Here is a 56,988-nt window from a genome sequence, read left to right on the forward strand (position 1 = left end):
TTTTCCGCGTCGTTGATGTAGAGCGAGGTCAGCAGCGCAAACACATAGGCCTGAATGCCCGCAACGAGGATTTCGAGCGCGCTGATCGCGACCATCAGCACGAAGCTCGGCACGCCGACCAGAACGCCGGTACCAATGCCGCCGCTACCGCCGGCAATGACGAAGCTCGCCAGCACCTTGAGCAGCACGTGACCCGCCATCATCGCAACGAACAGTCGCAGCGCGAGGCTGAAGGGGCGGACCATGAAGGACACGAGTTCGATCAGGCTGATCGGCAGCGCGAGAAACGCGGGCGTGTTCGACGGCCAGAACAGCGAGAAGAAGTGGAAACCATGCTTGGCGAACCCGACGATCAGCACGATCGAGAAGCTCATGATCGCCAGCACGCCGGTGACGGTGAAGTGGCTGGTGAAGGTGAAGGCGTGCACCCCCGGGATCAGACCGACCGGCACGAGGCCGAGCAGGTTCCCGAACAGGATGAACATGAAAAGGGTGAAGATGTAGGGGACATACTTGCGCCCCGCCGCGCCGACATTGGCTTCGAGCAGGTCGTCGATGAAGCCGGTCATGCTCTCGACCGCCATCTGCCAGCGCCCGGGCACCAGTTGGCGCTTCATGCCGCCCGCGACAAACACCCACACCAAGACAGCGGTGATCGCCATCCACAGTGCGGAGTTGGTGAACGCGATGTTGATCCCGTCAGCCAGCTGCCAATCGGAACCCAGAATGGGCTCGATGGTGAACTGCTTCATCGGATCGACCTTGCCGGCCTCGGCTGCTTCGAGATTCTGCACAGCCACAGCCGCGCTTCTTTCAGCTGCCATGATGCCTTCTTCGGCTGCCACGATCGAAAGATCCCCAAATGTTTCACATGAAACGCGCCCCTAGGTAGGGCCTAACGCGGTCTGGAAGGGGCCTAACCCTCACCATCCGGCCGCTGGGCCTCATCTGCGGGACGCGTATTCGCACCTTGCATAATCGTCCTGAAAGCCGACGCCGTTCCAAGGAACAGTCCGGCCAACAGACCCCAGGGCGCGATCCCGAACAATGCGTCTATCGCAAAGCCGATCACCAGGCCGCCGATAATCCCACCCAGAAGGCTGGCCAAAGCGCGGTTGCCGCTGCGGTAATTCGCATCGGTTCCCTTCACCGTTGGCCGGTTGCGTTGTTCTTCGCGCTCGCGTGCGGCCTTGAGCCGCGCTTCGAGCGCGTCGATCCGCGCATCCTCGTGAATGGGTTCTCGTGCGGGTTTCTCGTCGCTCATGTCGCGGTCTCTAAAGGGAAGGCCACGCCATGTGCAACAAGGTGCCCGCCGAGGGCGCCGCCCCCTTAGAAGGGGGGCTGTTCAGTGTCAACATCAGGTCGCCCGAGTTTTGTGCAACTGCGAAGAGGTTTATTGTCCGGCCGCCCGGATGGGCTGCGGACGAATTACGGGCAACGCACGTCGCGAACCGGCGGTTCGGCGGTGCGGGTCTGCCAGCTACCATCGGGCGCGCGATACTTTTCGCCCGCCACGGTGCGGGCAATCGCCTCGCATCCTGCAGTCAGCGAATAGGCTTCCAGCGTGGTTTTCTTTTCCTTGGCCTTTTCGGCATAGATCGAGCGGCGCTTGATGTTGATGTCATCAACCAGACGCTGAAGCGCCGGATTCGCATCGCCGACAATGCCGAGGTAGCCGTCAGGCTGCTCGCCCACTTTGCCCGCTTCGCGTGCGGCGGCATAGGCCGGGTCGCGCTGTGCCAGCGCAGGCGTGGCAACCAGGCCAATCGCGGCCAGAGCGGCAAGCCCTGCAAGAACTGAATTGCGCATTGAAGTTCCTCCTCGAAGCGGCACATCCATCAAAAGATGTCCGCGTTCTCGTCAATCGTATTGGCCGCGTCTTCCGCGAGGGCATAGAGAACCTCTGCCCTGATGTTGATATCAAGCTGGATCACGATCGGCTTGTCGGGTGCCTGAATATTGATGCACCCTGACAACATCGCCCCCAGACCCGTCAACGCGGCCATTGCCTTCACACCCGTTCCCCTTGCGCCACCTCGGCTATGGGTTGCTCTGACATTGCAGAGGGATCGGGTCAAATTCAGGTGCGGCATGACAGAGGATCGCTTTCTGGAGGTTGAACGGATCAAAGGCGGGACACGGCGCGTCATGGCTTCGGCGGCGTCGTGGCTAGTTCTGGCGTCGGCGCAGGCTCGGTCTGGCGCATGATCAGCTTGCCGTTTTCCATCCGCAGCAAGCCCATATCGAATGGATCGCCCCAAGCGGTCGGATCAGAATAGCCGCGTGCGATGATCGCCAACTGCGAGAAGTTCTGCGAGCGGACATTGATCTTGAACTGGATCGGCAGCTTGGCGAGTCGCCGAGTGATGAAATTCTGGCTGGTGCCTGCGCCCTGGCGCACCCCATCGAAATCGAAGCTGGTGATGATCTCGCCCGCCAGATCGCCCGCAAGGCCGATGCGCATCTGCCGGTAATCGAGCGAGCGCAGCGCCGAAAAGGCGTAATTGCCCATCGCGCCCAGATCCTCGTAGGTCAGCTCGCCGATATAGGCGACATTGCCGCCGCCCGCGCGGCTGAGCAGCAGGCCGCCTTCGATCCGGCCGTTGCCATTGGCATCGAAGATGATCGGCACGGTGCCGTCAAAGGTGCCGGTGGCGCTGAGATTGGTCAGTTCCATCTCGGACACAAAGGTCGCCGCGTCCAGGCCGACGATCTCGAACACATAGCGGCGTTCTTCAGGCTGGCTGAAGTCCATCTCCAGCGGGCGCATTTGCAGCGTGCCGCCCATGAACGGGAAGCGCGCGTCTTCGAGGCTGAGGAGCGTGCCGTTTTTCAGCTCGAACTGCACCTTGCCGGCCAGCACTTCGACGCCGGGATTGATTGCGGCAATGGTGACGGTCTGATCGGGCGCGGTGGTGAGGTTGATGAGATCGGTGAAGACGATCTTGCCCGCCAGCCCGCGCACCGGGCCAAAGGCGGCGGCCAGATCGAACCCGTCCGAGCCGAAGGTGCCGCTGCTGGTGATCGCCTCGCCATTCCAGTCCACCCGCCCCTCGCCCGTGATGGTGCCATCGGCGAGGGCGATGACCCCCTTGGCAAGATAGGTCAGGTCTTCGGGCTGTAGCGTCCTGTCGAACACCAGCCCCGGCACGGACAACAGCGCGCGGCCCGCAGCGGTGTCGAGATTGTGGGTTATCGCCACATTGGCGACGCCCCGACCCGATTCGGGGTGGCGCAGCAACGAGTCGGCCGTGATGCGGTTGTCGGCCAGCGTGAGGCTCGCGCCGTTGGCGGTCAGCGGAACAAACCGCGCCTCGCCTTTCGCCGGACGGTCGGAGAGCGTGAAGGCAGCATTATCGAGCCGAAGGATGCTATCGGCAAAGCTCCAGCGCCCGGTGATCGCGTCCAAATCGAACGGCACTGCCGCCAACCGCGCTGAGCCGCCGGTAAATGCGCCTGCGACATCGCCTGCAAAGCTGCCGGTGAGGCTATCGGCGGCCATCCGCACCTCGCTGTCGCCAGAGCCGATCTTGGCAGCGAGGCCTTCGATGGCGAAGGGCTGAGGATAGCGCAGCACCACGCGATTGGCGGCTAGGCTGGCGGGGTTCTCTCCCAGCGTTCCCGCAAGGTTCAGCGGCCCGGTGCGCGCGGCAAGGCTCAATGCGTCGCGATAGGCGAGGATCGCGCCATTACCCTCGGGACACAAGGTGATCTGCTGGCCATCGAGCGCGAGGCCCGACAGCGCCAGCTTGGTGAACCGCAGCGGGGTGCAGCGCTTGCCCATCGCCAGCCCGCCGGCGGATGACCAAGTCCCTTCGAGCGGCAAGGCAAGATCATTGACTGCCCCGCCCGGCAGATCGCCACTCGCGGTCACCAAGCCGTCAAACTCAATCGTCCGGCTCGGCGTAGTGCGCACGGTCAGGCGCGGGAGTGCGAGGCGGTTGGCGCCCGCAGCGTAGTCTGCCATCGCCATCCGCAGCGTCCAGCCGCCCGCTTGCTGCTGCATTCGGCCATTGATGCTGGGCAGCCCCTCCCCGCCTGCCAGGATATTGCCGCCGAGGCCCGACACGCCCTGTGCGCCGAGCCGCGCGCTCAGGCGGGAAAGCGCTAACACGCGGGTGCCGCTGCGGGTTGCGAGGCTTGCCTCAGGCACGATCAGCGATGCGTCGGTGCCCTTGTGGCGGATGATCCCTTCAGCGCGGACACTCGCACCATCCAGCGCACGGGTCGCAGCGCCGCGCGCCTTGGCGATGAGCGGGGCAAGCAAGGTGCCTTCAAGCCCGCGCTCAGCGGCGGCGAGGCTTGCGGCAATGTCGTTGGCAGGGGCAAGCCCGACCCCGCGCACAGTGCCCTCCCACTGACCGCTGGAGCCATCTGCCGCCCCGCGCCAGCTCCCCTCCGCAGCAAGTCGCGTCAGACGGCCCTGCGAGCTGGCCACCCCAGTCAGCGCAAGCTCATGGCCGAGCGCGAGGCGGCTGGGCGACCAGTTGACCTTCGCCGTGCCCACAAGGCTCGCGCCGGTAACGTCGGCAAACGCCGCGCGCTGGCCGGTGACGCGCAAGTCGGCTTCGGCGGCGGAAAAATCGGAATTGAGGCTCATCAGCGTGCCGATGTCGGCCTTCGCGAGACTTGCGCCGCCGCAGGCAAGCCCGCCGATCCGCAACGGGCCATCAAGCCGGGGGGCGCCGTTATCTGTGGCAAGCTTGCCGTCGAGCGTAGCCGTCTCGGCCCGACAGCCCTCGACCCCGATCCCCGGCGCCGTGGCCGCGAGGGTTCCGGCGAACCCATCGTCGATCCGGCCCGTTCCTTCGAGCTTCACGCCGACCCGCCCGTAGTCGCTCTCCAGCAGCGCGCGCGCATCGCTCAGCGTCACGTCGATGGCGGGCAGCGCAGGCGGCGCATCCGAGCCTGTGAAAACCAGCGGATCGAGCGCGCCGAGACTGAATACGCCACCGCGCAGGCTGGCAAACAACCGTGCGCCCTCTACACGCACGCGGCGCACCTCCGGCCCGGTCCAACCAACGCTGGTCTCGATCACCATCCGTCGCACGGTGAGGTCAGGCCGCGCCGGATCCCCAATCACGAGATTTTCGATCACCTGCGCGTTCGGGCCAATGCTGACGATGTCATAGGTCGCAGGAACGCCGCTTTGCTGAAGATAGCTGTCGATCACGTTGCCCGCGATTCGTTCGCGGGTGAGCCAGGCGGTGCCTGCGCCAAGCAAAACCGCCGCGCCCAGCCCGAGCGCGATGCGGCTGCGCCAACGGCGCGGTCGGAGCCGCGGCGTGCTGCTGCCCTCCGGCACGGTAATGTCCTGCGCGTCCGCTTCCGGCATCGTCTCTGACCCTTGCGCGCATCATCGCGCAAAGGCAATGAGGCTGAATAGCCCAACGCTTTCCCGGAGGTCGCATTGCCGGAAGCTGAAGACACTTTCTCGTTTCTGGACGGCGCCGTGCCCGACTTCGATGCCGGCAAGGCTGCGGGCGATGGTCACCGCGCGCGGCTGCGTCAACGCTTGCTGACCGGAGGGGCCGAGGCGCTGGCGGATTACGAAGTGCTCGAATACCTGCTGTTCGCCGCCATCCCGCGCGGCAATACCAAGCCGATCGCCAAGGCACTTTTGGCCCAATACGGGAGCCTTGCAGGCGTGCTCAACGCCGATCCCAAGGCCTTGCAGCGCGTAAAGGGCGTGGGCGAGAACAGCGCCGCCGCGCTCAAGGCCGTCGCCCTCGCCGCCCGCCGGATGGCGCGCGGTGAGATCATGGGCAGGCCGGTGCTCGGCAGCTGGCAGGCGCTGATCGACTACCTCACCACCGATATGGCGCATCTGACGGTCGAGCGCGTCAGGGTGCTCTATCTCGACACCAAGAACCGGCTGATCGATGATCACCACGTCGGCGACGGTTCAATTGATGAAGCCGCAATCCACCCGCGCGAAGTGATCCGCCGGGCGATGGACGTGGGCGCGAGCGCCATGATCCTCGTTCACAATCACCCCAGCGGTTCGCCCGAACCCAGCCGCGCCGACATCCAGATCACCCAGCGCATCGCCGAGGCGGGGCGGCACATGGGCGTGACCGTCCACGACCATGTCATCATCGGGCGCGAGGGGCATACTTCGCTGCGGGCCAAGGGCCTCATCTAGCGCTCTTGCCATCCGCGCCCCGCCCGCCTAGCCCGCGCGGCGAGAATTCAGCCCCAAATGGAGCCGCCGATGGTCCCCCGCTATTCCCGCCCTGCCATGACCGCCCTGTGGGAGCCTGAGGCGAAATATCGCATCTGGTTCGAGATTGAGGCGCACGCGACCCAGAAGCTCGCTGACCTCGGCGTCGTGCCGCACAGCGCGGCCAAGGCGCTATGGGACTGGTGGGCCACCAATCCCGCGATTGATGTCGCCGCGATTGACGCCATCGAAGCTGTCACCAAGCATGACGTGATCGCCTTCCTTGACTGGGTGGCGCAGCAAGTCGGCGAGGAAGCGCGCTTCATGCACCAGGGCATGACGAGTTCGGACGTGCTCGACACCACCCTGTCGGTGCAGTTGGCCCGCGCGAGCGACCTGCTGCTAGCCGATCTCGACGCGCTGCTCGCCGCGATCAAGACCCGCGCCGAGGAGCATAAGTACACCCCCACCATCGGCCGCAGCCACGGCATTCATGCGGAGCCGGTGACCTTCGGCCTGAAGCTGGCCCAGGCCTATGCCGAGTTCGACCGCTGCCGCGCACGGCTGGTGGCGGCGCGTGCCGAGATCGCGACCTGCGCGATCAGCGGCGCTGTCGGGACATTCGCCAATGTCGATCCGGCGGTGGAGGCTTACGTGGCCGAGCAGCTTGGCCTCGAAATAGAGCCGGTGTCGACGCAGGTGATCCCGCGCGATCGCCATGCGATGTATTTCGCCACGCTCGGCGTGGTCGCCAGCAGCATCGAGCGCCTCGCGACCGAAATCCGCCACTTGCAACGCACCGAAGTTCTGGAAGCCGAGGAATATTTCTCCCCTGGCCAGAAGGGTTCATCGGCGATGCCGCACAAGCGCAACCCGATCCTCACCGAAAACCTCACCGGCCTTGCCCGGCTGGTGCGGTCGGCCGTCACCCCGGCATTGGAGAATGTCGCGCTATGGCATGAACGCGACATCTCGCATTCCTCGGTCGAGCGCTTCATTGGCCCCGATGCCACCATCACGCTCGACTTCGCGCTCGCACGGCTGACGGGGGTGGTCGATAAGCTGCTGATCTACCCGGCGCGGATGGAGAAGAACCTCAACCGCATGGGCGGCCTCATCCATTCGCAGCGCGTGCTGCTGGCGCTGACGCAGGCGGGGCTGACGCGTGACGATTCCTACCGGCTCGTCCAGCGCAACGCGATGCGCGTGTGGGAAGCCGACGGCGCCTTGAACCTGCTCGATCTGCTCAAGGCCGACGCCGATGTCACCGCGCGGCTTGCGCCGGAGCAGCTCGATCAGCTGTTCGACCTCGGCTACCACTTCAAGCATGTCGACACGATCTTCGCACGGGTGTTCGGGTGACAGCAGCGATGCTGGACTCATCGGCACAATTGCTTAGGTTCGCAGCCGTCGCAGTCCATCGGGAGAGGCAGACTTCGTGAAGATCCTTCGCACCATCCTGTGGGTTCTGGTCGGCATCGGCTTCCTGATCTTTGCGATCTACAACTGGCAGCCAGTCGAGCTGACGCTGTGGCAGAATCTCGTGCTGGAAACCAAGGTGCCGGTGCTGGCGCTGTTGGCGTTCTTGGCGGGCTTCTTGCCGATGTGGGCGCTGCATCGCAGCGTGGTGTGGGGTCAGAACCGCCGCATCCGCGCGCTGGAAACTTCGCTCAAGAACACCGCCATGGCCCGGCAGCGCGAGACCCAATCGCCCGCCTTGCCGGTCGGTGATAGCGTAGTGGATAGCCCTTTGGACAAGCCGGGCACAAAGTCGGGAGAAGTGGCCGATCCATTCGGCCCCGCCGACACTGGCGCAGACGGAGGCGGAAAATGAGCAACCCGGTCTATCTGGCACTCGATGTGCCGAGCCTCGAACCGGCCAAGGCGCTGGTCGAGAAGGTCCGCTCGCATATTGGCGGGGTGAAGCTAGGCCTTGAATTCTTCTGCGCCCACGGCGCGCACGGGGTGCACGAAATCGCGCATCTCGGCTTGCCGATCTTCCTAGATCTCAAGTTCCACGACATCCCCAACACGGTCGCGAAGGCGATGCAGGCGATCCACGTCTATGAGCCCGCGATCGTCACCGTGCACGCCAGCGGCGGGCGCGCGATGATGGAGGATGCCAAGGCCGCCGCTGCCGAAGACTGCAAGGTGGTCGCAGTGACGATGCTCACCAGTCTCGACACCAATGATCTGACCGCCACCGGCGTCTATGGCAGCGCCGAGACGCAGGTGATGCGGCTTGCGGAGCTGGCCCATGCGGCGGGCCTCGACGGGATCGTTTGTTCGGGGCAGGAAGTCGGGATGGTCAAAAAGGCGTGGAAGGACGGTTACTTCGTCGTCCCCGGCCTGCGCCCATCCGGCGGCGGCACTGGCGATCAGAAGCGTGTCGTGACGCCGAGACAGGCGCGCGACAACGGCGCAAGCGTGCTCGTCATCGGCCGCCCCATCAGCCGCGCGGACGATCCGGTCGCGGCAGCGCGGGCGATCGAGGCGACGCTTTAGGCGCTCTTGTGGCGGACACGGCCACCCCCAACCTCCCCGCCCGCGATTTCGCAGCAACGGCGGCGTTCTACGCTAAGCTCGGGTTCGAGGAGGATTACCGCTCGGACGGGTGGATGATCCTTTCGCGCGGGGATGTGACGCTGGAGTTCTTTCCATACCCCGATCTCGACCCCTACCAGTCGTCGTTCAGCTGCTGTCTCAGGCTCGACGATCTGGGCGCAATAATGCGGCGGGTCGAAGCCAGCGACGTGCCGGACGCACGCGTCGGCGTCCCGCGCTTTCACCCCGCCGCGCCTGATCCGAGCGGGCTGACGATCGCCTATCTGATCGACCCCGATGGCACGCTGCTGCGGCTGATCCAGAACGATTGATGCCGAAGCCTTCGTCACCCTGAACTTGTTTCAGGGTGCATTTGTCCATAGGCGCCAGAGTCTCGTTGCGCCGCGATAGATGCTGGAAGCACAGCTCTGCAACGCAGAAACGAGTTCAGCATGACGAAGTTGGACAAGAGACAGCATGACCATCACCCCCGCCACTCCGACCGATACGAGCGCTTTGAAAGCGCTGCTCGAAGCTGCCTACCGCGGCGATTCGGCCCGGCGAGGGTGGAACCACGAGGCGGATATCCTCGATGACGAGCGGACCGCGCCGGGCGAGATCGAGGCTTTGCTGGCTGACCCTGCCGTCACGATCCTAACCGCACGCGATGATTATCATCTGATCGGCTGCGTGGCGGTCACCCGCAAGAACGCCAGCCTCGCCTATCTCGGGATGCTGTGCGTGCTGCCGACCTTGCAATCGGGCGGCATGGGTCGCCGCTTGCTCGATGCCGCCGAAGACCTCGCCCGCACCCACGGGATAGCGGCGATTGAGATGACGGTGATCGACAGCCGCGACAGTCTGATCGCGTGGTACGAACGGCGCGGCTACCACCGCACCGGCGAAACCCGCCCCTTCCCCGTGCCGCGCGATCCGCCGGTGACTTTTGCGGTGCTGGAAAAGCCGCTCGGCCCGGCGTAAGGGCGCGCGCATGGCTGACACCCTCGTCAAGATTTGCGGGATCTCCACCCTTGAAATCCTCGCGGCTGCGGTGAAGGCAGGGGTGGATTATGTCGGACTCGTCCATTTCGAGAAAAGCCCGCGCCATCTCTCGCTCAGCCAAGCAGCGCGGCTGCGCGGCTTGGTGCCGCCGCAGGTCAAGGTCGTGCTGCTGGTGGTCAACCTTTCCCCCGCGACGCTCGCAGAGGCGGTGCGCGAGGTGCGGCCCGATGTGGTGCAATTCCATGGGCAGGAGACCCCCGAAACCCTCGCTCGCTTCCGCGCCGCAACCGGGGTCGAGGCTTGGCGCGCGCTGGGCGTGCGGGATGCTGGCTCGCTTGCCGATGCCGCACAGTTCCATGGCGCTGCGGACCGCTTGCTGTTCGATGCTCCCTCTTCGGGCCTCCCCGGCGGCAACGGCACACGCTTCGATTGGGACCTGCTTAAGGCCTACAAGGCGCCGACCCCCTGGGGCCTCGCTGGCGGCCTGACCCCCTCCAATGTCGCCGACGCGATCAGGCTGACCGGCGCGCCGCTGGTCGATACCTCCTCGGGCGTCGAAAGCGCGCCGGGGATCAAGGACGTGGACAAAATCGCCGCCTTCTGCAAAGCGGCGCAGCAATCCTAGCCCCATCCGTTCGCCCTGAGCTTGTCGAAGGGCCGTCCTTCTCTTATTCGCTGAGCCCGAAGAAAAAGCAGGGCTTCGACAAGCTCAGCCCGAACGGAATTTTATGAACACGCACCTCAACTCCTTCCGCACCCAGCCCGATGATCGCGGCCATTTCGGCCAGTTCGGCGGGCGCTATGTCGCTGAAACGCTGATGCCGCTGGTGCTCGATCTGGAGCGAGAATATCGTAAGGCGCAGGTTGACCCGGCGTTTCAGGCCCAATTCGATGATCTGCTTGAGCATTACGTCGGCCGCCCGAGCCCGCTCTACTTCGCCCCGCGCATCACGGAAGAACTCGGCGGCGCACAGGTGTGGTTCAAGCGCGACGAGCTCAATCACACCGGCGCGCACAAGATCAACAATTGCATCGGCCAGATCCTGCTGGCGATGCGGATGGGCAAGACCCGCATCATCGCCGAGACCGGCGCGGGCCAACACGGGGTGGCGACCGCGACGGTCTGCGCGCGCTTCGGCCTGCCTTGCGTGATCTACATGGGCGCTGAAGACGTGAAGCGGCAGGCACCAAACGTGTTCCGCATGAAGTTGCTCGGCGCAGAGGTCATCCCCGTTACCAGCGGCGGCGCGACGCTGAAGGACGCGATGAACGAGGGCCTGCGCGATTGGGTTGCGAACGTCCACGACACCTTTTACATCATCGGCACCGCTGCAGGCCCGCACCCCTATCCGGAGATGGTGCGCAACTTCCAGAGCGTGATTGGCAAGGAAGCCCGCGCCCAGATGCTCAGCCGCACCGGCCGCCTGCCCGATCTGCTGGTCGCCTGCATCGGCGGCGGATCGAATGCGCTGGGGCTGTTCCATCCGTTCCTCGATGATCCGAGCGTCAAGATGCTCGGCGTCGAAGCGGCAGGCCACGGCCTAGACGGCGATCAGCACGCCGCCAGCCTGCTCGGCGGCTCCCCCGGCGTGCTCCACGGTAACCGCACCTATCTTTTGCAGGACGAAGACGGTCAGATCACCGAAGGCCACTCGATCAGCGCAGGCCTCGATTACCCCGGCATCGGGCCGGAGCACGCATGGCTGAAGGAATCGGGCCGCGTCGATTACACCGCCGTCACCGATGACGAGGCGCTGGAAGGCTTCCAGCTGCTCTGCCGCACCGAGGGGATCATTCCCGCTTTGGAACCCTCGCACGCCATCGCCGCCGTGGCCAAGGTCGCGCCGACCATGCCCAAGGACAGCATCGTGCTGATGAATCTGTGCGGGCGCGGGGATAAGGACATTTTTACGGTGGCCGAAAAGCTGGGAGTTGAATTGTGAGAGATTTGCTCGATCGCCATGCTCTGATCCTGTTTGTCGCATTCAACATGGTCGCAATCGCGGGCACATCATACGTCCACGGAAAGTACGGCGTGCCGCTGCCGAACCCTCTTTGGATTGTCGCAATCAGCGGGATCGCCGCTCTGGCTATCCGATCTGTTGCCAAGTCTCTGCGCATATGACCCGCCTCTCCACCACCTTCGCCGCGCCCCGCCCCTCCCTCGTCTGCTTCATCACCGCAGGCGATGGCGACACCGCGGCCAATCTCGATGCGCTGGTGGAAGCCGGGGCGGATGTGATCGAACTCGGTATGCCCTTCACCGATCCGATGGCCGATGGCCCCGCGATCCAGAGCGCCAATCTGCGCAGCCTCGGCGCGGGCACGACCACCGCCGATGTGCTGCGCTACGCGACCGAGTTTCGCGCCCGGTACCCCGACGTGCCGCTGGTGCTGATGGGCTATGCCAACCCCATGGTGCGTCGCGGCCCCGAGTGGTTCGCCGAGGCCGCTGCCGCAGCGGGCGTCGACGGCGTCATCTGCGTCGACATTCCGCCTGAGGAGGACGACGCGCTCGGCCCGGCCCTGCGCGCCAAGGGCATCGCCCCGATCCGCCTCGCCACGCCGACGACCGATGCCGCCCGCCTGCCGCAGGTGCTCGCCGGGTCCGAAGGCTTCCTCTACTACGTCTCGGTCGCCGGGATCACCGGAAAGCAGCAGGCCGTGCAGGCGAGCATTGAAGAAGCCGTGGCGCGGCTCAAGCAATCGACCGATCTGCCCATCGCTGTCGGCTTCGGGGTGCGCACGCCCGAGCAGGCCGCTGCCATCGCCAAGGTCGCGGATGGCGTGGTGGTTGGCAGCGCGCTGGTAGAAATCTGCGGTGAATATGGCGCTGCGGCTCCGGCCAAGCTAAGGGAACTGACCGCAGCCCTCGCACAGGCTGTCCATTCCGCCCGTCAGGAGCAAGTGGCATGAACTGGTTCACCCGCGTCCGCAGCACGCTCGGCTTCTCCTCGGAGCAAAAGACCACCACGGAAAAGGATCTGTGGATCAAGTGTCCGTCGTGCCAGGAAATGCTGTTCGTGCAGGAATATGAGGCGAACCTCAGCGTCTGCCCTAAGTGCGAGCACCATGGCCGGATTGGTGCCGATGCGCGCTTGGCCTTGCTGCTCGATCCCGGGTTCGAGGTGCTGCCGCTTCCGAAGGTCACAGAAGACCCGCTGCAGTTCAAGGATACCAAGAAGTACACCGACCGCTTGAAGGCTGCGCGGGCGGCCAATCCGCATGAGGACGCCTTCGTGGTCGGCTCCGGCTTCATCGAGACGCGTCCCGCCGTGGTCGGCGTGCAAGACTTCAGCTTCATGGGCGGCTCGATGGGCATGGCCGTGGGGCAAGCCTTCTGCGAGGGTGCGCAGAAGGCGCTCGACCGCCACTGCGCTTATGTCGTGGTGACGGCAGCGGGGGGCGCGCGGATGCAGGAAGGGATCCTCTCGCTGATGCAGATGCCGCGCGCGACTGTGATGACGCGGCGGCTGAAGCAGGCCGGGCTGCCCTATATCGTGGTGCTGTCCGACCCCACCACGGGCGGCGTGACCGCTAGCTACGCCATGCTCGGCGACATCCACATTGCCGAGCCCGGCGCGTTGATCGGCTTTGCCGGGCAGCGTGTGATCCAGGACACGATCCGCGAACAGCTGCCCGAAGGCTTCCAGCGCGCCGAGTACCTCCACAAGCACGGGATGGTCGACATGGTCGTGCCGCGCCGCGAGTTGAAGGCGACGCTGGGGCAAGTGCTCGACTACCTTCAACCCGTGAAGGCCGCCTAACCCGCTCCTTCCAATGAAGCCGCTCGATTTCGGCCGGTCGGACGACCCGCGCGTCCAGGCGCAGCTTGACCGGCTGAGCGCGCTCAGTGTGCCGCAAGGGCGGCTCGGGCTGGAGACGATCCGCGCGCTTCTGGACCGCCTCGGCAATCCGCATCGCCAGCTGCCGCCGGTGTTCCATGTCGCAGGGACTAACGGCAAGGGTTCGACCTGCGCCTTCTTGCGCGCGATGCTGGAGGCTGAGGGATACCGCGTCCACGTCACCACCTCGCCGCATCTGGTGCGCTACAATGAGCGCATCCGCTTGGCAGGCGAGCTGATCTCCGACGCGGCGCTGGCCGAGGTGCTGGCGGAGGTGCTCAATGCAGGCGAAGACCTCGCCCCCAGCTTCTTCGAAGTCACCATCGCCGCCGCCTTCCTTGCCTTCAGCCGTACGCCTGCGGACGTCTGCGTGGTCGAAGTCGGCATGGGCGGGCGCTTCGATGCGACCAATGTGCTGGAGCCCGAGGCGCTCGCCGCGTGCGGGATCGCCGCACTCGGCCTTGATCACGAACGCTTCCTCCTCGCGCCCGAGGACGGCGTGCCGCTGGAGCCGATGGCGCGGATCGCGTTTGAGAAGGCGGGGATTGCCAAGCAGGGCGTGCCGCTGGTGACGCTGTCCTACCGCCCCGAGTCCAACCGCGAGGTGATCGCCGCCGCTCAGCGCGCAGGTGCGCCGCTGGCGATGTGCGGCGATGCGTGGGATGTGCGCCCCGGCGTCATGACGACCTACCACGATCAGGTGGGCACCTTCACCTTTCCCCGCCCCGCTCTGGCAGGCGTGCATCAGGTGCAGAACGCCGGACTGGCGCTCGCCATGATCCAGCATCAGGACCGGGTGACGGTTGATCCGCTGGCGATGGCCAAAGGGCTGCTGAACGCCCATTGGCCTGCGCGGATGCAGCGCCTCAAGGCAGGCCCGCTCACCGGCACGCGCGAAGTGTGGCTTGACGGCGGGCACAACCCACAGGCGGGCGCGATGCTGGGTGAGCACTTCGCCGGGCAGCGCCTGCACCTCGTGATTGGCATGATCGAGGGCAAGGATCCGACGGCGGTCACTGTCCCACTCGGCCCCACCCTCGTCAGCATCACCGCTGTGCCGGTGCCGGGGCATGACTGGCATCCGGTGGAAGCGTTTGGCCCCAAAGCCCGCCCTGCCCCCGATGTGGCGAGCGCAATGGCGATGATCCCCGATGACGGCCTCCCCATCCTCATCGCCGGTTCGCTCTACCTCGCGGGCGAGGTGCTCAGGCTCAACCACGAGCTGCCGGACTAGCCCGCTCGCCCCGTGTCCCCGCCCGTGTTGGAGACACATGAGACACTGTCCAAGAACAGAAAATCTCCGGCCCCGCACACCCGCTTTCACGCAGGGAGCGGGAGCGAGAAAAAGGGTCGCCAATCGCTGACGATGTCACCCGCGATGCGAGTAGGAAAGCGCTCGCGCAAAGGATGCTGCCGCCCCGAAGGTCAGACCAGCTCCGGCTCCGGCGGCGGCGCGTTTTCCGGGCGGCCGGAGCGCGCCTGCCGCACCCATTCGATCACGCACAGCACAACCGCGAATGCGCCAATCCCGGTCGTCAGCAGGAACACATCGTAATAGCCCCGCTCTTCAATCATCTGGCCCAGCGCCGGACGGCCCAGCGTCCCCACCAGCATCGTCAGCGAGGACAGCAGCGCATATTGCACCGCGCTATAACCCTTGGCGACCACACTCGAGAGATAGGCGACAAACGCCGCGCCTGCGATGCCGACCGCGATGTTCTCCGCGCCGATGGTCAGCATCAGCCGCGCCATCCGGTCATCCGCACCGAACTGCCCAGCGAGCCAGGTGAAGCCGGTCAGGTCGCTCGCCGCCTGCATCCGCGCGCCGCCAACGGCGAGATCGGCATAGAGCAGGTTGGTCAGCGCCGCGATCACCGCACCCAGTGTCAAAGTGGTCATGCGGCCGATCACCGTCAGCAGCGTGCCACCCAGCGCGAGGCCTACGATCAGCGCGCCGACGCCGAAGAACTTGGAGGCGATCGCCACCTCGTCCTTGGTATATTGCAGCTCGCCAAGGTAGAACGGGTAGGCAAAGCTCCCCCAGATCGCGTCGGTGATGCGGTAGGACAGCACCAGTGCGATCACCAGCACGGCGGCCCATTTCAAACGCCCGATAATCTCCGCCAAGGGCAGGATCAGCGCGCGGTAACCGTGATCGAGTGCGGTGTCGTAAGCCGTGCGCGCGGGCGCGTCGGCAGTCAGCACATGGCGGCCCTGCTTGCGCATTGACTCCAGCCAGCCCGCGATCAGACCGGGGATCACCACCGTCGCGATCACAATCAGTGGGCCCATTTGGGTCACGAACTCGGTCGAGTCCGGACGGGCTTCGGGCGTGGCTGTGAGCGAGCGAACCATGAACACCAGCACCGTCACCAATGCCCAGCCCCACAGCAAGGCGACTGCCCCCAGCGCATAGGCCCGGACACGCGGGGTCATCTGCCCTGCCTGCCGCAATGTGCCAAGGTTACTCCGCTCATCCGCCAACGCCGCCACCGTCCGTTCGGCATCGGGCGCGAACAAGCCGAGGAAGCCCACGAACAGCAAAATGCCGCCCATGCTGGCGAAGACTGTCGGCCAGCCAAGCCGCTCCGCCATGAACAGCGCCAGTGCCCCGCCCACCAGCGCGGCGACGCGGTAACCCATCTGGAATACGGTCGAGAGGATGTCGATCGTCGCCACCTCGTCCGCCACGTCCACCCGCCAAGCGTCGATCACCACGTCCTGCGTCGCGCTGGCGAAGGCACCGATCCCGGCGAGCAGCGAGAACACGCCGAGCGAGGACAGCGGATCGAGCAGCGACAGCACCACCAGAATCCCGCCCAGCAACAATTGCGCGGTCACGATCCATTGCTTGCGCTTGCCCAGCCGCCGCAGCCCCGGAAGGTCGACCCGGTCAAGCGCGGGCGACCACAGGAACTTGAAAGCGTAGGCGAGCCCAACCAGCGAGAATACGCCCATCGTTTCGACATCGACCTTGGCATCGGTCAGCCACGCATAGAGCGTGCCGAGCAACAGTGCGTAAGGCAGGCCCGAAGCAAAGCCGAACAGCAGGACATAGCCGGTCTTGGGATGGCGCAGCGCCGCCATCAGCGCGAGCCAGCGCGACAGGCGTGTGCGGTGTTCTAAGGCGGCTTCGGCCATTGACGATCCCATGCTGTCAGGTGGCGATTTGCGCCAGCCCGGTTTCGTGCCACACTAGGCGCAGGGAAGAGGATGAGAAAAGAGCGATGAACGCCGCAACAACAGATTTGCCCCGTTTGAGTCCGACGCCGGGCCAATTGGCGCTTGCCGAGGCGATCCGGGAGGGCCGCGCCAAGGTCGCTGGCGGAATCCAGACGGTGCCTGCGAGCAATTACACAAGTCCCGATCACTTCGCCCGCGAGAAAGCGGCGCTGTTTGACCGGCTGCCGCAGGTGCTCGCGCCGTCCGCGCTGTTGCCCGAGCCGGGCATGGCGGTGCCGCATGATGCGACCGGCCGCCCGCTGCTCATCACCCGCGACGCCGAAGGGCGCGCGCACGTCTTCCTCAACGTCTGCCGCCACCGAGGCACGCGGTTGGTAGAGGGGAGCGGGGTGCAATGCGCCAAGCGGCTCGTCTGCCCCTATCACGCCTGGACCTACCGGCTCGACGGGGGATTGCTCGCCCTGCCCCGGCCCGAGACCTTCCCGGGGCTCGACAAGGCGGATTACGGTCTGGTCGAACTCCCTAGCCTTGAGGCTGGCGGGTTGATCTGGTTCTCTCCGGTCGCAGGCGCCGATTTCAGCGATGCGCAGGCCTTGGGCAATGATCTTGACGCCTTCGCCCTTGGCAGCGCGCACTTGTTTCGGCGCAGGACTCACATGGTGAAGGGCAACTGGAAGCTCATCATGGATGCCTTCCTTGAAAGCTACCACGTCACCCGGCTCCACGCTGCCACCATCGGGCCATTCTTCAAGGACGGGATCACTGCGGGCGACCAGATCGGCCCGCACCAGCGTTCCGCCGTCGGGCGGCTGGAGGAAATGGAGAGCGTCGACCTCACCGACATGGCGGCGCTGCGGCGGGTGGTGACGTTTGCCTATCAGCTGCTCCCGGCAACCGTGATCGTGCCCAGCCCTGATTACGTCAACGTCATGGTGCTGATGCCACAGGCAGCCGACTTGACCTTGGTGGAAGACTTCATGCTCATCCCCGAAGCGCCCACCACCGAAAAGGCGCTGGCGCATTGGGAAAAGAGCTGGAACCTGCTCGACGGCGGAGTCTTTGCGTCAGAGGATTTCCGCGCCGCCGAACTTGGCCAGCAGGGGCTTTCCTCTGGTGCGGTCGAGCATATCACGCTCGGCACGCTCGAAGGCGGGATCGCGCGGTTTGACCAGATCGTGGCTGAGGCCTTGCAGGCGGCGCCCTGACAGGCATTTGGCCGGTCGCATTTCTGGACGAAATGCTTTAGGCGCGCCCGATGCCCACCCAGCCCCCCCGCTCCGAAAATCGCCCCGAAGGCGACCGTATTGCCAAGCTGCTCGCCCGCGCGGGTGTTGCCAGCCGCCGCGAGATCGAGCGGATGATCGCCGAAGGGCGCGTGGCGCTGGATGGCAAGGTGCTTGATACCCCCGCAACCATCCTCGCCAGCCTCAAAGGGGTGACGGTCGATGGCAATCCGGTCGCCGCCGCCGAAGCCACGCGGCTGTTCGCATTCAACAAGCCCACCGGATTGCTGACGGCCGAGCGCGACATGGCGGGCCGCCCGACGATCTACACGGCGCTGCGCAACGCCCTGCCCGCCGGCACGCCGCGCTTGATCCCGGTCGGGCGGCTCGATTTGAACACTGAAGGCCTGCTGCTGCTCACCAATGATGGCGGGCTGAAGCGCACGATGGAACTGCCCGCCACCCAAGTGCCGCGCACCTATCGCGCCCGTGCGTTCGGCGTGGTGACACAGAGCCAGCTGGAAGATCTGATGGACGGGGTCGAGATCGATGGCGTGCGCTACGGCTCGATCGACGCGAACCTTGAACGTTCCTCGGGCCGCAACCTGTGGATCGAAATGACCATCACCGAAGGCAAGAACCGCGAAGTGCGCCGGGTGCTGGAATATCTGGGATTGCAGGTCAACCGTTTGATCCGCACCGGATACGGCCCGTTCAACCTTGGCGATCTGCCGCGCGGTCAGGCGGTCGAGCTGACCGGCAAGCCGGTGGCGCATTTCCTGTCGGAGATGACCGGCACGCCGATCCCGCGCGGCGGGGTGAAGAAAGCCGACAAGGTGATGATCGCCGCCCCGGAAAAGGCGCCACGCCCCCCGCGTCCTCCGGCCCGCAAAGGCCCTTCCGCTCGCCCGGCGCCGCGCAAAGATGCCACTGCCGCAGTGTTTCCGCGCAAGGAAGCTGAGCCTGCAAAAACCGCCCCGCGCAGAGGCCCGGCTGCGTCCCCTGCACCACGCAAGGGCGCCGAAGCCTTGACCAACGCGCCGCGCAAAGGCGCCCGCGATGGACCCCGCCCGCCGCGCTCGGGCGCAGGAGCGCGCAAGCGTCCGGCTCCGACACGCGGCCTCACCGGGCCGCGAGGTCCGCGCAAATGAGGGTCATCGCAGGCGAGTGGCGCGGTCGTAAACTCGCCGCACCCAAAGGCGACGGCACGCGGCCTACAGCAGACCGCGCGCGCGAAACGCTGTTCGCGATGCTCACGAGTCGCTTAGGCGATTTTGACGGATTGCAGATTGCTGATCTGTTCGCAGGCTCCGGCGCACTTGGGCTGGAAGCCCTGTCACGCGGCGCGGCGCATTGCCTCTTCGTCGAACAGGACCGCGCGGCGGTGGATGTGATCCGCGCCAATATCACGGCGCTGGGCGCGCAGGCCCGTTCGCGGGTTGAGGTGGGGTCGGTGATGCAATTGCGCGCGGCTTCAGTGCCGCTCGACCTGATCCTCGCCGATCCGCCCTACCAATCGGGCGCGGGCGAGGTGGCGCTGGATCGCTTGCTGCGCCTTGGCTGGATCGGTCCGCAGACCTGGATCGCGGTCGAAACCAGCTTCAAGGAAGATGTGGTGATAAAAGGCCTCACGCTCGATGCGGAACGCCGGGTCGGCAAGGGCAAGCTCAGTCTGTTACGACTGGCCGCATCCGATGCCGACCCGGGTCCTCCTGAAGCGGTGGCTTAGCTGCTCAGAGCGTCAAGCTTGGTCTTGATCTGAGCCCAGGCCGATTCGCGCTGACTGTCCGTCAGCTTGGCCAGCGTTTCCTTGTCGCCGTCAGTCAGACGCCAGAACATTTCCTGACGCTCATCGGTCAGCGACCAGAAGTAGTTCTGCGCTTCAGGCGACCAGGCCTGATACGCCGTCTGCTTGTCGGCCGGCCACGAATCCATCTGGGCAACCTGCTCGGCAGTGGGTTCCGGGGCAGGAATCGGCGCAGGCGCTTGGGTTGCGGGCGGCGGTGCCGCTTCGGGCATAGACGGCGAGGCAGTGGTGCCCGGCATCGGTTCAGACGGGGTCTGCTCTTGTGCACCGACCATTGCCGGGGCCATCACCAGAGCCATAGCCGCACCGGCGAGGCCGAACCTATTCAGAGACTTATGCATGGGTATCTCCATTTCTAACTGACCCAAGCACAACGAACGCAAAAATTCTGTCTGGCCGCTCAGTCCCCTGCTGACCTGACATTACCGAGTATGTGGCGGTCAGCCTCAGGCGCAACCCAAGCCCCAGCCAGACAACCTGCCGAGGCCACAGCCCATCGGCAATTGTGGTTGAAAGGCGGCAAGCCGATGCTCCGCCTGCCGCGCGCTGTGGGCAAAGCGGCACCTCGCAGCTTGCCCCTGCGGAAATTGTTCCCTACCTGTTCGCGTCAGACCATGAGCACCAACTTGCCCTCCCCAACGCCAGCGCGCGATTCCGGCCCCGCGCCCGTGCCCGCTTACGCCGCGCGGCTGAACCCGCCGCAGCGCGCGGCCGTGCTCGCAACCGAAGGCCCGGTGCTGATGCTGGCGGGCGCCGGGACGGGCAAGACCGCCGCACTGACCGCGCGCCTCGCACATCTGGTGGCGACCGGGCGCGCATACCCCTCGCAGATCCTCTGCGTCACGTTCACCAACAAGGCCGCACGCGAGATGCGTGAGCGTGTGACCCATCACCTCGGCCCGCAGGCAGAGGGGCTGCCGTGGCTCGGCACGTTCCATTCGATCTGCGCCAAGATGCTGCGCCGCCATGCCGAACTGGTCGGCCTCCAGCACAATTACACCATCATCGACACCGACGATCAGCTGCGCCTGCTCAAGGCTCTGATTGCCGAGGCCGATCTTGACGAAAAGCGCTGGCCGGCGCGGCAATTGGCCGGGCTGATCGACCGCTGGAAGAACCGCGGACTGAACCCCGCCGACTTGGATGCGGTGGAGAACGAAGCCTATGCCAATGGCAAGGGCACCGCGCTCTATACGCGCTATCAGGAGCGGCTGAAGGCGCTCAATGCCTGCGATTTCGGCGATCTGATGCTGCACATGCTGAACATCCTGCGCAGCCATCACGACATCCTCGCCGATTACCAGCGCCGCTTCCGCTACATCATGGTGGACGAATATCAGGACACCAATGCCGTCCAATACCTGTGGCTGCGACTATTGGCGCAGGGGCACAAGAATATCTGCGTCGTCGGTGATGACGACCAGTCGATCTATTCGTGGCGCGGGGCGGAAGTCGCCAACATCCTCAGGTTCGAGAAGGATTTCCCCGGGGCCGAGGTGATCCGGCTCGAACAGAATTACCGCTCGACCCCCCACATTCTGGGCGCGGCGGCGGGCCTGATCCGGGCCAATTCGCAGCGCCACGACAAGACGCTGTGGACCGAGGTCAACGGCGGCGACAAGGTCAAGGTTATCGGCGTGTGGGACGCGCCCGAAGAAGCCCGCCGGGTGGGCGAAGCGATAGAGCGGTTGGAGCGCGAAGGCGCGGCGCTCAATCAGGTCGCGATCCTCGTGCGTGCGCAATACCAGACCCGCGAGTTTGAAGACCGCTTCATCCAGATCGGCATCAACTACCGCATCATTGGCGGCTTCCGCTTCTACGAACGTGCCGAAATCCGCGATGCGCTCGCTTACCTGCGCCTGATCGCGCAGCCGCAGGACGATCTCGCCTTTGAACGCATCCACAACCAGCCCAAGCGCGGGCTTGGTGCCAAGGCCTTGGAGCAGATGCACAGCCACGCGCGCCGCACCGGCCTGCCGCTGGCCGCCGCCGCGCTGCAACTGGCCGACAGCGACGAGATGCCCAAGCGCAGCGCCATGACCATCGGCGGGCTGATGCGGCAGTTCCTGCACTGGCGCGAGGCGTCGGACACGCTCTCGCCCGCGGATCTGCTGCGTCTGGTGCTGGAGGAATCGGGCTACAACGCGATGCTTTCCGCCGACCGCTCACCCGAAAGCGCGGGCCGCGCCGAAAACCTCTCCGAACTCGCTCGCGCGATGGAGGAGTATGAGACGCTTGGCGATTTCCTCGAGCATGTTAGCCTCGTCATGGACAATGACCGCTCGGATGCCGAGGAAACGGTGACGATCATGACGATCCACGCCGCCAAGGGGCTGGAATTCGACAATGTCTTCTGCGTCGGCTGGGAGGAAGGCGTCTTCCCCTCGCAGCGCGCCATCGACGAAGGCGGGCTGGCGTCCTTGGAAGAGGAACGCCGCCTCGCCTACGTCGCGATAACCCGCGCGCGGCGGCATTGCACCATCCTCCACGCGGCGAACCGCCGGATCTATGGCCAGTGGACCAGCTCTATCCCCTCGCGCTTCATCGAGGATCTGCCGGAAGAGCATATCGAGCAGGAAACCACGCTGACGGGCGGCGCGTCACTGTGGCGGGCGAACTGGAGCGAGCAGGACGATCCTTTCGCCCATGTCGCACGCGACCGGCCCGATCGCGCTCAGCAACGCGGCCCCGGCTGGCAGCGCGCTTTGACGTCGGGTTACGACACCAAGCCCGCTCGCGTCCGCGAAAACACCCGCTCAGCCGCCAGCTTCGCCGCGCCCGCCCGCAGCGATATCGCCATCGGGGCGATGGTGACGCACACGAAATTCGGCACCGGCTGCGTGATCGATCAGGAGGGCAACAAGCTCACCATCATGTTCGAGGACGCAGGCGAAAAGCGCGTGCTGGATAGTTTTGTGACCGTGGTGGGTTAGACGCTCGTCAGGTGCCGTTGATGTGGATGTGAGGCCATTCGATTGTGCCGACAACCACGCGCGTCTGTTGGGCGACCCGTCATTTTAGACGGGCCGCACTTAGGCGAGCTCAGCCGAAGCCCACATCCAGAAACCCCGGACGCGGGCCGTTCCATTCGCCTGCGGAAACGGGTTCGTCGTCCTCGTGATAACGTCGGCGCGGCTTTTGCTCGTCACTGGCGGTGACGCGGTCCGTGCGGGGGCCGGGCTTTTCGCGGCGCGGACGTTCCTCGCGCGGGGGACGGGCTTCGCGGGGTGCGCGTTCCTCACGGGGTGCGCGTTCTTCACGCGGAGTACGCTCCTCGCGCGGGGCACGCTCCTCGCGGTCTTCGCGGGCGCGGCGGGGCTTGCGTTCGGGACGGTCCTCGCGCGCTTCTTCGGTGCGAACTTCAGGTTCAGCCTTGGCCTTGGCCGCTTCGGCCTTGGCGATCACTTCGGAAAGGTCGACGCGCACGTCCTCCTTGCCAAACACCTTGATCGCGCTGCCAGTCAGCTTCTCGACATTCGCAATCGCCTCGGCATCTTCTTCCGATACGAAGGTGAAGGCCCGCCCCTTGGCGCCTGCGCGGCCGGTGCGGCCGATGCGATGGACGTAATCATCGGGGTGCCACGGCGTGTCGTAGTTGAACACGTGGCTGACGCCCTTGATGTCGAGCCCGCGGGCCGCGACGTCTGACGCGACGAGGATATTGACCTCGCCTGCCTTGAACCGGTCAAGTTCCTTGATCCGGCTCGACTGGTCCATATCGCCGTGAATCTCCGACGAACGGAAGCCCAGACGATTGAGGCTCTGGTTCAATTCGCGCACCGTGGTCTTGCGGTTGGCGAAGATGATCGCGGTTTCGATCAGGTCGTTTTCAAGGAACCAGCGCAGCGTGTCCTTCTTGGTGCGGGACTTCACCGGCACTTTGAAGGCGGTGATGTCGGCATTTGTGGACGCCGCGCGCGTGGTTTCGATCCGCTTGGGGTTGTTGAGGAACTTCTTCGCCAGCTTTTCGATCGGCGCAGGCATGGTGGCCGAGAACAGCATGGTCTGGCGCGTCTCGGGCAGCTTGGAGCAGATGAATTCGATATCGGGGATGAAACCCATGTCGAGCATCCGGTCGGCTTCGTCGATCACCAGCAGCTCGCAGCCGTTGAGCATGATCTTGCCGCGCTCGAACAGGTCCATCAACCGGCCCGGCGTCGCAATCAGCACGTCGACCCCGTCAGACAGGGCCTTCAACTGGTCGCCCATCTGCACGCCGCCGATCAGCAGCGCCATTTTCAAGTCGTGGTTCTTGCCGTACTTCTCGAAGTTCTCGGCGACCTGAGCGGCGAGTTCGCGGGTCGGCTCGAGGATCAGCGAACGCGGCATCAACGCGCGGCGGCGGCCTGCGGCCATCACGTCGATCATGGGGAGCACGAAGCTCGCTGTCTTGCCGGTCCCGGTCTGGGCGATGCCGATCAGGTCGCGCATCATCAGGATGGTCGGGATCGCCTGCGCCTGAATCGCGGTCGGCGTGGTGTAGCCCGCGTCTTCGACGGCTTTGAGCAATTCAGGCGAAAGGCCGAGATCGGCGAAGGTCATGCGGTGTGTGGTGTCCGAAAATAGCGGGCAGGGTTACTGCCGGGATTGCGGCCCTGCGCGCGGTTAGCGTGGCATTGGGCTGCCGCGCCTTTCCTGCAAATGGGCGCAAAAGTCAAGGAATCGCGCGGGTGGAGCGCGATTGATCAGTCGCGCACTTCGACCAGCTCACGCATGGTCTCGACCTCGCAACGCGCGCCGGTGCGCGATTGCAGCTTGTCACGATCGACACAAAGACGCCCGTCCTTGTTCTTCTCGACATAGAAGCCGGAGTAGAAGTCACGGGCGCGGCACGATTTTTCGAGATTGACCGAGATCATCCGCCGGTCACGCAGGAACAACACGAGCCGGTTGCCGCTACCCGTTTGCACCCCTGCGATGCCGTCCAACGCTACGCATTTTTCCTTGCCGCCTTCCTCGAACTGCGGAGCAACTGCGCGCTGAGGAAGGTCGGCGAGCAAATTCCGTCGCGAGCTCGCCGATTGCGGGGCAATTCGGACAACGACGCGCTGTTCGATGCGGACTTGTCGCACGATGGAGGACTGGCGCAGCGCTGAGAGTGGATTGACCGCAACCGGTTCGGTCGGCTCCTGCCCTGCTGCTGCCACATCACATTGCGGCGCCGATACTGCCGGTCCCGAGCCATCGCTCGCCACGCCAGCCGCCTCTGCCACCAGCGGCAGCAACAGCGTCAGCGGCGCTGCAAGGGCAAACAGGCTATGCATGGCCGGGGAGAATTCTCCTGGAAACGAGCAATTTCGGCAGACGCGCGGCGAATAAGCGGCTCGCCGGGGTGGAGAAGCCGTAGCATCCCCAATTGAACCATGCCTTAACTGTCCGTCAGATGAGGACGAAAGCGGTGGCAAAATCATCGCAGAGTGTGGCATGGAGGCCACAATGAATCACCCTCCCCCGCCCCCTCACGTTCAAGCCGATGCCTTCCTCGCCGAGGCCGCAGCCTTGCTGGGCGTGCGCGGTCTGACCACCGATCCCGAGCGGGTGGATGCCTGGCTAACGGACTGGCGCGGGCGCTACACCGGCCGCGCGCTCGCCCTCGCCTCGCCCGCCTCGACCGCCGAGGTGGCTGCCTTGGTGAAGCTCTGCGCCGCGCATGGCGTGCCGATCGTTCCGCAGGGCGGCAATAGCGGCATGGCAGGCGGCGCAACCCCCGACGCGACCGGCACGGCGATCCTGCTCTCGCTGCGGCGCATGGACCGGATTCGCCACGTTGATCCGGCAACCGGGCAAGCCGTGTGCGAGGCTGGCGTGATCCTCCAATCCTTGCACGATGCCGCCGATGCCGCAGGGCTGCGTTTCCCGCTCACCCTTGGCGGCAAGGGGTCAGCCACCATCGGCGGGTTGATCGCAACCAATGCCGGCGGCACCCAGGTGCTGCGCCACGGTACCATGCGCGCGCAGGTGCTGGGGCTGGAGGCGGTGTTGGCGTCGGGAGAGGTGCTCGACCTGATGACCCCGCTCAAAAAAGACAATCGCGGGTTCGATCTGAAGCAGTTGCTGATCGGCTCGGAAGGCACGCTCGGCATCGTCACAACAGCCTGTCTCCGGCTGCTGCCTGCGCCGATTGGCCGGGCGACGGCATGGGTGGGCCTTGGCGGGATCGTCGATGCGCGCACGCTACTCCGGCAAATGGAGCGCGCGCTGGGCGAGGCGCTGGAAGGGTTCGAGGTCGTGCCTGCGCATTGCCTTGCCTCGGTCCTCGCGCATCAGCCGACGGCCCGTGCACCGCTGACAGAGCCACATGAATGGAACGCGCTGATCGAGTGCGTCTCCCCCTCTCAGGACAGCGCCGCCTTGCGCGAGCGGCTCGAAGCGGGGCTAGGCACAGCGCTCGAACAGGGCCTCATCGCCGATGCCGTGATCGCCGCCAATGACACCCAGGCCGAAGCGTTCTGGGCCCTGCGAGACGGCATTTCAGCCGCCGAGCGCGCGCTTGGCCCGGCGATGCAGCACGATATCTCGGTCCCGGTCGAGAAAATGCCCGAATTCATCATTGCCGCTGCGCCCGCGATCGAGGCCGCGTTCCCCGGTACCCGCGCGGTCGCCTTTGGCCATCTGGGCGATGGCAACGTCCACTTCCACGTCCTCGCTCCCGAAGGCGCCGTACGCGGAGTGTGGGAGGAAGCGGACGGCAAGGACGTCAGCGCGCGGGTCTATGACCTCGTGACGGAATGGGGCGGTTCGATCAGCGCCGAACATGGGATCGGGCAGATGAAGGTCGAGGAGCTCGCCCGCCTGCACGATCCGGTCGCGCTGGCGCTGATGGCGCAGGTCAAAGCCGCGCTAGATCCGGACAATCTGCTCAATCCGGGAAAACTCCTCCTCAACCCACCTGCGCGCGAAGCCGCACGGCTTGCGCGCACGGCAGCAAAGGCTTAAGGGCCGCGCTTTCGACAGCGGGAGCAGTTTTTCCCGCTGATGGGATCAACCACCACCGTTTTCGGAGACGATGTCATGGCCAGCGCGCCGCAACCGCAACTTCCGTTGTTCTACAATGATCTTCTGCCGCTCAACAGCCGTGACCATGCGGACTGGAAAGCCGGCACGCTCGAAAGCGCAGCCTATCTCGCCGCAACCCATGCGATCCCGCTGACCTCGGACGAATTCGTCGATGCCCAGCGCAATTTCCCGATCGTCTTCACCGCTGGTGACAGCCCGCTGCCGATCGCGCTGTTCGGCCTCAACGAAGGCGTGAACACCTTTGTGGGCGACGACATGAAGATCAACGAGGTCGTCTATATTCCCGCCTATGCGCGCCGTTACCCCTTCATCCTCGCCAAGCTCCAGCCGACCAGTGAAGACATGTCGCTGTGCTTCGATCCGTCTGCCGGCCTGATCGGCAAGATGGACGAAGGCCTCGCGATGTTTGACGAAGCTGGCCAGCCGACCGAGTACACGCAGGGCGTGCTTGAATTCTGCCGCCGCTTCGAAGAAGCCGGTCAGCGCACCAAGATGTTCATGGACGAACTCGCCAAGCTCGACATCCTGATGGACGGCGAGATTGCGATCACCCGCAATGACATGCCCGACACGCCGTTCATCTATCGCGGCTTCCGCATGGTCGACGAAGCCAAGCTGCGCGAACTGCCGGCGGCGACGCTCGATGACCTCGCCAAGAACGGCATGCTGATGCTGATCTATGCGCACCTGTTCTCGCTCAACCTGATGCGCTCGCTGTTCGAACGTCAGCTCGCTCAGGGCAAGGTGCCGACGCCTGGTCAGGGCGCCGCAGCACCCGCGCTCAACTAATCCAGCGGGCCGGGGCGGCGACGCTCCGGTGCTGGTTTGCGAAACATGACGGGCAGGCAGGCCAAGGGCCGCCTGCCCGTTTTGCGTTCGGATTGGTCAGCGCGCTATTCGGCGGCTTGCCGCAGGCCTTCATTACCGCCGAGCAAGGCCGTCTCAGCCCCCAGCTCGCGGGTCAGGGCGGCGAGCTGCGCAGCCACGGCGGGCAGGCCCGGCCCCGGCTCGGCCATCTGGCGATCGAGATAGGTCGCGCGGCACACTTCGATCTGCATCGCATGGACACCCGCTTGCGGCTTGCCATGGCGATCGAGGACATAGCCGCCCGAATAAGGGCGGTTCTGCGCTGCGGACACGCCGCGCGTTTCCAGATGGGTGAGCGCCCGGCCCATCAGCGCCGTGTGACACGATGCCCCAAACCGGTCTCCCAGCACGAACACCGGCGCGCGCGCTTCGCCATCGGCGGGACGGAGTGGCGGCATGGAATGCAGGTCGATCAGCAGCGCGGCGCCCCACTCGGCACGAATCTGCGCGAGCGCTGCATCGAGCGCGGCGTGATAGGCGCGGTGAATCCCCTCGATCCGCGCATCAAGTTCGGTCGGAGCGAGCCGTCCGCGCCAAATCTCGCCCGATCCCGGCAGTCGGCGCGGCACGAGCCCCAGTCCGCTGCGTGCACGGGCATTGCTCCGCTGGCCCAGCTCTGACGTCATGACGCCTTCGGGCCGCCCACCCTCGATCATATCCCAATCGATATCATCCTCCGCGCGGTTGAGATCCATCAGCGCGCGCGGCGCGTGGGCGACCAGCAGCGCCGCGCCCGTCTCGCGCGCAATCGCCACGCCGAGCCGGTCGGCATGGCGATCCTCCAGCCGCAGCTGCGCCAACGCAGAATCGCGCATCCGGGCGGTGATCGCGGCTGGATAGGCGCGCCCCGCATGCGGGACCGCCACCAGCACCGGCAGGCTCATGCGCGGCGGCGTTGTCAGCGTGAAGGCTGGCGCATCATTCAGACCCGGCACAAACCCGCCGCTCAGCGAAGCGCGAACCGGGGAAGATGCAGGGCGGGAGGATCGGGAGGGCGGTGACATTCCGCTGCCCTTGCTGACGGGTTTGCACAGGCCTGTCAAAGCCTGATCAGCCGATCGGCATCTACCGCCAGTGTGCCAATTCGCGCCACATCGGATGCATTCCGTCGCACGCACAAAGATTTCTTAAGCCGGTCCTGCTATTGCGCCTTACATGACAGCGACACGCACCCCCCGCATCCTGCTCGCCGAGGACGAAGAGGCGATGCGCGCCTATCTCGAACGGGCGCTCACCAATGCCGGCTACTTCGTCAGCGCGGTCGACCGCGGCACTGACGCCGTGCCGTTGCTGGAAACCGGCGATTATGACCTGCTGCTCTCGGACATCGTGATGCCTGAAATGGACGGGATCGAACTCGCCCAGCGCTGTGCCGAGATTTCCCCGCGCACCAAAGTGATGTTCATCACCGGATTTGCTGCCGTGAGCTTGCGCGCCAGCCGCGAACAGCCGACGGCCAAAGTGCTGTCAAAGCCCTTCCACCTGCGCGATCTGGTGCTGGAAGTGGAACGCGTGTTCGAGGAAGCTGACGCGCTGCGCGGGTAACAGTTCCGAATCGCTTGCACCTTTCTGGGGCTTGCGTTAAGGGCCGCCTCCGCCCCGAAAAGGGGCCGATCCGATGGTGCGGGCGTATAGCTCAGTGGTAGAGCACTATGTTGACATCGTAGGGGTCGCAAGTTCAATCCTTGCTACGCCCACCATCGTGTGATCCAAGACAGCCCGCCCTTTCGGCGGGCTTTTTTGTGCGCTTTCGCCGTGTGCACCAGCACTTGCAAAACTGGCGTCTGGTGCACCGCTTGCAAGCCCCGCCTCCTCTGCTAAAGCCGCCCCGGGATCTGTGAGCCTTTGGACGGGCTCGAAACAACTTCCTGTCGGTCAATCACCACAGCCCTGCGCAGACGGGGCGAGAAGGATAGGGCAACAGCCATGCAGAAAATCAAAGTCGCCAACCCCGTCGTCGAACTCGATGGCGACGAGATGACGCGCATCATCTGGCAATGGATCCGCGAGCGGCTGATCCTGCCCTACCTCGACATTGACCTGAAGTATTACGACCTCTCGATTGAGAACCGCGATGCGACCGACGATCAGGTAACTGTCGATTCCGCCAACGCGATCAAGCAGTATGGCGTGGGCGTGAAGTGCGCGACCATCACGCCGGACGAACAGCGGGTCGAGGAATTCGGCCTGAAGAAGATGTGGAAGAGCCCCAACGGCACGATCCGCAACATTCTGGGCGGTGTGGTCTTCCGCGAACCGATCGTGATCGACAACGTGCCGCGTCTGGTGCCGGGCTGGACTGACCCCATCGTGGTCGGCCGTCATGCTTTCGGCGACCAGTACAAGGCGACCGACACCCTGATCCCCGGCCCCGGCAAGCTTCGCCTGGTGTTCGATGGCGATGATGGCACCAAGATCGACCTCGACGTGTTCGACTTCCCCAGCGCCGGCGTGGCGATGGCGATGTACAATCTCGACGATTCGATCCGCGATTTCGCGCGCGCCAGCTTCAACTACGGCCTCAACCTCGGCTGGCCGGTGTACCTCAGCACCAAGAACACCATCCTCAAGGCCTATGACGGGCGCTTCAAGGACCTGTTCCAGGAAGTGTTCGACACCGAAGGCTTTGCCGAGCAGTTCAAGGCTGCCGGCATCGTTTACGAACACCGCCTGATCGACGACATGGTCGCCTCGGCGCTCAAGTGGTCGGGCAAGTTCGTCTGGGCGTGCAAGAACTACGACGGCGATGTGCAGTCGGACACCGTCGCACAGGGCTTCGGCTCGCTCGGCCTGATGACCTCCGTGTTGCTTTCACCCGATGGCAAGACGGTCGAAGCCGAAGCCGCCCACGGCACTGTCACCCGCCACTATCGCCAGCACCAGCAGGGCAAGTCGACCTCGACCAACCCGATTGCCTCGATCTTCGCCTGGACCCGCGGCCTCATGTATCGCGGCAAGTTCGACGGGACGCCCGAAGTGGTGAAGTTCGCCGAAACGCTGGAGCGCGTCTGCGTCCAGACGGTCGAAAAGGGCCACATGACCAAGGATCTGGCGCTGCTGATCGGCCCCGGCCAAGCATGGCAGACCACCGAACAGTTCTTCGAGACAGTCGCGCAGAATCTCGAAAAGGAAATGGCCAGCTGGGCTTGAGGCCTGGCAAGGGAGCATCATGGCAAGCCGATCAACCGCACGTCTGGAAATCCGCCAGGCCAAACTGAAAGACGTGCGGGCGATCGGCGAGTTGGTGCGCCGTGCCTATGATGATCTGCCCGCCTATACGCAGGGCGAAATCCGCGGACAGATCAACAACTACCCCGAAGGCTGCTTTGTCGCGCTGTTCGATGGCGCGGTGGTGGGATACTGCGCCTCGATGCGGCTCGATGAGCGCGTGGCGCTGTCGGATCACACTTGGGACGAAGTGACCGGCAACGGCTTCGGCAGCCGCCACGATCCGACCGGCGACTGGCTCTACGGCTACGAGCTTTGCGTCGATCCGGCAGTGCGCGGCACTCGGCTGGGGCGCAGACTCTACGAAGAGCGCCGTGCCTTGGCGGAACGGCTTGATCTCACCGGGATCGTGTTCGGCGGCCGGATGCCCGGCTACGCCCGTGCCAAGCGCCGCAAGGCGAACCGTGCGGATACGCCGCAGGAATATCTCGACCTCGTGATCGAGAGCAAGATCCACGATCCGGTGCTCCGCTTCCAGCTCGCCAACGGGTTCGAAGCAGCAGGCATCATGCCCAAATACCTGCCCGAGGACAAAGCCAGCCGCGGCAATGCCGTGCGGATGATCTGGCGCAACCCTTACGTGGACGGCGACGCTCCGCCCAAGCACCGCCTGCCGCGCGATGTCGAAAGCGTGCGCATCGCGACCTGCCAGCTGCAATCGCGCGCAGTCTCTGGCTTCGATGAATTCATGAAGCAGATCGAATATTTCGTCGATGTCGCCGCCGATTACGAAGCGGACTTCATCGTCTTCCCCGAGATGTTCACGGTGATGCTGCTCTCGGCCGAGCCGAAGGAACTCACCCCGCTCGAAGCCATCGAGACGCTGAGCGATTACACCCCACGCATTCGCCAGCGCCTGTCCGAAATGGCCCTCGCCTTCAACATTAACATCATCGGCGGATCGCACCCGACCCGGATGCCCGACGGCGACATCCACAATGTCGCCTATGTGTGCCTGCGCGACGGATCGATCCACGCGCAGGAGAAGATCCACCCCACGCCCAACGAGGCCTATTGGTGGAACATCAAGGGCGGCGACTCCATCGACGCGATCCCCACCGATTGCGGCCCGATTGGCGTGCTGATCTGTTACGACAGCGAATTCCCCGAACTCGCTCGGCGCTTGGTCGATGAAGGCGCGCGGATCATTTTCGTGCCATTCTGCACAGACAGTCGCCAAGGCTACATGCGGGTGCGCTACTGCTCGCAGGCGCGCGCGATCGAGAACCAGTGCTTTGTTGTCATGAGCGGCAATGTCGGCAACCTGCCCAATGTCGCCAACATGGACATTCAATACGCCCAGTCCTGCATTCTCACCCCGTGCGACTTCCCCTTCGCGCGTGACGGGATCGCGGCCGAGGCCTCCGAGAATGTCGAGACGCTGACGATCAGCGACGTCAACCTCGCCGATCTCAGCTGGGCACGCGCCGAAGGCACGGTGCAGAACCTCGCCGACCGCCGCTTCGATCTCTACCGGATCGAGTGGGACAAGCGCGTCGGCAACATCAAGGACCCGCTGGGCGAACAGCACGTCACCGGACAGAAGCAGCCAATCGGACCGCACGGCGCAGGCGGTGGATGACAGGGGCCCAGCGCCACGTTAAGCCGATGGCGTGGCTGGCGAACTGACCCTCTCTCCCTTCCTGTCCGACGCGCTGGTGATCCTCGGCGCGGCGGGAATTGTGATTCCGGTGTTCGCCCGGTTCCGCATCACTCCGATCATCGGTTTCATCCTGATCGGTGTGCTGGTCGGCCCGTTCGGCCTCGGCTCGCTGGTCGAGCGAATACCCTGGCTCTATTACGTCACCATCAGCGATCCCGAACGTCTCACGCCCTTCGCGGATTTCGGCATCGTGTTGCTGCTGTTCGCCATTGGGCTGGAGCTGAGCTTCAATCGCCTGTGGGAAATGCGCAAGCTGGTGTTCGGACTCGGCGCGCTGGAACTGCTGATTATCGGCTCTTCGCTCGCGGTCTTCCTCGGGTTGGCAGGCAGCATGAGCCCCGCTGGCGCGCTGGCGCTCGGATTTGCACTCGCCTTCTCCTCGACTGCGATCGTGCTGCCGATTTCCGGCACCCGCACGCCGGTCGGGCGCGCTGCGCTATCCATGCTGCTGTTCGAGGATATCATGATCGTCCCGATCATCTTCATCCTCGGCGCACTGGCGCCCAATGCGTCAGATGATGGCTGGGGCGGCATCATCGAGACCTTGTGGCAGGGCGGGCTGGTGATCGCTGTGCTGCTGATCGTCGGCCGGTTCGCCCTCCCCCGCCTGTTCGCGCAGGCCGCCCGCACCAAGAACCCCGAACTGTTCCTTGCCGCCTCGTTGCTGGTGGTGATCGGCGCGAGCCTTGCGACGGCTCTGGTCGGCCTCTCGCCCATCGTCGGCGCGCTGATCGCTGGCCTGCTGATCGCCGAAACGGAGTATCACACCGAGGTCGAGCAGATCATGGAGCCGTTCAAGGGCCTCGCGCTGGGCGTGTTCCTGATCACGGTCGGCATGAGCATCAACCTGTTCGATATCGGCGCGCATATTGGCGAGATCGCGCTCGCAGTGGTCGGCGTGCTGGTGTTCAAGGCGGCCGTCACCGGCGTATTGCTGCGGCTGATGGGCGCGCGGCGCAGCACAGCGGCGGAAACCGGCGTGCTGATGGCCTCGCCGTCCGAAACCACGCTGATCGTCCTCGCCGCCGCTACGAGCGCGCTGGTGATCGACATGGAAACCGCGCGCTTCTGGCAGACCGTCACTGCTATTGGCCTCACCATCACGCCGCTGCTGGCGAAGCTTGGCGCGATGATAGCGCGCCGGGTGGACGGGGTCGCCGCGATCGGCGGCACAGATGACAGCGACGATGTCCGCACCATCATCGTTGGCGGCGGCCGGGTCGGTCGGCTGGTGGCCGACATGATGCAGACTCACGGCAAGCCCTATGTGATGATCGATTCCAACCCCGACCTCATCGCCGACGCTAAGCGCGACGGCTATCGCGCGATCTTCGGCGATGCCGCTCGCGGCGATACGCTCGCCCGGCTCGGGGTCGAAGTCGCACCCGCCGTGGTGCTGACAATGGACGAGCCGGTGTTAGCTCAGCGGCTGGTCACGAAGCTGCGGCAGACCTATCCCGACTTGCTGATCGTCGCCCGCGCCCGCGACACGGACCATGCCGCGGCCATGTACCGCGCCGGAGCGAGCCATGCGGTGCCTGAAACGCTGGAAAGTTCGCTCCAGCTATCGGAAGCTGTGCTGGTCGATATCGGGGTCGCGATGGGCCCGGTGATCGCCTCGATCCATGCCAAGCGCGACGAGTTCCGCGAACAGCTCGAACGCGATGGCGGGCTCAGCGAAAAGCCGAAATTACGGACGTCGAACAGGGTGCAAGCTTAGTCCTCTGCGAGGCGCCAATGCGTTACCCAGACATAGGGCCGCGCATCGGGTGCCTTGCGCAGGCTGAAACCGCGCCGCGCCTCAAGGCAGGTGTCATAGGCAATGCGCGCCGTGTTGCTGGAACGGACCGGGCGGCAGGTCGAGACGCGACCCTGTTCGTCGAAGGTCACGGCAACAATCACCTGAGCCTCGATCGCGTTCTGCAAAGCATCGCGCGGGTATTCCATCGCCCGGTATTGGAGATCAGCGAGCGTTAGCCGCTGATTCTCGGGGGGGATTGCATAACTGCCAAAGGTGACGGGCCGCCCCTCAAACGGATAGGCCGTGGACATCCGAAAAGTCGCCTCGCCCTTGATCGGCTGGCCGGTGTGGCTGCGAATGCTCAGTCGGTAGGTTGCGCTTGTATAATCGAGAACCAGCCCCGGATAAGGCTGGAACCGCCCCACCCGCAGCGCCTGCGTGCAGAGCGCTTTTCCCGCAGGCGCAAGCTTCTCGTTTGCGTCAAACCTGCAGTCCTGCACCGTGCCCGCAGCATCGATTGTGAGTTCGAGACCGAGCCGCTCGCGCCCCTGATCAAAGGCGCGGCGAAACGGCATGAGCGCCCCGTCGAGAATGCTGAGGTCCAGCACCCCCGCGCCGGTCACATCGAAAACGTCGCCACCGAAAATGATCTCCGCTTGATCCTGCGCTACGGCGGGCATGGCTTGCACACAAGCAAGCACCGCCGCCAAAGGGCTGGCACTGCGAAGGGTCATCCCGCCATAACGGCCTTCACCGCCGCGAGCGCATCAGCCGCCTTGGCCCCGTCCGGCCCACCGCCCTGCGCCATATCGGGTCGGCCGCCGCCGCCCTTGCCGCCGAGCGCTTCAACACCCGCGCGCACCAGATCAACCGCGCTGAAGCGGCCGGTGAGATCGTCCGTCACAGCCGCCGCGATGCTCGCCTTGCCGTCATTGACCACGATGATCGCCGCCACGCCCGATCCCATGCGCTGCTTGGCTGCATCGAGCAGCGGGCGCAGTTCCTTCGGATCGAGCCCGTCGAGCACCTGACCGCTGAAGGCAACGCCGGCGATCGCCTCGTCCGCCGCAGCCGCGCCGCCGCTTGAACCGCCACCGCCCAACGCCAGCGCCTTCTTGGCTTCGGCCAGTTCCTTTTCGAGGCGCTTGCGTTCGTCGAGCAGCGCCGCGAGGCGCGCGGGCACTTCCTCCGGCGTCGCGCGGATAACACTCGCCGCAGCCTTGAGCGCTTCTTCGCGGCTGACCAGCCACTGGCGCGCGCCTTCACCAGTCATCGCCTCGATCCGGCGGATGCCCGATGAAACCGCGCTTTCCGACACGATCCGGAACACGCCGATATCGCCAGTCGCGCGCACATGGGTGCCGCCGCACAATTCGACGGAGTAGTTGCGCCCTTCCTTGCCCGACCGGCCCATCGCCAGCACGCGCACTTCGTCGCCGTACTTTTCGCCGAACAGTGCCAGAGCGCCAGCGGCGACCGCGTCATCCGGGGTCATCAGGCGGGTCGACACCTGCTCGTTGGCGCGGATTTCGGCGTTCACTTCGGCTTCGACCGCCGCGATATCGTCCGGCGTGAGCGCCACTGGGTGTGAGAAGTCGAACCGCAGGCGATCTTCGGCGACCATGCTGCCCTTCTGGGTCACGTGCCCGCCCAGACGATTGCGGAGCGCAGCGTGGACCAGGTGGGTGGCCGAGTGGTTGGCGCGGATGCGGTCTCGCCGCTCGGCATCGACCTTCATCTCCACCGTGTCGCCAACCGCGATCTCGCCAGCTTCGATGCGCACCTGATGCGCGTGGAGGCGGCCCAAGGGCTTGGACGTGTCAGTGACCGTGCCCTTGAAGCCTGCGAGGCTCGCCATAGTGCCAGCGTCGCCGGTCTGGCCGCCGCTTTCGCCGTAGAACGGGGTCTGATTGGTAAGGATCACGACCGCGTCACCCGCTGCGGCAGTGGCGACTTCGGCGCCGCCCTTGACGATCGCGACCACCCGGCCTTCTCCGCTGGTGGCGGCATAGCCGGTGAACTCGCTCGCGCCCTCGCGTTCGGCGATGTCGAACCAGACTTCGCCCGAGGCGGCGTCGCCGCTGCCCTTCCACGCAGCGCGGGCGGCGGCCTTCTGGCGCGCCATGGCGGTGTCGAAGCCGTCCTTGTCGACCCCGATGCCGCGCGCGCGCAGGGCGTCCTCGGTGAGGTCATAGGGGAAGCCGTAGGTGTCATAGAGGCGGAAGGCGATCTCACCATCGAGTTCGCCGCCTTCCGCGAGGTCACCAGTGGCGTCGTCGAGGAGCTTGAGGCCCTTGTCGAGTGTCCGGCGGAACTGGGCCTCTTCACGCTCAAGCACTTCGGAAATCAGCGCCTGCCCGCGGACGAGCTCGGGATAGGCTTGGCCCATCTCGGTGACGAGCGCGGGGACGAGGCGGTGCATCAAGGGCTCGGCCGCGCCGAGCAGGTGCGCGTGACGCATCGCGCGGCGCATGATGCGGCGCAGAACATAGCCGCGGCCTTCGTTGGAGGGGAGCACGCCGTCAGCCATCAGGAAGCTCGTCGAGCGAAGGTGATCGGCGATCACGCGGTGCGATGCAGCTTGTTCGCCTTGGGCGGCGACGCCGGTGAGCGCTTCGCTCGCGGCAATCAGCGCCTTGAAGGTGTCGGTGTCGTAATTGTCATGCACGCCCTGAAGCACGGCGGCGACGCGCTCGATGCCCATGCCGGTGTCGATCGAGGGCTTGGGCAGATCGCGGCGGGTGCCATCGGCCTGCTGCTCGTATTGCATGAAGACGAGGTTCCAGATCTCGACGAAGCGGTCGCCGTCCTCATCGGGGCTACCGGGAGGGCCGCCGAAGATGTGGTCGCCGTGATCGTAGAAGATTTCCGAGCATGGACCGCAGGGGCCGGTGTCGCCCATCGACCAGAAATTGTCGCTGGTGGGGATGCGGATGATGCGGTCGTCGGGCAGGCCCGCGATCTTGCGCCACAGGGCGTGGGCTTCATCATCGGTGTGGTAGACGGTGACGGTCAGCCTGTCCTTGGGCAGACCCCATTCGCCGGTGAGCAGGGTCCAGGCGTGTTCGATCGCCTGCTCTTTGAAATAGTCGCCGAAGGAGAAATTCCCGAGCATTTCGAAGAAGGTATGGTGGCGCGCTGTGTAGCCGACATTGTCGAGATCATTGTGCTTGCCGCCCGCGCGGACGCATTTCTGCGAGGAGGCCGCGCGCGGGGATGCGGGCGTTTCCAGCCCGGTGAAGACATTCTTGAACGGCACCATCCCGGCGTTGACGAACATCAGCGTCGGATCATTGTACGGCACAAGCGGCGCCGAAGGCGTGGCGGTGTGGCCAGCCTTGCTGAAATAGTCGAGGAAGGAGCGGCGGATTTCGTTCGTCGATGTCATGGCGGTGCAGTTAGGCAAACCGCGAGGATTTCGCAATGGAGCGCGCAAAATCGGCCGTCACGCCGCTGCAATGACCGGGCAAAGATGGCACAATAACCCCGCGATAACCCCGCCATAACCCGCCGACACCCCGCACCGAAAAGCCGACCAGCACCCCATGGCGGGATGGTGATCGGCTTCACGGTTGTCCGGGTGGCAAGCGCGCGATGCTTGCCCGATACCCGCTTAGGGATCAGTCGTCAGAGTCCGCGTCCGGCCCTGTCATCATTTCCCCGGCGACCTGATCGGTGCGGCTGCGGATCGCAGCTTCCAACCGGTCGCAAACTTCAGGATGCTCCTTGAGATAGGTCTTGGCATTTTCACGGCCCTGACCGATGCGGATGCTGTCATAGGAGAACCAGCTCCCCGACTTTTCCACCAGGCCCGCCTTCACGCCGAGATCGATGATCTCACCGATCTTGGAGATGCCTTCGCCATACATGATGTCGAATTCGACCTGCTTGAACGGCGGGGCGACCTTGTTCTTGACCACCTTCACGCGGGTCGCGTTGCCGGTGATTTCATCACGATCCTTGATCTGTCCGGTGCGGCGAATGTCGAGGCGGACCGAAGCGTAGAACTTCAGCGCGTTGCCGCCGGTGGTGGTTTCCGGGTTGCCGTACATCACCCCGATTTTCATGCGCAGCTGGTTGATGAAGATCACCATGCAGCGCGAGCGGCTGATCGAGCCGGTCAACTTGCGCAGGGACTGGCTCATCAAGCGCGCCTGAAGGCCAACGTGCGAATCGCCCATTTCGCCTTCGATTTCCGCGCGCGGCACCAGAGCCGCGACCGAATCGACCACCAGCACGTCAATCGCGTTGGAACGCACCAGCGTGTCCACGATCTCAAGCGCCTGTTCGCCGGTATCGGGCTGCGAGACGATCAACTCGTCAATGTCGACGCCGAGCTTCTTGGCATAGACCGGATCGAGCGCGTGTTCCGCGTCCACGAACGCCGCCGTACCGCCCATCTTCTGCGCTTCAGCAATGACGTGCAGCGCCAGCGTGGTCTTGCCCGAGCTTTCCGGGCCGTAAACTTCGATCACCCGGCCGCGCGGCAGGCCGCCGATGCCGAGCGCAATATCCAGACCCAGCGATCCGGTCGAAATCGCTTCGACCTGCATGGTCTCCTTCGAGCCCAGCTTCATCGCCGAACCCTTGCCAAAGGCACGGTCAATCTGTGCAAGCGCAGCTTCGAGAGCCTTTTGACGATCCACGGCTTTTTTGTCCTCTTCCACCAATTTCAATTGGGTAGCCATCGCACGCGCTCCTTCGATTGACCAGAGGCGGCAAAACAGTTTTCCGCCGCCCGGTGGAGCCTATGTATCGCGTTTGTTCTCATGGAACAAGTAGGGAACGGAAAATTTTTCAGCAGGGGCCGCTCAGCCCATCCCTACTCGTCGGCAGCTTCGCGGTGCTTCCAGTCAAAGGACTGTGTCTGATTGGCGGGCACGGTCAGTTCCACCGTCTGGTAGCCGTTCTTCACCTCGACCTTGCGGCCTGGGAAGCGGATGTCATACTCGCCCGCATAGCCCACTTGCAGCCGCAGCGTGATGGGGTGGGGATTGGCGTTGGTGATCCGCGCACGCATCGGCGTCCATTGGCGCGCATCCTTGGGCGGACCTTTATCGGTGGCCCCACCGCAGCGCACGAAGACCTGCGCACTGGTGCCGAGTTCGAGTTCGATATCCTGCCCACGCGCATAATCGCGCAAGTTCACCTGAGCTGCGAGCTGCGGGCCGCGCGACGTTGGCTCATAAAGCGTCATCGCGCCTTGCGGCAGGGCGATGCCGAGGCCCTTTTTCTCTTCGTTCTTGGTCACCAGCAGCAGGGTCGCGGCGACGAAATCCTCGTCCTCCGCATCTTCAGCCTTGATCCAATCCCACGGATCGCAGTTGCCCGCCTGATAGAGATAGCGTGCCTTGACCGCATCCTTGTTGAGGAAAGCGACCTGCTTCATCCCCTTGGCCGAGACATCGACCCGTTCGGGCACGCGAAACAGCTTCAGATCGCCAATGTCCTCTTCTTCCGCGGTGACGACCGAGGGGGATTCGAACACGGCTTCAAGGCGCGATCCGGTGACGACAATCATGCGGTCTTCCCGAGCCATCATCGCCGGGGCGGGATAGGCCATTTCCGGTGCGTACATGACCGGAGGCGGCGGCGGCGGCGCGATGTCGCTGCTGGTAGTTCCCAACGGATAGCAGGTCAGCCACAGCGCCTCAGCTACCGGCGGATCGGCGAGGCTTTCATAGTCGCTGTCGACATTGAGCTTGCCAGCGATAATCTGGAGCCGGGCTCTGTCGAAGCTCTGGCCGTTGTCGTTGACGAGGGTGAGCCAGCTCAGGACACCCATGTCGAATTCCCCGCCTGCGCCCTTCTCCTGCATGGTGGCGACGTAATCAGCCTGCCAGTCGAAGCCCCAGGCAAGATAGGTCAGCGTCACATCAAAAGTGCCGCCTTCGGGCGAACGGGTGTCGACCGAGAACACCGGGCTGGCCGAAAGCCCGTCCGGCACGCGGTCGTAGGTGAGGGTTTCGGGCAGGCCCGAACACTGCACCGCTTCGAAGCCTTGGCTGGTTTGCAGCACCAGACCGCCATCGGCGCGGGTGCGGACGACCGCGTGTTCGCTCACCTGCGCGCCGGTCGCGGGGTTCATCCGTGTGATCGACACCCGGTTGCCAAGCGTCCCGTCCACCAAAGCGGCGGGCGAGAGCAATTGCGCGTTGCGGTTCTTCTCGATCGTACCGCCGGGCAGGCCGGTGACGATGGCCGAGACACCGATCATGCCTTCGGCCACGCCTTCGAAGCGGATTGTGGATTCGCCCTTGGGCAGCGTCACCCTGCGGGTCTCACTGATCATGGCGAGGCCTTGGGGGTAATCAGCCTCGAGCGGCTCGTCCACGTCGCGGTCGGGATCGCGGTAGATGGTGACCGCGATGTCGGATGGGGGCGCGGCGTCGATCACCTCGCGCGCCCATAGCGGCGCAGCGAGCACCGCAGCTCCCATCAGCGCAAGGGACGGCAGGCGCACGGCCCGGCCCTCAGTAGCGGGTTTCGTAGGTGACGCGGATCACCCGTTCACCCTCGGCCGGGATCGGGACGATGAAGCGCCGCTGGTCATTGTTGAGCTGCTCGCCCTTGATGTCTTCGGACGTGATTCGGAAATCATCCGACCACCAATTGCGGTTGAGGCCGGTTTGGGTGAGCTGCACCTCGACAGGTTCGGCTTTCGCGTTGGTCAGGGTATAGCGCATGGTGGTGCGATAGTAGGTCTTCGGGCGCTCCAGCGTAACCTCCTGCACGACCTTGCCATCCTCAACCACGCGGTAACGCGCGCTCTTTTCCCATTCGTCGGCGGTGATAGTTTCACGCTTTTCGACTTCGGACTTGACCGTGATGTCGAAGGCCTCGCCCGTCACCAGCGAAAGATCGCTGCCCATCGGGGTGTGGGAGATCGCTTTTTCGCCGATGAACTGCGGCGTGCCCTCGCTGTCGCGCTGGTAGAAGCGCACGGTGCCTGCCGGGAGCGCATCGCCGAGGCCCTGATCGCGCGAGGTTGAAAAGGCGATACGGCTTTCGACGTTCTCCGGCTCCTCCTCATTCTGTTGCCAATAAACGCTGTGCGAATAGATCTTACGCGCGGCCACGCCCTGTACGTCGAGGAAGCTGACCTGCTTGGTCTGCGCATTGGCGACCGTGGTCCGCGCAGATATCGGGTAGAGGTAGAAATCGCCCAAGCGCTCGCGGCTGGCTGCTTCGGTGCCGGCGCGGGTCATGCCGCGATCGCCGAAGCTGCGCCCGCCGCCCGAGCTTGCATCCCCCGCACTCGCCGGGGCGCCTGCGACCAGCACGTTATCGGCCTGATGGAAGGTGGTGCCGGTCTGGTTGGTCAGCGTCACCCAGCCCTGCATGTCGATGGTGCCGCCCTTCTCGTTGTAGAGCGCGACATAATCCGCGCTCCAGCCGAGGCCGTTTGTAAGATAACGCAGCGCCACAGGCCGGGTGCCGGCGCGGGTACTGTCAAGATTGACCGAGAGCGTGGGGCGCGCGCGCAGATTGGGCGGCACGCGGTCAAAGATCACCCGCACCGGCAGGCCATCATCGCGCAGCACCTCGATCCGCTCACCGATCTTCAGCACCGTGCCGCCCGCGACCGAGAGCACGGTGGCGCGCTCGCGGGTTTCGACGCCGGTGGCGGGGTTGGTGCGCAGCAGCGTGACGCTTTGGCCGACGGCTTTCTCCATCAGCTTGGTCGGGGTGAGGAGGTCGTAATCGAAGTTCTGTTCGATGATAGTGGTGTTCGCGGCGGCAAAACTCAGCGTCTGGGGCTGAATCTGGGCCGAAACGTCGGGGAATTCGACCCGGGTTCTGCCTTGGGCAATTGGGAGCTGGCGCACGTCCTGCACCAGCGCGATGTTGTTGTTGTAGATCGTCAGAGCAACCTCGCCCTGCGCCGACTCGGAGCGGGCACTATCGTCCGATGTCTGCGCCGCAGCGCCTGCCGCCAGCAAAGCCGCCGCCGATACGCTGCACATAGCGCTCAATGCCCGGTCAATCATCTCGTCCCCTCCTGCCTCATGACAATCAGGATGAACGACTTGGACGCTTTATCCAAGGTGAATGGAGCGCTTTACCGCCGAAAAGGGGCATCGAGCGCGGCTTACGCCCCGGTGGCTTGCACCGCCCGCGCCTCGCGCAACACCGCGCCGACCTTGTCGCCGATCGAGGCGACGCTGAAGGGTTTGGCGATGAAGTGCATGTCGGGAATGTCGATGTCGCGGCGGAGCTGTTCCTCGGCATAGCCGGACATGAACAGCACCGGCATTTCCGGCAGTTTGGCACGGATCGCGCGGACCATTGCGGGGCCATCCATCCCCGGCATCACCACGTCGGAGACGACGATGTCGAACTTCGCCGTGCCCTCGGTGATCGCGGCGAGGCCCTCTTCGCCATTCGCGCAGGCCGTGACGTCATATCCCGCCCGCGCCAGCGCCCGTTCGGCGACGATGCGGACCATGTCCTCGTCCTCGACCAGCAGCACCTTGCCGCCCGCCGACCAGTCGGACGAGACCAGTTCCTGCACCGGGCGCTTCTTGGGCATCTCGCCGCGATGGACCGGGAAATAGACCGTGAAGCGCGCGCCGGTGGGATGACCGGCCTTGTCGGTGATGTTGTCGGCGAAGATGAACCCGCCCGATTGCTTGACGATCCCGTAGGCGGTCGACAGGCCCAGCCCTGTGCCCTTGCCCTGTTCTTTGGTCGTAAAGAACGGCTCGAACAGCTTGGGCAGCACGTGCGGCGGGATGCCGCCGCCGGTGTCCTGCACGATCAGCACGGTGTAATCCGCTGCCGGGAGCACCTCTGAACCCAGCTGGATGACCTGCTTGGCCTGCAAGGTGCGCGTGTAGAGCGAAATCCGCCCCTGCCCGCTCCCGCGTGACTGGATCGCATCGCGCGCATTCACGGCGAGGTTCATAATCACCTGCTCCAGCTGCTGCGGATCGGCGCGCACCGGGCCGAGGTTGCGATCATGCTGGACGTAATAGGTAATCTTCTCGCCGAGCAGCCGCTTGATCAGCGGGCTGACCTCGCTGACCACGTCCGGTAGCTGGATGATCTCGGGCCGCAGAGTTTGCTGGCGCGAGAAGGCGAGTAATTGCCGGGTGAGCGCGGCCGCGCGGTTGGAATTGGCGCGAATCTGCTGGATATCGTCATAGTCACTGTCACCCGGAATATGACGCAGCAGCATCAGATCGCAGGTGCCGATGATGGCGGTGAGCACGTTGTTGAAATCATGCGCGACCCCGCCAGCAAGCTGGCCGACCGCCTGCATCTTGGTCGCCTGAGCCACCTGCCGCCTCAGCTGGTTTTCCTGAGACGTATCGGCCAGGCTAAGCAGCACCGCCGCCTCGCCCAAGCCGCGCACGCCCGCGAGGCCGAGCGAGACCGGTTCTTCCGGACTGCCCACCAGCCGCACGGTGACATCGCCGCTTGTCGCAGGCCCGCGCCCGTGACGGCGCACGGCGTCCGACAGCGCAGCCTTGTCCTCGCGCACCACCAGATCGGTCGGGAATTGCGGCAGGCCCCGCCCTTCGCGCGCAACCGAGCGCAGAAACGCCTCGTTGCCGAACAGGAAGCGCCCGTCACGGTCGGTCATAGCAAGACCCAGCGGCAATTGCGCCAGCAGCGCATCAAGCTGAGCGACGCCCGCTTGCGAGGCCCCGTCCCAGCCAGAACCGATGCCCACGCCGCTATCGATCAGCAGCATCAGCGAAGTCGCCTCGTCCGGCCCGGCGGCGGTGACGCGCTCCTCAGGATCGACAAGCGGAATATCGACCAGCGTCTGCGGCGTGCCGCCTCGTCCTTCGCGGGCAAAGAAAATCCGGTCCCGCTCGTCCGAGCGCAGGAAGCTGACAAAGTCCTGCCCCACCAAGGTCGCGCGGTCATCGCCCGCCGCCCGCTCGGCAAAGCCGGAGCTGACCGAGCGGATCACGCCGTCGGCGGTGGTGATCGCGGTTTCGATCCCAGCGCGGCTCAGCATTTTGCCGAATGGTCCCGCCAGATCGAGCGGGCCAAGGCTGTCCGCCCGCGCGCGGGCAATCGGGCGCAGGCGCCAGATCAGATGATCATCCCCGCGTCCGGCGCGGGTCGCTTCAATCTGCCAGCGGGTTTCGTCCAGCGCCTCAAGCGTCTCGATCGACGCCGAACCATCTCGCCACGCATTGCGCGCGAGCAGCGTGACCGCCTCCTGCCCTACACGCCCGAACGGCAACGCTGGCGGCGCGGCATTGGCGCCGAAACTGTCGAGGAAGAACATGTTGGCGCAGACCATGCGATTGGCGCGGTCGGTGATGGCGATCGCCTCACCCGCGCGCTCGATCGCAGCGACGGTGACGCTCCAGTCAGGGGCGCCGATACCTTCGCTGGCAGGCGCGCCGCGCATCCGGTCGAGCAGCACCACGCCGCCCAGCATCACGCCCGCTGCCAGCACAAAGGCCAGTGCCACAATGCCGCTGCCGGTGGCGAAGAACAGCACAGCGGCGCTCGCCACCACTGCTCCGCCCAGCGCAAGCAGCAGCTTAGCGGGAGGTGCGTCGTTAGGCCCGCTTGCGTCATTCGCAGCGGGCACAGCATTCGAATCATTGCCAAGGCGGCGGGACAAGCAGGCAGGCTCCTGTGGCTCAGGGATCGCGGGAGGCGCGGAAAGGAACTTCCTACTGCGTGCCGAGCCGCTGGTCGAGCCGTGCTTCCATGACCTTCAACCGTCTGGCGCGCTTGCGGGACACTACAGCGCGCCACACCCAGACCGACATGACATAGCCGATAACTGGCGTGACCAGCGACAGGACCAAATACCCGACAATCGCGGCGAAGCCGACATCGAAGATATTGGTCAGGACGCTCCACATCCCATCATCAGCTGGTGCAGTGACAATGACCGGAGCTGTGGCCCCCAGATGCAGTATGAAATCGCCGATCTTGTAAGCCAACGCCATCCAGAACGGCAGCGTGAGGGGGTTGGTAACAAAGGTCACCAGCGCCGCCAGCGGCACATTGGCCCGCGCCGGCAGTGCAAGGAAGGTCGAGATCAGGATCTGTCCAAGGGGAAAGATGAACGCCGCAAACAATCCCAGCGCTACCCCACGCGGCACCGATCGGCGCGTAAAGCGCCACAGTTCGGGCGAAAGCACGCGGTGCGCGACCGGAGCCAAGAAACGGTTCTGCGCCATTTCCTCACGCGTGGGCGTATTCTTGCGAATAACATCCATTGCCCAGGTCTTGGACCGGAAACTGATGCTGCTTTTGCGGGGCGGTGGGATGCTCATGCGCGATCGCCTTGCCGACGCTCAGGCAGGTGCAGGGGGGCGACGGTATCGCAGGAGGCATGCCGGGGGCGCATTGTGGATACCGATATGGGTAGCATAGCCTTGGTGACCAGTAGGTGAATCCGGGCCTTGGTGAGTATTTTTTCGCTGGCGGCGATTTACCCGCGATCCCGCATCAGCCGCGCCTTGTCGCGCTTCCAGTCGCGATCCTTGGTGCTGGCGCGCTTGTCGTGGGTCTGCTTACCCTTGGCGAGCGCGAGTTCGACCTTCGCCCGGCCGGTGCTGTTGAAGTAAACCATCAGCGGCACCAGCGTCATGCCCTTGCGCTCCACCGCGCCGACGAATTTCTCGATCTCGCGTTCGTGCAGCAGCAGCTTGCGCGGGCGGCGCGGTTCGTGGTTCAAGCGATTGCCGTGGCTGTATTCGGGGATGTTGGCATTGATCAGCCAGACCTGCCCGTCCTTCACCTCGGCATAGCTTTCCGCGATGCTCGCCTCGCCCGCCCTCAGCGCCTTGACCTCGGTGCCTTGCAAGGCGAGCCCGGCCTCGAACTTGTCCTCGATATAGTAATCGTACCGCGCACGGCGGTTTTCGGCGACGATCTTGAGCTTGTCGAAGGTTACAGGTTTGGGGCGTGCCATGGGATGCGCGATGTAGGAGTGCGAGACGCAAAAAGCGAGGGCCTTTGCGCTTGGCGCCCTTGCGGGCTATCGCTTGGTGCACGCAGCACGGGGGCCTGGCCGCATGAATAGTCCTGAACCCTTCATCATCGCCGGCGAAAGCATCGCGCCCGGCACCATGCGCGATGTCGCCTTCCCGATCACTACGATGGCGACCGGCACGGCGTCCTCGTTGGCGGTGCGGGTGCTGCACGGCGCAAAGCCCGGCCCGGCGGTGTTCGTGAGCGCGGCAATCCACGGGGACGAGATCATCGGCACAGCGGTGATCCAGCGGCTGGCGAAGAAGCTAGATCCGGCGGTGCTGGCGGGAACGGTACTGCTGGTGCCGGTCGCCAATATCTTCGGCTTTATCACGCATTCGCGCTACCTGCCCGACCGGCGCGACCTCAATCGCAGCTTTCCGGGGAGCGCGGGCGGATCGCTGGCGGGGCAGCTTGCCCATGTGTTCTACCGCGAGGTGGTGGCGCGCTGCCAGCTGGGGATCGACATCCACTCGGCCGCGATCCACCGCTACAACCTCCCGCAGATCCGCATCGCGGCGGGCAACCGCAAGCTGGTGGAACTGGCGATGGCCTTTGGCGCGCCGGTGATTATCGAGAGCCCATTGCGCGACGGGTCATTACGCGATCTTGCCCAGAAGCACGGCGTCGACATGCTGCTGATGGAAGCGGGCGAGGCGCTGCGGTTCGACCGGCTGTCGATCGAAACGGGGGTCGAAGGGGTCGAGCGGGTGCTGGCGCATCTCGGCATGATCGAGGCGGATGACGGCCTGAGCGCCGTCGGCATCCCGGCCCGCGCCAACCGCTCAGTCTGGGTACGCTCCCCGCGCGGCGGCGTGGTGCAGATGGTGCGCGAATCCGGCGATCCGGTGCGGAAGGGCGATGTGCTCGCCTGCGTCGCGGGCCTGTTCGGTGAGGAGCCGCAGGAGATGATCAGCCCTTTGGACGGCATCATCATCGGCCATGCCACCCTGCCGGTGGTGCATCAGGGCGACGCGCTGTTCCACATCGCCGCAATCGACCATCCCGAACGGGTCGGTGCCCAGATCGACACGATTACCGAAGCGATTCTGGCCAGCGAACCGCAAGGCAATGCCGAGCGCCTGCTGGACGAAGACGAGGTGGTCTAGGCCTCCAGCACCCCGGCCAGCACCAGCGCCTCATCCACCGCGCGCTTGGCTTCGTCCGAGGCTTCGACCAGCGGCAAGCGCACTTCCGGCTCGATCCAGCCATGCACGCGGCTCAGCGCGTACTTCACCGGCGCGGGGCTGGCGTCGGAGAACATCGCATAGTGCAGCGGGAACAGGCGGTCGTTCAATTGGCGCGCCTTCTTCAACTCGTTCGCCGCGATGGCTTCGTGGAACTCGGCGCATAATTTAGGCGCAACGTTCGCCGTCACCGAAATGCACCCGCGCCCGCCCGCCGCTGCGTGGGGCAGCCACAGCTCGTCATTGCCCGAAAGCTGGCAGAATTCGCGCCCGATGCCCATGCGGTGATCGGCGACGCGCGACAGGTCGCCGCTGGCATCCTTGATGGCGATAATCCGGTCGGGGTACTTGCGCACCAATTCCACCACCGTTTCATCAAGCAGGTCGGTCACCGTGCGCGCAGGCACATTGTAGAGCACGATCGGCAGGTCGCAGTTTTCCGCCAGATAGCTGAAATGCGCCACCAGCCCACGCTGGCTCGGGCGGTTGTAATAGGGGGCGACGCAGAGGCCCGCTGCTGCGCCTGCCTTCTTGGCGAAGTTCATGTGGAGCTGGGCGTTGCGGGTGTCGTTCGAGCCGCAGCCCGCGATCACCGGCACGCGGCCGGCTGCCTGCTCAATGCAGACTTCGATCACGCGGTGATGCTCGGCGTTCGAGAGGGTCGAGGCCTCGCCCGTCGTCCCGCAGGGCACCAGCGCGGCACTGCCGTTTTCGATCTGCCAGTCGACCAGCCGCCGGAATGCGGCCTCGTCAAACGTCCCGCCGCGGAAAGGAGTCACCAGAGCGGGTATCGAACCGCTGAACATTGCCTTTGTCCTGCCTTCATCGCTAGATATCAGTCGAAGCGGGCATCCCCCGCCTTCTTTCGTTCACCGCCTGATAAGGAGCCGATTGGCACTATGTCCAGCATGGTCCGTTATTCTTTGTTCTCGTCACGGATTTATGCTGCGCTCGGGCTGACGCTGGCGGGTTTTGCGGTGCTGCCTGCCACTGCGCAGAATCTTTCGGGGAGCGACAACCTCGTCGCCCGTCAGCCGGCCGCGATCGACGCTGCGGTGGCGCGCTGGGAGGTGCTGCAAGCCAGCCGCACCCATACCTTCGCCGACTATGCGGGCTTCGTGCTGGCCAATCCCACCTTCCCGCGCGCCGATATCCTGCGCCTGCGGGCAGAGGCCGCGCTGGAGAACGAGGCTCCGCCGCAGGCAGAGCTGCTGCGCTATTTCGATGCGAACCCGCCGCTGACCAACCCCGGTCGCGCGCGCTATGCTCTGGCACTGGCTGCGATGCAGCACCCCAAGGCCTTCGAAGAAGCGCGCCGTGCCTGGCGCGGGGGCGCGATGAGCGATCCGGTCGAGCTGTACATTGCCGGACTCTACGGCGCGCAATTCACGCCGGAAGATCATGCGGTGCGGATGGATGCACTGCTGTGGCAGGGCAAGGGCGATGCCGCCTCGCGCCAATTGGTCAATCTGTCAGAGCCCGACCGCCAGCTCGCCATGGCCCGCCTGTCGCTGGTGCGCGGTGCGCGGCCCGAGATGTCCGGCCTCGCCGTGCCAGCGGGGGCGGAAGCCGAACCGGGCTACACCTTCAATCTGGTCAAGTTCCTGCGCTCGACCGGCCAATCGGGTGAGGCCGCGCGGGTTTTCACCAACCGTCCAGGGTTCAACCGCCCCGCCCTTGATCCCGAGGCTTTCGTGGGCGAGTTGCTGTCCCTCGCCAAAGCTACCGGCGCGCGCGATGCGGCCATGATCGCCGCCCGCACCGACGATCTGTTCGCGCCGGGCACCGATGTCTCGCTGATGAGCTTCACCTTGCGCGATCGCTATACCGATCTGATGTGGCTCGGCGGCACGCGAGCGCTGTGGGACATGGGCGACGGCACCACCGCTGCGCCGCTGTTCCAGCGCTATGGCGATGCGGCCAAGACCCCGTTGACCAAGGCCAAGGGCTATTTCTGGGCCGGACGCGCCGCGCGGCAAGCAGGCAATGGGGCGGATGCGGCGCGCTATTTCGAAATGGCCGCGCGCTGGCCGGAATATTACTACGGCCAGCTGGCCCTCTCAGAGCTCGGCCGGTCGATGCCGTCCTTTGCCGGTCTCCCGCAGCCCGCAATGGACCCGAGCGTCCGCGCTGAGTTCGAGAGCCGCCCGCTGGTCAAGGCGATCCGCGCGCTGGCCGTCAGCCGCCGCGACTGGCGCACCGAGCGCCGTTTCTTCGAAGCCTTGGGCGACGAGGCCGATACGCCGACCGAAATGCTGATGGCCGCGATGCTCGCCAACGAAGTTGGGCTGGACGAGATGGCGGTGGTGCTCGGCATGAAGGCGGGTGAGAACGGGCTTTCCAGCCTTGAGCGAATCGGCTTTCCGGTCGTTGCGACGCCGCCTGCTGTCAACGACTGGGTGATGGTCCACGCTATCGCGCGGCAGGAAAGCGAATTTGACCGCACGCGTGAAAGCCATGCCGGTGCGCGCGGGATCATGCAGTTGATGCCCGGCACCGCGCGCGAACAGGCGGGCAAGCTCGGGATGCAATATCTCTCCGCCGATCTGACCGGCGCTCCGCAATACAACATCACGCTGGGCGATGCCTATTTCGCGCGAATGATGAATTATTACGGCGGCGCCTATCCGCTGGCGGTGGGCGCTTACAATGCCGGGCCCGGCCGCGTGAACGAATGGCTGCGCCTCAACGGCGATCCGCGCCGGGGCGAGATCGATTGGGTCACGTGGGTCGAGAAGATCCCCGCCAATTTCGAAACGCGCTATTACATCATGCGCGTGATCGGTAATGCGGTGACCTATTCGCATATGTACCCCGATCGGGCCGGACTACCGCGTCCGGTTGACACCTTCCTGCGCTGAGCCTGCCCGTGAAGCCGCAGGGGCAACCCATCACGCCTGCGGGGATGGCGGCATTGAAGGCGCGATACGACCAGCTGCTCGAAACCGACCGCCCGGCGATTGTCGAGATCGTCAGTTGGGCGGCGGGCAATGGCGACCGCTCCGAGAATGGCGACTACCTCTATGGCCGCAAGAAAATGCGCGAGATCGACCGCGAGCTCACCCATCTGATCAAACGGATGAAGGCGCTGCGCGTGGTTGATCCTGCCGCGCAGGTGGACCGCAGCCGCGTGTTCTTTGGTGCACGGGTCACCATCGCGGACGAGGACGACGATCAGCAAACAGTGCATCTGGTCGGCGATGACGAGCAGGACGCGAGCGCAGGGCAGATCGGCTGGAACTCCCCGCTCGCCCGGGCGCTGCGCGGTGCGGGCATCGGGGATTTGCGGGTGGTCAGCCTTCCCTCCGGCACGAAAGAGTGGGAAGTGCTGGCCATCAGCTATGACTAGGTTCGTGCTTCTCGCCCTGCTGCTTCTCGCCGCGCCTCTTGCCGCACGAGAGAGTCTTGGCGTCTATGACGGCTGGGCGGCGTTCAAGGATGCCAAGCCCTTGCGGTGCTATGCAATTGCCAAGGCGCAGGGCAAGCCGCCCGCGCCGGCCTATGCCACGGTCTCCAACTGGCCGGATCGCAAGGTGCGCGGGGCGCTGCATCTTGTCCTGTCGCGTGATGTGGCCGCAAAAGGCAGTGTCAGGCTCACCGTGGGGGATAAGCGCTTCGATCTGGTCGCCAAGGGCCGCAATGCGTGGGCGGCGGATGCGCGCGCGGATGCGGCCATTGTCGCCGCGATGCGCTCCGCCAGCCGGATGAGCGTGTCAGGCGGCGGCTTTACCGACCGCTACACCCTCTCCGGTGCCGCCACGGCGATTGATGCGGCGACCGTGGGGTGTGCCAAGCGGTAGCTCTCGTCCCCGGGACGGGGGATAGTCAAATCTCTCCAACCCCACTATATGCGCGGATCTCATGGCCGATACTGCACTCATGTCCATTCCGGGCCTCGTTGACCCGGTTCCCGCCACGCGCGACATCACGCCGCGCGAAGACGGCCGCATTGACCTGATCGGCCTGCCCCGCCCACGCATCCGCGAGCTGTTCGCCGAAGCCGGGCTCGACGACAAAGCTGCCAAGCTTCGCGCCAAGCAAGTGTTCCATTGGCTCTACCACCGCGGCGTCACTGATTTCGAGGCGATGACCGACATCGCCAAGCCGATGCGCCCGTGGCTCGCAGAGCGCTTCGTGATCGGCCGCCCGGATGTGGTCGAGGCCCAGCATTCGGTCGACGGCACTCGCAAGTGGCTGCTGCGCACGGCTGACGGCCACGATTTCGAGATGGTGTTCATCCCTGATGAAACCCGCGGCACCCTGTGCGTCTCCTCGCAGGTCGGCTGCACGCTCACCTGTTCCTTCTGCCACACGGGCACGATGCGGCTGGTGCGCAATCTCACCCCCGGCGAGATCGTCGGGCAAGTGATGCTGGCGCGCGATGCGCTCGGCGAGTGGCCGCGCGGCACCATGATCAGCGATGCCGACGTGATCGACGAGGATGACGAGGCGGGTCACTACACTGCCGATGGCCGCCTGCTCACCAACATTGTGATGATGGGCATGGGTGAGCCGCTCTACAATTTCGATCACGTGCGCGATGCGCTGAAGCTGGTGATGGACGGCGACGGCCTCGCCCTCTCGAAGCGCCGCATCACGCTGTCTACCAGCGGCGTCATCCCGATGATGGAGCGCTGCGGCGAGGAAATCGGCGTGAACCTCGCGGTCAGCCTCCACGGCGTGCGCAAGGAAGTGCGCGACGAGTTGGTGCCGCTCAACAAGAAATACGGCATCGAAGACCTGCTTCAGGCCTGCGCCGATTATCCGGGTGCGAGCAACGCGCGGCGCATCACCTTCGAATATGTGATGATCAAGGACAAGAACGACAGCGACGATGACGCGCGCGAACTTGTCCGCCTGCTGCGCCAGTACAACCTGCCTGCCAAGGTCAACCTGATCCCGTTCAACCCCTGGCCGGGCGCCGGTTACGATACCTCGACGCCCGACCGCATCCGCAGCTTCTCGCAGATCGTGTTCGAGGGCGGCATCTCCGCCCCGGTGCGCACGCCAAGGGGACGCGATATCGATGCGGCTTGCGGGCAGCTGAAGACAGCCGCCGAGAAGAAATCCCGCGCCCAGCGTGACCGCGAGGCGGCAGCAGCAGCGGCGGACGCTTGAGCACCGATCCGGACACGATCGCTTTCTATCAGGCGCGCGCGCCGCATTATGTGCTGAAATTCGGACAGTCACACAGCTACCAGCTCGATCCGTTTCTCGATCGTCTGCCGCATGGTGGACGGGTGCTCGAACTTGGGTGTGGCGGCGGGCAGGATGCCGCGCGGATCGCGGCGCGCGGATTTGAGGTCGATGCCACGGATGCCACCCCCGCCATGGTCGCCAAAGCCAACGAGCGCTGGAATGTGGGCGCGCGGGTGATGGCCTTCGATCAGCTTGATGCAGAGGCCGCCTATGACGGCGTCTGGGCGCACGCCAGCCTGCTCCACTGCCCCCGTGAAGCCCTGCCCGATGTGCTCGCCCGCATCCACCGCACCTTGCGTCCCGGCGGTTGGCACTTCGCCAGCTACAAGCTGGGCGCCGACGAAGGGCGCGACAGCCTTGGCCGGTTCTACAACTTCCCGACGGCCGAATGGCTCGCCGCCCAATATGCCGTGCTGCCCGACTGGGAAATTGTCGAGACCCGGCATTACACCGCTGGCGGCTTCGATAATGTGGAGCGCGACTGGATCGACCTCATCGTGAGAAAGCCATGACCCTCTGGACCGTCGAAGCCGTCTGCACCGGCACCGCCCGCCCGTTCAACGGCGCGGAATTGAGCGCGATCACCAAGCGCCCGCGTGAAGGCTTGGTGCAGGTGCTGGAAGAAGGCCTCGCGCCTGACGAACAGGCCGACCGATCTGTGCACGGTGGGCCGGAGATGGCGCTGCACCTTTATCCACTCAATCACCATGCATGGTGGCGAGGGATAATCGGCGACCATCCGGCATTGGACGAACCCGGCGGGTTCGGATCGAACCTTGCCGTCACCGGCCTTACCGAAGACTTGGTCCACATCGGCGACCGCTTCCGCCTCGGGACTGCGCTGATCGAGGTGAGCCAGCCGCGCCAGCCGCGCCAGCCGTGCTGGAAGATCGAGCACCGCTTCGGTCACAAGGGCATGGTCGCTCAGATCGTCAAGACCGGGCGCTGCGGCTGGTACTTCCGCGTGATCGAAACTGGCGAAGTCGCGGCGGGCGATTCGCTTGAGCGCGTCGCTATCGGCGCGGCGGACTGGAGCGTTTCGCGGGTTTTTCGGGCACTGGTTGCAGGCAAAGCGACAGCCGAAGAATTGGCACAGCTGGCCGATCTCGGCGCGCTCACCCCGCGCCTGCGTAGCAAGGCCGCAACCCGGCGCGGCTGAGCCACGGTTCAGCCCGAAGCGCCCCCAGCTGAACAAATCTGGCGGTTTCCTGAAAGCCGTGTTCATCCTGCGTTCGAGTAGTCTGAACGAAAAGGGGGTTGCTCCATCGGGGAGCCGCCACAAGGAAGAATGACATGAAAAACCTTGCCCTGCTCGCCGCCGCCGCCGGATCGATGGCTGTCTTTGCCGCCCCCGCGCAGGCCGCCGAACTGCCTGCTGCGCCCGCGTCGATCTTCGCCAGCTTCAATGATAACGCTGCGCCCTTCACTACAGTCGCCGCTTGGGGCGACGATGATGATGACTGGCGCGACCGCCGCGACCGTCGTCGTTATCGCGACCGCGACCGTGACTGGGACGACCGTGGCCGCCGCCTCTCGCGCAATGACCGCGTGTGGCGTGGGAACGACGGCCGTTACCACTGCCGCCGCGACAACGGCACCACCGGCCTTGTGGTCGGCGCCGTCGGCGGGGCTCTGCTCGGCCGGACCGTCGACACCCGCGGTGACCGCACGCTCGGCACCATCCTCGGTGGCCTCGCCGGGGGTCTGCTGGGCCGCGAAATCGATCGCGGCGAAGCACGCTGCCGCTGATTGCTAACCTCTGACGGGCTGAACGCCGCTGGTCCCACCGCCAGCGGCGTTCTTGCCCGTTCAGCTTTCACTCGCAGGGGCCGCGCCGCGCTCCCCGATTGAAGCGCGGCCCCTGCCCTGTTAGCGCTGGGACATGCCCCAAATCTCAGACCGTGCCTCATGATCCGCCCTGCCGTGCTTGTAACCGGCGGGGCGACCCGCATTGGCGCTGCGATCGTGCGCCGCTTTGCCGAGGCCGGGTGGCACGTGGTGATCCACTACCGCGCATCCGGCATCGCGGCCGAAGCGCTCGCCGCCACCTTGCCCTCGGCCGAGACCATCGCCTTCGACCTTGCCGATGATGAGGCTGCCGTCTCCGCTGTGACGCGGCTCGCGGCGCGCCTGCCTGACTGGCGCTGCCTCGTGAACTCCGCCTCGGTTTTTGATTATGACGGTGTAACCGAACTCGATCCCGCCACGAACCGGGCTGCGATGCAGATCAACGCACTTGCCCCAGCCCGCCTTGCTCAGGCTTTCATCGCCGACGCGGTGAGCCCCGCCATGCGCTGCGTGATCCACGTCACGGACATGAAAATTGAAAATACGAACCCCGATTTCTTCAGTTACACCATGTCCAAACACGCGCTGGCAGCCACGATCGGGATGCTGGCCAAGGGAAATCAGGACAAGGGCATCAGGGTCTATGGCCTTGCGCCGGGGGCCGTGCTAGCCAGCCATGACCAACGCGAGGAGGAGACCGAAATTTCACACCGCCTCAACCTGCTTCAGCGCAAGACCGGCGCTGACGAGATCGCCGATGCGGCGCTGTTACTGAGCAGCGGCGCGCTCGAAAGCGGGCAGAGCTTATTCATCGACAGCGGCCAGCATCTGCTCGATCAGCCGCGCGATGTCATCTGGCTCGCCCGCGAACAGGCCCAATCACCGGGACCGGGGGCATCGGCATGAAGAAGCACGTGCTCTCGACCCGGCTATGGCACTGGGTCAACGCCGCCGCGATCATCGTGCTGTTCATGACCGGGCTGAATATTTCGAATGCCCACCGCTATCTCTACTGGGGCGATTATGGCTTCGATCCCAAGGATGCCTGGCTGGGCGTCATCAAATTCCCCGGCTGGGCGACGATCCCGCAGCATTATAACCTTGCCCTCGCGCGCGACTGGCATACGACGGCGGCTTGGCCGTTCGGCGTCGGACTGCTGTTCATCTGGGTCGCCATGCTGGTCAACGGCCATTTTCGCCGCGACCTGACCACCACCCCGCGCGACTGGACGCCGGGTGCAGTGATTTCATCGATCAAGGCGCATTCGGGCGACGCGGCAGCGCAAGGCTACAACCCGGTGCAGCGCATTCTTTATGGCATGGTGTTCGGCGTGCTGTTGCCGTTGATGCTGTTCACGGGGCTGGCGATCAGTCCCGGCTTTCAGGCGGCTGCGCCGTGGCTGCTCGATGTGCTCGGCGGGCGGCAGAGTGCGCGCTCGCTACATTTCATCGCCGCTTGGGGAATTTTTGGCTTCTTTGTGATCCACATCGTGCTGGCGCTGATCGATTGGCGGCTGATCCTCGAGATGTTCACCGGCGGCAGGCGCGCGGATGCTGCGGCCCCGCCCGCCCCCGCTCCAGCACCACCCGAGCCCGATGCCATGCCCCCCGAAGATGGAGCGCCCGCCCATGGTTGATCTGCCGCGCCGTTCGCTGCTTGCCGGGATCGCCGCCATGGGCGCGGCGGCCTGTTCGAAGATCAACGAGAGCGAGACCGCCAAGAGCCTGTTCAAGGCCGCTGAGGACGGGCACCGCATCACCCACCGCGCGCTCGCGGGAAAACAGGGTCTGGCACCCGAGTATTCCCGCGCCGAAAGCTCGCCCACATTCCGGGGCAATGGCTCGGTGACGGTCGCCGATCCGTTCTATCAGGAGCAGCTCGCCCGGGGCTTTCCCGAATGGAAGCTCGAAGTGAAGGGGTTGGTCGAAAAGCCGCTCGCTCTCACGCTCGCAGAGGTCAGAGCACTCCCGCAGCGCACCCAGATCACCCGGCACGACTGCGTCGAAGGCTGGAGCGCGATCGGCGAATGGCAGGGCCCGCAGCTCGCCGCTCTGCTCGATGCGGCGAAGGTCAAGGAAGGGGCGAACTTCATCGTCTTCCGCTGCGCCGATGTGCTCTACGGGCGCGACTATTACGAGAGCATCGACATGGTCGATGCCTATCACCCGCAGACGATCATCGCCCACACCCTTAATGGCGAGCCGTTGCCGGAGAAGAACGGCGCACCGCTAAGAATGCGGATCGAGCGGCAGTTGGGCTACAAGCAGGCGAAATATGTGAAGGCGATCGAAGCGGTCGCCAGCTTCGACGATATCGGCCAGGGCAAAGGCGGGTTCTGGGAGGATGTTGCCGGCTACCAGTGGTACGCCGGGGTCTAGTCTTCCGGGAACAGCCGCAGCATCGTCTGCCAATCCGCTGCGACGATGTCCTCCAGCACAGCCAGATCGATATCGGCGAGCTTGTTGACATAGAGGCAGCTCTTGCCGGTGCTGTACTTACCGAGCCGTGCCAGCTTTTGGTCCCTGCCTGCGGCGGTGATGTCGTCGCAGTAGCCGCCCATCAGGTAGAGTGA

Annotated in this window: 52 protein-coding genes and 1 tRNA gene (2 of these 53 only partly in view); 33 read left to right on the forward strand and 20 right to left on the reverse strand. The window is 65.0% G+C overall.

Annotation, left to right across the window (positions count from 1 at the left end):
* The 5 genes from GRI59_RS10945 to GRI59_RS10965 form a co-directional block, all read right to left on the reverse strand.
* Window positions 1-824, reverse strand: the 5' portion of a protein-coding gene (locus GRI59_RS10945) for a F0F1 ATP synthase subunit A (RefSeq protein ID WP_160761196.1). The gene continues 10 nt to the left of window position 1, outside the view; the window shows 824 of its 834 coding nt (coding positions 1-824); the start codon lies at window positions 822-824; its stop codon lies off the left edge, out of view.
* A 92-nt stretch (window positions 825-916) separates the two neighbouring features.
* Window positions 917-1,264 (reverse strand): AtpZ/AtpI family protein, encoded by a 348-nt coding sequence (locus GRI59_RS10950; protein WP_160761197.1) that lies wholly within the window; start codon window positions 1,262-1,264, stop codon window positions 917-919.
* Window positions 1,265-1,428: 164 nt separating this feature from the next.
* On the reverse strand, window positions 1,429-1,809 hold the full coding sequence (locus tag GRI59_RS10955) for a YdbL family probable chaperone protein (protein WP_160761198.1): 381 nt from the start codon (window positions 1,807-1,809) through the stop codon (window positions 1,429-1,431).
* Between the two features lie 29 nt (window positions 1,810-1,838).
* Window positions 1,839-2,006, reverse strand: coding sequence for a YnbE family lipoprotein (locus GRI59_RS10960; protein ID WP_160761634.1), 168 nt, complete (start codon window positions 2,004-2,006; stop codon window positions 1,839-1,841).
* A 140-nt stretch (window positions 2,007-2,146) separates the two neighbouring features.
* Window positions 2,147-5,335 carry an intermembrane phospholipid transport protein YdbH family protein gene (locus GRI59_RS10965; RefSeq protein WP_160761199.1) on the reverse strand — a complete coding sequence of 1,063 codons (3,189 nt, stop codon included), beginning with the start codon at window positions 5,333-5,335 and terminating at the stop codon, window positions 2,147-2,149.
* A gap of 75 nt (window positions 5,336-5,410) precedes the next feature.
* Between GRI59_RS10965 and radC the strand changes: the two genes are divergently transcribed.
* The 11 genes from radC to GRI59_RS11020 all read left to right on the forward strand — a co-directional run bounded on the left by radC (window position 5,411) and on the right by GRI59_RS11020 (window position 14,788).
* Entirely contained in the window at window positions 5,411-6,145 is a 735-nt protein-coding gene (radC, locus tag GRI59_RS10970; RefSeq protein WP_419866800.1) for a RadC family protein, read from the forward strand.
* Between the two features lie 69 nt (window positions 6,146-6,214).
* Complete coding sequence (purB, locus tag GRI59_RS10975) at window positions 6,215-7,525, forward strand: adenylosuccinate lyase (RefSeq protein WP_160761200.1); 1,311 nt, start codon at window positions 6,215-6,217, stop codon at window positions 7,523-7,525.
* A 76-nt stretch (window positions 7,526-7,601) separates the two neighbouring features.
* A complete protein-coding gene (locus tag GRI59_RS10980) occupies window positions 7,602-7,997 on the forward strand; it encodes a LapA family protein (protein ID WP_160761201.1) in 396 nt (131 codons plus the stop codon).
* A complete protein-coding gene (gene pyrF / locus GRI59_RS10985) occupies window positions 7,994-8,668 on the forward strand; it encodes an orotidine-5'-phosphate decarboxylase (RefSeq protein ID WP_160761202.1) in 675 nt (224 codons plus the stop codon). The genes GRI59_RS10980 and pyrF overlap by 4 nt, the downstream gene beginning before the upstream one ends.
* 8 nt (window positions 8,669-8,676) lie before the next feature.
* A complete protein-coding gene (locus GRI59_RS10990; protein WP_160761203.1) occupies window positions 8,677-9,039 on the forward strand; it encodes a VOC family protein in 363 nt (120 codons plus the stop codon).
* Window positions 9,040-9,184: 145 nt separating this feature from the next.
* Entirely contained in the window at window positions 9,185-9,688 is a 504-nt protein-coding gene (locus GRI59_RS10995) for a GNAT family N-acetyltransferase (RefSeq protein WP_160761204.1), read from the forward strand.
* A gap of 10 nt (window positions 9,689-9,698) precedes the next feature.
* Window positions 9,699-10,334: a phosphoribosylanthranilate isomerase gene (locus tag GRI59_RS11000; RefSeq protein WP_160761205.1), complete on the forward strand. Its 636-nt coding sequence runs from the start codon at window positions 9,699-9,701 to the stop codon at window positions 10,332-10,334.
* A gap of 103 nt (window positions 10,335-10,437) precedes the next feature.
* Window positions 10,438-11,652, forward strand: coding sequence for a tryptophan synthase subunit beta (trpB, locus tag GRI59_RS11005; protein ID WP_160761206.1), 1,215 nt, complete (start codon window positions 10,438-10,440; stop codon window positions 11,650-11,652).
* Window positions 11,653-11,830: 178 nt separating this feature from the next.
* Complete coding sequence (gene trpA, locus GRI59_RS11010) at window positions 11,831-12,625, forward strand: tryptophan synthase subunit alpha (RefSeq protein WP_160761207.1); 795 nt, start codon at window positions 11,831-11,833, stop codon at window positions 12,623-12,625.
* Window positions 12,622-13,476 (forward strand): acetyl-CoA carboxylase, carboxyltransferase subunit beta, encoded by an 855-nt coding sequence (gene accD, locus GRI59_RS11015; protein ID WP_160761208.1) that lies wholly within the window; start codon window positions 12,622-12,624, stop codon window positions 13,474-13,476. Before trpA ends, accD begins: the two co-directional genes overlap by 4 nt.
* 13 nt (window positions 13,477-13,489) lie before the next feature.
* Window positions 13,490-14,788 carry a bifunctional folylpolyglutamate synthase/dihydrofolate synthase gene (locus tag GRI59_RS11020; protein ID WP_160761209.1) on the forward strand — a complete coding sequence of 433 codons (1,299 nt, stop codon included), beginning with the start codon at window positions 13,490-13,492 and terminating at the stop codon, window positions 14,786-14,788.
* 191 nt (window positions 14,789-14,979) lie between these two features.
* Here the strand turns inward: GRI59_RS11020 and GRI59_RS11025 are convergent, their stop codons facing one another.
* Entirely contained in the window at window positions 14,980-16,695 is a 1,716-nt protein-coding gene (locus GRI59_RS11025; RefSeq protein ID WP_160761210.1) for an AmpG family muropeptide MFS transporter, read from the reverse strand.
* A gap of 116 nt (window positions 16,696-16,811) precedes the next feature.
* On the opposite strand from GRI59_RS11025, the gene GRI59_RS11030 reads away from it, so the two are divergent.
* The 3 genes from GRI59_RS11030 to rsmD are packed head-to-tail and all read left to right on the forward strand — an operon-like array spanning window position 16,812 to window position 19,689.
* Complete coding sequence (locus GRI59_RS11030) at window positions 16,812-17,942, forward strand: aromatic ring-hydroxylating oxygenase subunit alpha (RefSeq protein WP_237440778.1); 1,131 nt, start codon at window positions 16,812-16,814, stop codon at window positions 17,940-17,942.
* Between the two features lie 50 nt (window positions 17,943-17,992).
* Window positions 17,993-19,111 (forward strand): pseudouridine synthase, encoded by a 1,119-nt coding sequence (locus tag GRI59_RS11035; protein WP_237440779.1) that lies wholly within the window; start codon window positions 17,993-17,995, stop codon window positions 19,109-19,111.
* On the forward strand, window positions 19,108-19,689 hold the full coding sequence (rsmD, locus tag GRI59_RS11040; RefSeq protein ID WP_160761212.1) for a 16S rRNA (guanine(966)-N(2))-methyltransferase RsmD: 582 nt from the start codon (window positions 19,108-19,110) through the stop codon (window positions 19,687-19,689). Before GRI59_RS11035 ends, rsmD begins: the two co-directional genes overlap by 4 nt.
* Here rsmD and GRI59_RS11045 read toward each other — a convergent pair.
* Entirely contained in the window at window positions 19,686-20,108 is a 423-nt protein-coding gene (locus GRI59_RS11045) for a hypothetical protein (protein WP_160761213.1), read from the reverse strand. The genes rsmD and GRI59_RS11045 overlap by 4 nt on opposite strands.
* A gap of 273 nt (window positions 20,109-20,381) precedes the next feature.
* Between GRI59_RS11045 and GRI59_RS11050 the strand changes: the two genes are divergently transcribed.
* Window positions 20,382-22,700, forward strand: a complete 2,319-nt coding sequence (locus tag GRI59_RS11050) for an ATP-dependent helicase (RefSeq protein WP_160761214.1) — start codon at window positions 20,382-20,384, stop codon at window positions 22,698-22,700.
* A 109-nt stretch (window positions 22,701-22,809) separates the two neighbouring features.
* Here the strand turns inward: GRI59_RS11050 and GRI59_RS11055 are convergent, their stop codons facing one another.
* Window positions 22,810-24,309: a DEAD/DEAH box helicase gene (locus GRI59_RS11055; protein WP_160761215.1), complete on the reverse strand. Its 1,500-nt coding sequence runs from the start codon at window positions 24,307-24,309 to the stop codon at window positions 22,810-22,812.
* Window positions 24,310-24,452: 143 nt separating this feature from the next.
* The gene (locus GRI59_RS11060; RefSeq protein WP_160761216.1) at window positions 24,453-25,031 is read right to left on the reverse strand and encodes a hypothetical protein; all 579 of its coding nucleotides are present in this window, start codon (window positions 25,029-25,031) and stop codon (window positions 24,453-24,455) included.
* Between the two features lie 172 nt (window positions 25,032-25,203).
* Here GRI59_RS11060 and GRI59_RS11065 point away from each other — a divergent pair, with 172 nt between their 5' ends.
* Window positions 25,204-26,703, forward strand: a complete 1,500-nt coding sequence (locus GRI59_RS11065) for an FAD-binding oxidoreductase (RefSeq protein WP_160761217.1) — start codon at window positions 25,204-25,206, stop codon at window positions 26,701-26,703.
* Between the two features lie 75 nt (window positions 26,704-26,778).
* Entirely contained in the window at window positions 26,779-27,573 is a 795-nt protein-coding gene (locus tag GRI59_RS11070; protein WP_160761636.1) for a SapC family protein, read from the forward strand.
* A 104-nt stretch (window positions 27,574-27,677) separates the two neighbouring features.
* Here GRI59_RS11070 and GRI59_RS11075 read toward each other — a convergent pair whose 3' ends face one another.
* Window positions 27,678-28,655 (reverse strand): N-formylglutamate amidohydrolase, encoded by a 978-nt coding sequence (locus GRI59_RS11075; RefSeq protein WP_202390952.1) that lies wholly within the window; start codon window positions 28,653-28,655, stop codon window positions 27,678-27,680.
* A 151-nt stretch (window positions 28,656-28,806) separates the two neighbouring features.
* On the opposite strand from GRI59_RS11075, the gene cpdR reads away from it, so the two are divergent.
* The 5 genes from cpdR to GRI59_RS11100 all read left to right on the forward strand — a co-directional run bounded on the left by cpdR (window position 28,807) and on the right by GRI59_RS11100 (window position 34,262).
* Window positions 28,807-29,196 carry a cell cycle two-component system response regulator CpdR gene (cpdR, locus tag GRI59_RS11080; protein ID WP_160761218.1) on the forward strand — a complete coding sequence of 130 codons (390 nt, stop codon included), beginning with the start codon at window positions 28,807-28,809 and terminating at the stop codon, window positions 29,194-29,196.
* Window positions 29,197-29,276: 80 nt separating this feature from the next.
* Window positions 29,277-29,351: transfer RNA gene (locus GRI59_RS11085), tRNA-Val, on the forward strand.
* A 226-nt stretch (window positions 29,352-29,577) separates the two neighbouring features.
* Window positions 29,578-30,801, forward strand: coding sequence for an NADP-dependent isocitrate dehydrogenase (locus GRI59_RS11090; protein WP_160761219.1), 1,224 nt, complete (start codon window positions 29,578-29,580; stop codon window positions 30,799-30,801).
* Window positions 30,802-30,820: 19 nt separating this feature from the next.
* On the forward strand, window positions 30,821-32,461 hold the full coding sequence (locus tag GRI59_RS11095) for a bifunctional GNAT family N-acetyltransferase/carbon-nitrogen hydrolase family protein (RefSeq protein WP_202390953.1): 1,641 nt from the start codon (window positions 30,821-30,823) through the stop codon (window positions 32,459-32,461).
* 31 nt (window positions 32,462-32,492) lie between these two features.
* Window positions 32,493-34,262 (forward strand): cation:proton antiporter domain-containing protein, encoded by a 1,770-nt coding sequence (locus GRI59_RS11100; RefSeq protein ID WP_160761220.1) that lies wholly within the window; start codon window positions 32,493-32,495, stop codon window positions 34,260-34,262.
* Here GRI59_RS11100 and GRI59_RS11105 read toward each other — a convergent pair.
* The 8 genes from GRI59_RS11105 to smpB all read right to left on the reverse strand — a co-directional run bounded on the left by GRI59_RS11105 (window position 34,259) and on the right by smpB (window position 46,182).
* Window positions 34,259-35,017: an energy transducer TonB gene (locus GRI59_RS11105; RefSeq protein WP_221190899.1), complete on the reverse strand. Its 759-nt coding sequence runs from the start codon at window positions 35,015-35,017 to the stop codon at window positions 34,259-34,261. The genes GRI59_RS11100 and GRI59_RS11105 overlap by 4 nt on opposite strands.
* The gene (alaS, locus tag GRI59_RS11110; RefSeq protein ID WP_160761222.1) at window positions 35,014-37,671 is read right to left on the reverse strand and encodes an alanine--tRNA ligase; all 2,658 of its coding nucleotides are present in this window, start codon (window positions 37,669-37,671) and stop codon (window positions 35,014-35,016) included. The genes GRI59_RS11105 and alaS overlap by 4 nt, the downstream gene beginning before the upstream one ends.
* Window positions 37,672-37,903: 232 nt before the next feature.
* On the reverse strand, window positions 37,904-38,971 hold the full coding sequence (recA, locus tag GRI59_RS11115; protein ID WP_160761223.1) for a recombinase RecA: 1,068 nt from the start codon (window positions 38,969-38,971) through the stop codon (window positions 37,904-37,906).
* A gap of 134 nt (window positions 38,972-39,105) precedes the next feature.
* Window positions 39,106-40,746, reverse strand: a complete 1,641-nt coding sequence (locus GRI59_RS11120) for a DUF4139 domain-containing protein (protein ID WP_160761224.1) — start codon at window positions 40,744-40,746, stop codon at window positions 39,106-39,108.
* 10 nt (window positions 40,747-40,756) lie between these two features.
* The gene (locus tag GRI59_RS11125; RefSeq protein WP_160761225.1) at window positions 40,757-42,274 is read right to left on the reverse strand and encodes a DUF4139 domain-containing protein; all 1,518 of its coding nucleotides are present in this window, start codon (window positions 42,272-42,274) and stop codon (window positions 40,757-40,759) included.
* Between the two features lie 101 nt (window positions 42,275-42,375).
* The gene (locus GRI59_RS11130) at window positions 42,376-44,844 is read right to left on the reverse strand and encodes a response regulator (protein WP_419866806.1); all 2,469 of its coding nucleotides are present in this window, start codon (window positions 44,842-44,844) and stop codon (window positions 42,376-42,378) included.
* Between the two features lie 85 nt (window positions 44,845-44,929).
* On the reverse strand, window positions 44,930-45,541 hold the full coding sequence (locus GRI59_RS11135) for a DUF2062 domain-containing protein (RefSeq protein ID WP_237440780.1): 612 nt from the start codon (window positions 45,539-45,541) through the stop codon (window positions 44,930-44,932).
* A 158-nt stretch (window positions 45,542-45,699) separates the two neighbouring features.
* Complete coding sequence (gene smpB / locus GRI59_RS11140; RefSeq protein ID WP_160761226.1) at window positions 45,700-46,182, reverse strand: SsrA-binding protein SmpB; 483 nt, start codon at window positions 46,180-46,182, stop codon at window positions 45,700-45,702.
* Between the two features lie 103 nt (window positions 46,183-46,285).
* Here smpB and GRI59_RS11145 point away from each other — a divergent pair, with 103 nt between their 5' ends.
* Window positions 46,286-47,350 carry a succinylglutamate desuccinylase/aspartoacylase family protein gene (locus GRI59_RS11145; protein WP_160761227.1) on the forward strand — a complete coding sequence of 355 codons (1,065 nt, stop codon included), beginning with the start codon at window positions 46,286-46,288 and terminating at the stop codon, window positions 47,348-47,350.
* On the opposite strand, the gene dapA is transcribed toward GRI59_RS11145, so the two are convergent.
* Window positions 47,347-48,234 carry a 4-hydroxy-tetrahydrodipicolinate synthase gene (gene dapA, locus GRI59_RS11150; protein WP_160761228.1) on the reverse strand — a complete coding sequence of 296 codons (888 nt, stop codon included), beginning with the start codon at window positions 48,232-48,234 and terminating at the stop codon, window positions 47,347-47,349. The genes GRI59_RS11145 and dapA overlap by 4 nt on opposite strands.
* A gap of 102 nt (window positions 48,235-48,336) precedes the next feature.
* Between dapA and GRI59_RS11155 the strand changes: the two genes are divergently transcribed.
* From GRI59_RS11155 to GRI59_RS11200, 10 genes are all read left to right on the forward strand, one after another.
* A complete protein-coding gene (locus GRI59_RS11155) occupies window positions 48,337-50,289 on the forward strand; it encodes a lytic transglycosylase domain-containing protein (RefSeq protein ID WP_160761641.1) in 1,953 nt (650 codons plus the stop codon).
* A gap of 8 nt (window positions 50,290-50,297) precedes the next feature.
* A complete protein-coding gene (gene greB, locus GRI59_RS11160) occupies window positions 50,298-50,777 on the forward strand; it encodes a transcription elongation factor GreB (RefSeq protein ID WP_160761229.1) in 480 nt (159 codons plus the stop codon).
* The gene (locus GRI59_RS11165) at window positions 50,770-51,228 is read left to right on the forward strand and encodes a hypothetical protein (RefSeq protein ID WP_160761230.1); all 459 of its coding nucleotides are present in this window, start codon (window positions 50,770-50,772) and stop codon (window positions 51,226-51,228) included. Before greB ends, GRI59_RS11165 begins: the two co-directional genes overlap by 8 nt.
* Window positions 51,229-51,289: 61 nt before the next feature.
* Window positions 51,290-52,546, forward strand: coding sequence for a dual-specificity RNA methyltransferase RlmN (gene rlmN / locus GRI59_RS11170; protein ID WP_160761231.1), 1,257 nt, complete (start codon window positions 51,290-51,292; stop codon window positions 52,544-52,546).
* Window positions 52,543-53,139 carry a class I SAM-dependent methyltransferase gene (locus GRI59_RS11175; RefSeq protein WP_160761232.1) on the forward strand — a complete coding sequence of 199 codons (597 nt, stop codon included), beginning with the start codon at window positions 52,543-52,545 and terminating at the stop codon, window positions 53,137-53,139. Before rlmN ends, GRI59_RS11175 begins: the two co-directional genes overlap by 4 nt.
* Entirely contained in the window at window positions 53,136-53,786 is a 651-nt protein-coding gene (locus GRI59_RS11180; RefSeq protein ID WP_160761233.1) for an MOSC domain-containing protein, read from the forward strand. Before GRI59_RS11175 ends, GRI59_RS11180 begins: the two co-directional genes overlap by 4 nt.
* A 134-nt stretch (window positions 53,787-53,920) precedes the next feature.
* Window positions 53,921-54,376 (forward strand): glycine zipper 2TM domain-containing protein, encoded by a 456-nt coding sequence (locus tag GRI59_RS11185; protein ID WP_160761234.1) that lies wholly within the window; start codon window positions 53,921-53,923, stop codon window positions 54,374-54,376.
* 159 nt (window positions 54,377-54,535) lie between these two features.
* Window positions 54,536-55,321 (forward strand): SDR family oxidoreductase, encoded by a 786-nt coding sequence (locus GRI59_RS11190; protein ID WP_160761235.1) that lies wholly within the window; start codon window positions 54,536-54,538, stop codon window positions 55,319-55,321.
* Window positions 55,318-56,052, forward strand: a complete 735-nt coding sequence (locus GRI59_RS11195; RefSeq protein ID WP_160761236.1) for a cytochrome b/b6 domain-containing protein — start codon at window positions 55,318-55,320, stop codon at window positions 56,050-56,052. Before GRI59_RS11190 ends, GRI59_RS11195 begins: the two co-directional genes overlap by 4 nt.
* A complete protein-coding gene (locus tag GRI59_RS11200) occupies window positions 56,045-56,794 on the forward strand; it encodes a molybdopterin-dependent oxidoreductase (RefSeq protein WP_183363602.1) in 750 nt (249 codons plus the stop codon). The genes GRI59_RS11195 and GRI59_RS11200 overlap by 8 nt, the downstream gene beginning before the upstream one ends.
* Here GRI59_RS11200 and GRI59_RS11205 read toward each other — a convergent pair.
* Window positions 56,791-56,988: the final stretch of a DUF1801 domain-containing protein gene (locus GRI59_RS11205; protein WP_160761238.1), read on the reverse strand. Its footprint extends 243 nt past the window's final position; the window shows 198 of its 441 coding nt (coding positions 244-441); the start codon falls outside the window, past its right edge; its stop codon occupies window positions 56,791-56,793. The two genes, GRI59_RS11200 and GRI59_RS11205, sit on opposite strands and share 4 nt — an antisense overlap.

The sequence above is a fragment of the Erythrobacter ramosus genome (genome assembly GCF_009828055.1).
GTDB lineage: Bacteria > Pseudomonadota > Alphaproteobacteria > Sphingomonadales > Sphingomonadaceae > Erythrobacter > Erythrobacter ramosus.

Excerpts from the sequence above, each read along its gene's own strand:
- GRI59_RS10950 (WP_160761197.1), bottom strand. The coding sequence starts at position 1,264 with ATGAGCGACGAGAAACCCGCACGAGAACCCATTCACGAGGATGCGCGG.
- GRI59_RS10955 (WP_160761198.1), bottom strand. The coding sequence starts at position 1,809 with ATGCGCAATTCAGTTCTTGCAGGGCTTGCCGCTCTGGCCGCGATTGGC.
- GRI59_RS10960 (WP_160761634.1), bottom strand. The coding sequence starts at position 2,006 with ATGGCCGCGTTGACGGGTCTGGGGGCGATGTTGTCAGGGTGCATCAAT.
- GRI59_RS10965 (WP_160761199.1), bottom strand. The coding sequence starts at position 5,335 with ATGCCGGAAGCGGACGCGCAGGACATTACCGTGCCGGAGGGCAGCAGC.
- purB (WP_160761200.1), top strand. The coding sequence starts at position 6,215 with ATGGTCCCCCGCTATTCCCGCCCTGCCATGACCGCCCTGTGGGAGCCT.
- pyrF (WP_160761202.1), top strand. The coding sequence starts at position 7,994 with ATGAGCAACCCGGTCTATCTGGCACTCGATGTGCCGAGCCTCGAACCG.
- GRI59_RS10995 (WP_160761204.1), top strand. The coding sequence starts at position 9,185 with ATGACCATCACCCCCGCCACTCCGACCGATACGAGCGCTTTGAAAGCG.
- GRI59_RS11000 (WP_160761205.1), top strand. The coding sequence starts at position 9,699 with ATGGCTGACACCCTCGTCAAGATTTGCGGGATCTCCACCCTTGAAATC.
- trpB (WP_160761206.1), top strand. The coding sequence starts at position 10,438 with ATGAACACGCACCTCAACTCCTTCCGCACCCAGCCCGATGATCGCGGC.
- trpA (WP_160761207.1), top strand. The coding sequence starts at position 11,831 with ATGACCCGCCTCTCCACCACCTTCGCCGCGCCCCGCCCCTCCCTCGTC.
- accD (WP_160761208.1), top strand. The coding sequence starts at position 12,622 with ATGAACTGGTTCACCCGCGTCCGCAGCACGCTCGGCTTCTCCTCGGAG.
- GRI59_RS11020 (WP_160761209.1), top strand. The coding sequence starts at position 13,490 with ATGAAGCCGCTCGATTTCGGCCGGTCGGACGACCCGCGCGTCCAGGCG.
- GRI59_RS11025 (WP_160761210.1), bottom strand. The coding sequence starts at position 16,695 with ATGGCCGAAGCCGCCTTAGAACACCGCACACGCCTGTCGCGCTGGCTC.
- GRI59_RS11035 (WP_237440779.1), top strand. The coding sequence starts at position 17,993 with ATGCCCACCCAGCCCCCCCGCTCCGAAAATCGCCCCGAAGGCGACCGT.
- rsmD (WP_160761212.1), top strand. The coding sequence starts at position 19,108 with ATGAGGGTCATCGCAGGCGAGTGGCGCGGTCGTAAACTCGCCGCACCC.
- GRI59_RS11045 (WP_160761213.1), bottom strand. The coding sequence starts at position 20,108 with ATGCATAAGTCTCTGAATAGGTTCGGCCTCGCCGGTGCGGCTATGGCT.
- GRI59_RS11050 (WP_160761214.1), top strand. The coding sequence starts at position 20,382 with ATGAGCACCAACTTGCCCTCCCCAACGCCAGCGCGCGATTCCGGCCCC.
- GRI59_RS11055 (WP_160761215.1), bottom strand. The coding sequence starts at position 24,309 with ATGACCTTCGCCGATCTCGGCCTTTCGCCTGAATTGCTCAAAGCCGTC.
- GRI59_RS11060 (WP_160761216.1), bottom strand. The coding sequence starts at position 25,031 with ATGCATAGCCTGTTTGCCCTTGCAGCGCCGCTGACGCTGTTGCTGCCG.
- GRI59_RS11065 (WP_160761217.1), top strand. The coding sequence starts at position 25,204 with ATGAATCACCCTCCCCCGCCCCCTCACGTTCAAGCCGATGCCTTCCTC.
- GRI59_RS11070 (WP_160761636.1), top strand. The coding sequence starts at position 26,779 with ATGGCCAGCGCGCCGCAACCGCAACTTCCGTTGTTCTACAATGATCTT.
- GRI59_RS11075 (WP_202390952.1), bottom strand. The coding sequence starts at position 28,655 with ATGTCACCGCCCTCCCGATCCTCCCGCCCTGCATCTTCCCCGGTTCGC.
- cpdR (WP_160761218.1), top strand. The coding sequence starts at position 28,807 with ATGACAGCGACACGCACCCCCCGCATCCTGCTCGCCGAGGACGAAGAG.
- GRI59_RS11090 (WP_160761219.1), top strand. The coding sequence starts at position 29,578 with ATGCAGAAAATCAAAGTCGCCAACCCCGTCGTCGAACTCGATGGCGAC.
- GRI59_RS11095 (WP_202390953.1), top strand. The coding sequence starts at position 30,821 with ATGGCAAGCCGATCAACCGCACGTCTGGAAATCCGCCAGGCCAAACTG.
- GRI59_RS11105 (WP_221190899.1), bottom strand. The coding sequence starts at position 35,017 with ATGACCCTTCGCAGTGCCAGCCCTTTGGCGGCGGTGCTTGCTTGTGTG.
- alaS (WP_160761222.1), bottom strand. The coding sequence starts at position 37,671 with ATGACATCGACGAACGAAATCCGCCGCTCCTTCCTCGACTATTTCAGC.
- recA (WP_160761223.1), bottom strand. The coding sequence starts at position 38,971 with ATGGCTACCCAATTGAAATTGGTGGAAGAGGACAAAAAAGCCGTGGAT.
- GRI59_RS11125 (WP_160761225.1), bottom strand. The coding sequence starts at position 42,274 with ATGATTGACCGGGCATTGAGCGCTATGTGCAGCGTATCGGCGGCGGCT.
- GRI59_RS11135 (WP_237440780.1), bottom strand. The coding sequence starts at position 45,541 with ATGAGCATCCCACCGCCCCGCAAAAGCAGCATCAGTTTCCGGTCCAAG.
- smpB (WP_160761226.1), bottom strand. The coding sequence starts at position 46,182 with ATGGCACGCCCCAAACCTGTAACCTTCGACAAGCTCAAGATCGTCGCC.
- GRI59_RS11145 (WP_160761227.1), top strand. The coding sequence starts at position 46,286 with ATGAATAGTCCTGAACCCTTCATCATCGCCGGCGAAAGCATCGCGCCC.
- dapA (WP_160761228.1), bottom strand. The coding sequence starts at position 48,234 with ATGTTCAGCGGTTCGATACCCGCTCTGGTGACTCCTTTCCGCGGCGGG.
- GRI59_RS11155 (WP_160761641.1), top strand. The coding sequence starts at position 48,337 with ATGGTCCGTTATTCTTTGTTCTCGTCACGGATTTATGCTGCGCTCGGG.
- GRI59_RS11165 (WP_160761230.1), top strand. The coding sequence starts at position 50,770 with ATGACTAGGTTCGTGCTTCTCGCCCTGCTGCTTCTCGCCGCGCCTCTT.
- rlmN (WP_160761231.1), top strand. The coding sequence starts at position 51,290 with ATGGCCGATACTGCACTCATGTCCATTCCGGGCCTCGTTGACCCGGTT.
- GRI59_RS11180 (WP_160761233.1), top strand. The coding sequence starts at position 53,136 with ATGACCCTCTGGACCGTCGAAGCCGTCTGCACCGGCACCGCCCGCCCG.
- GRI59_RS11185 (WP_160761234.1), top strand. The coding sequence starts at position 53,921 with ATGAAAAACCTTGCCCTGCTCGCCGCCGCCGCCGGATCGATGGCTGTC.
- GRI59_RS11190 (WP_160761235.1), top strand. The coding sequence starts at position 54,536 with ATGATCCGCCCTGCCGTGCTTGTAACCGGCGGGGCGACCCGCATTGGC.
- GRI59_RS11195 (WP_160761236.1), top strand. The coding sequence starts at position 55,318 with ATGAAGAAGCACGTGCTCTCGACCCGGCTATGGCACTGGGTCAACGCC.
- GRI59_RS11200 (WP_183363602.1), top strand. The coding sequence starts at position 56,045 with ATGGTTGATCTGCCGCGCCGTTCGCTGCTTGCCGGGATCGCCGCCATG.